We start from the raw sequence: 56,697 nt of genomic DNA on the forward strand, positions 1-56,697 counted from the left end.
CCATTTATACATAACTAGGACAGTGTCTAAAAACAGAATAAAAAAATTGGCTCGGTAGCTCAGTCGGTAGAGCAACGGACTGAAAATCCGTGTGTCGGCGGTTCGATTCCGTCCCGAGCCACCATTCTCAACAAGCGAACGTTAAAGCTTGTTTTTTTATTTATTATAAAATTAATTTCACTTGATGGAAAACCTTTCATACTATAGTGAATAAATGCTAATTATTTGCAATCTATTCTGACTATTTGATAATATTTGAATTGGAGAGGTTAGGAACCTTCAAACTAAAAAATAGGAGGAATAAACATGGCAAATTTTACTTTACCAGATTTACCTTATGCATATGATGCACTCGAGCCACATATTGATAAGGAAACAATGAACATTCATCACACTAAACATCACAACACTTATGTTACGAAATTAAACGCTGCACTAGAAGGTCATGATGATTTAGCAAATAAATCAATCGAGGACATTTTAGCAAATCTTGATGCAGTACCTGAAAATATTCGTACAGCAGTTCGTAATAATGGTGGCGGACATGCCAACCACAGTTTATTCTGGACATTGCTATCAGCAAATGGTGGTGGTGAGCCAACTGGGGAATTAGCTGACAAAATTAACGAAGCATTTGGTAGCTTTGACAAGTTCAAAGAGGAATTTGCAAATGCTGCAGCTGGACGATTCGGCTCAGGCTGGGCTTGGCTAGTAGTTGACAATGGTAACTTAGCTATTACAAGTACACCAAATCAAGATACTCCTATTTCTGAAGGGAAAACACCAATTCTAGGTCTTGATGTATGGGAACATGCTTATTACCTAAAATATCAAAATAAACGTCCTGATTACATTGCAGCGTTCTGGAATGTAGTAGATTGGGATAAAGTTGCAAGCTTATATAATGAAGCAAAATAAAAAAAGGAAAAGAAGTGCTCATCGTAGCACTTCTTTTTTGCTTGCAAATTTTTTACAGGAAGTAAAGCGACGAAGCATAAATTTTGAAATTCAGAGTATTAGAAAAGCTAACGAAAATAGCTCGAATGCGAGTTTTTCTAATAGGCGCAAAATTACTTCTTCACCCCTTGATCGGTTTCTAACTTTATTTTCGTATATCTCATTTAAACTGGAAAAGACTATAGATTATAGGCTTTAAATGAGGTGTAAGAAAATGCAGTTATTTCCAAGTAAAAAACCTTCCATACCAGTAAGTAGAGATTTAAAGATATTACTGATTATCGGTGGTTTATACGCACTTTCCACTTTTATCTCCAACACATTTGTCAATGTGTTCTTATGGAAGCAATCAGGAGACTATATGGATATTGCCACCTATAACCTTTTTATTTATTTGCTACAACCAATCTCCTTTTTTGTCGCTGGCAAGTGTGTGAAGCATGTAGATCGGACACTGATTATTCGAATAGGTGTAATCTTTTTGTCCATTTTTTACATGGTGGTACTCCTTCTAGGAGAAAAAGCCGTTAATTATACTTATATGCTTGGCGCTATATTAGGAATTGGCTATGGCTTCTATTGGTTAGCTTACAATGTGTTAACCTTCGAGGTAACAGAACCAGAAACACGAGACTTATTTAATGGGATACTTGGATCCTTACAATCCTTTGGTGGAATGGTCGGACCCTTACTTGCTGGCTATATCATCACACTGATGGATAATTTCAAGGGATATAGCACGATTTTCTTTTTATCTTTTTTTCTTTTCTTTTTAGCGATTGTTTGTTCGTTTTATCTAAAGAAAAGAAAAGCAACAGGTCGTTTCTTTATCCGTGAGGTTTTCAAAGAAAGGAAGCATAATACGAATTGGCGTAGTGTGCTATTCGCCCATCTTACACAGGGATCAAGAGAAGGATTGTTTATTTTTATTATTACAATTTGGGTGTATATTGAAACAAATAGTGAGCTTTCGCTTGGTCTTTTCAATTTTTTGATCTCTCTTTGTTCCTTTATTAGCTATTACTTTGTCTCAAAGATGGTTAGCAGCAAAAAAAGAAAAGCAGCCATTTTCTATGGTGGTCTAGCTTTATATTTAGCCGTGTTACTTTTTGTGTTCCCAACCAGCTATGTCACCATTCTTCTCTATGGCGTCATCATAGGGATCAGTTTTCCATTATTTAATGTCCCATTTGTTTCTCTCACGTACGATATAATCGGAAAATCTAAAAATGCTGGGAATTGGAGAGTAGAATATATTATTATTCGTGAGGTGTTCATTAATATCGGAAGGGTGCTTGCAATCATTGTCTTTATTGCTAGTGTCTCCTTATTAGATCCAATCCTCATTATTCCAGTATTAATGCTTGTTTTTGGCGGTGGTAATTTCCTTTCCTATTTCTTTATCAGAAAAACATCAATTTAATTTTCCCAATTCTTCTTCCATGCTATAATAAGTAAGTATGCATTTGTCAGGATAAAATAGTAGAGGGGGAAGGATATGGGCAAATACTTAAACTTTAGGCAAAAAAAGAAAAAAGTGAAAAAAAAGCGATCACAGCTACCACTACGTTTAAATATTTTATTCGTTAGTGTTTTCCTGATTTTTTCCTTATTAATTGTCCAGCTTGGGGTTGTGCAAATTTTAAACGGGGAAGAAGCGCAACGAGAAATTGATCAAACAGAAAACACTCCTTCTGAAAAACCTGTGCCACGTGGGTTGATGTATGATCGAAACCATAACTTGATACTGGATAATAATCCAGTCAAATCCATTACGTATACACCACCCAAGCATGGTCAAACAGCAGATGAGAGACTAAAGCTAGCGGAAGATTTAGCAGAATATATTACGATCATTAAAGATCAAGAAGAACTAAAAGAAGAAATAACAGAACGAGACAAAAAAGAATACTGGTATATTCAAAATACAGAAGAAGTCGCAGACCGCTTAACGGAAAAAGAAAAGGAGCTAGAAGGTGGAGACAAGTATCAGGCTGAATTGAATGCCATTACAGCAGATGATCTTGCCACAGTCGACTGGACTCCTGAGTTATTAAATATTATTGCAATTAAAAAGGAATTGGATCAAGCACATGAGTTATCCCCACATATTGTCGTAAACGAGGGGATAACAGATGAAGAATATGCAAAAGTTGCAGAACATCTGCATGATCTTCCAAATATTGATGCAACCATTGATTGGGAACGTGATAATAACTATGAAGGAACATTAAGTGCATTTATCGGAAGTATCACGTCATCAGAAGAAGGGATACCGAGAGAGAATAGTGATTACTATTTAGCTAATGGCTACACCTGGAATGATCGTGTCGGAACGAGTGGATTAGAACAGCAATATGAGCATGTACTAAGAGGAAGAAAAGAAAAAGTCCAATACACCACGAATAATGACGGAGAAGTAGTCGGCTCAGAAGTCGTTGTCGAAGGACAACGAGGCAAGGATCTTATATTAACAGTAGATATGGAGCTTCAACAACAGGTGGATAAGATCGTCGAAGAAGAGCTACGAACGGCTATTAACCATCCGGTTAATAATAATGGTTATTTAGAAGATGCAATGGCAGTTGTGATGAATCCACAGACAGGTGAGATCCTTGCAATGTCAGCTATAAGATATGATCGTGAAAATAAAGAATATGTAAATAATGCTTACCGTACAATTTATGATGCCCATGCTCCTGGTTCTGCTATTAAGGGAGCTACGATGCTGGCAGGCTATCAGAGTGGTGTGATAGATATCGGAACAAGATTAGATGATGGGGTAATAAAGATAAAAGGAACAAAAGAGAAAAGTTCATGGAAAAATCTTGGAGATAATATTTCTGATTTGTACGCACTAGAACAATCCTCCAACGTTTATATGATGAGAATCGCAATCAAAATGGCAGGTGCAACGTATCGATATAATGAACCACTGTACAATTTTGATTATGGCGCGTTTGGAGAGTTGAGGAATTATTTTAAACAGTTTGGTTTAGGTGTCGAGACAGGGATTGATATGCCGTTTGAAGCAACAGGTGTTACGGGATCGAATGGATTACCAGGTAATTTCCTCGACTTGTCGTTTGGGCAATTTGATACCTATACAACCATGCAATTAGCACAATATGTTTCTACGATTGCGAATGGTGGATACCGAATTAAACCACATCTCGTAAAAGAAATCAGAGAGCCATCAACAGAAGATGGAAAATTAGGCTCTGTCTTGAAGACGATGGAGCCTGAGGTAATAAATCGTATTGAGATGGATGACAAATATATTGAACGTGTTCAGGAAGGCTTCCGTCTAGTATTTACACAGGGAACTGCACAAAGACTGTGGAAGGATGTTCCCTATGAAGTTGCGGGAAAAACAGGTACTGCAGAAAATCCTCAATACAAGGATGGAGAGTTAGTCGCAAATACAGAGAATTTATCTCTTGTTGGCTATAGTCCCGAAGAGAACCCAGAGGTAGCTTTTGCCGTAATCGTACCAAAAAACGGTACAGGTGCTGGTCAATATGAAATTAATCATAAGATAGGGAAACGTATTATTGAAGCATATTATGAAGGAAAATCTGCTGACGAAGACAACGAAGAAGAATAAATATAATGATACAAAGCATATAGCCTCGGCTATATGCTTTTTTCTATGAAAATTACCACATAATCTGTCGAATTTACATAGTCTTTACAATTGCTTAATAGTGAATTAATAGTTTTGCGTTACTATGTAGTAGAAGCAAGATCATAGCTTTTATAAAAACAATTGTAGGGGGAAAAACAATGAGTAAATGGAAGTTAATGATGTTGGTAGCTGTCACTCTATTAACAGTAGGTTTGTTAGCTGCTTGTGGAAATGCTCCAGATGATGCGGGCTCAGATGAAAATAATGAAGCAAATGCATCAGAAAATGGCGAAGGATCTGGTGACGAAGGCTCAGAAGATGGAGAGGTTTCTGGACCAGTCAATATTGATGGTTCTTCAACCGTTTTACCGATCATGGAATATTTAACGTACGAATATAATCAAGAAAATCCAGAAGTAGAAACAGCACTTAATTCATCCGGTTCTGGTGGTGGATTTGAAAAATCTACTGTTGGTGAAATTGATTTAAGTAATGCTTCTCGTCCAATTAAAGATGAAGAAAAAGCCACTGCTGAAGAAAATGGCATTACCTTACATGAAATTGAATTAGCTTATGACGGTTTATCTGTAGTGGTAAGTCAAGAAAATGATTTTGTTGAAAACTTAACAATTGATCAATTAAAACAAATCTTCCTAGCGGATGGTGGAGCAACGAAATGGTCTGACATTAACCCAGAATGGCCAGAAGAGGATATTGTTATTTATAGCCCAGGACACGATTCCGGAACGTTTGATTATTTCAATGAAGTAATCCTAGAAGAAAATCCTATGCGTGAAGGTGAAAATGTCACACTATCTGAAGATGACAACACATTAGTAACTGGTATTCAGAGTGATCCATACGCAATTGGTTACTTCGGTTATGCTTATTATGCAGAAAATCAAGATACATTAAAGGTACTTGGAATTGACAATGGTGATGGAAATCCTGTAAAGCCAACAGGTGATACAATTCAAGATGGTTCTTACTCACCACTTTCTCGACCATTGTTCACATACGTAAATGTGGATTACATGAAAGAAAAGCCACAAGTGCTTGATTTTGTGAAATTCTCAATCGAAAATGCTGGTGCAGCTGCTGAGGAAGTAGGCTATGTTGCACTTCCAGATGAAAAGTACCAAGAGCAATTAACAGAGATCGAAGAATTAGCAGCAGAGTAAGAATTGAAAAAGGCTAGTATATCAAAGGGACAGGTTCACAAGTAAATGACTTGTGGGCTGTCCCATAATCTTTGTGTGGTTTTTAAGAAAAGGGGAATTCATGTGAACAAGAAAGCAGAACAAAGTTATTCCGTTCAAGACATGATAAAGAAAAATAAACAAAAAAAGAATATCGGTAATTATTTTGAAAAAGGTATTCCATATTTTTTGTTGTTATGTGCAATCATATCTGTCATTACAACAATAGGAATTCTCTTCACCTTATTACGAGAATCCATTACCTTTTTCTCTAATGTGTCCTTGGTTGATTTTTATTTAGGAAGTGAATGGTCACCATGGACCGATCGATTTGGGGTAGCACCACTCATTATTGGAACACTTTTAATTACAGCTATAGCTATATGTGTAGCATTACCTATTGGACTTGCAGCATCGATTTATTTAAGTGAATATGCAAGTGATAGAACAAGAAAAATTATTAAGCCAATCCTGGAAATCTTAGCTGGTATTCCAACAGTTGTCTATGGCTTTTTCGCTTTAACATTTGTATCGCCTTTATTAGGCTCTGTTTTCACTGATATGAAAATATTTAATGCATTAAGTGCCGGAATTGTAGTAGGGATTATGATTATCCCGATGATTGCTTCCTTATCTGAGGATGCGATGAGCGCAGTACCGAAATCACTGAGAGAAGGTGCTTTGGGGTTAGGTGCCACGAGATTTGAGGTTGCTATGAAGGTCGTTCTACCAGCGGCTTTATCCGGTATTATAGCATCCGTTGTACTAGCGATATCTCGAGCTATTGGTGAGACGATGATTGTAACCATTGCTGCGGGTGCAACGCCTAACATGACCTTTGATCCGAGGCAATCGATTCAAACATTAACTGCCTTTATTGTGCAAGGGGCAACAGGAGATACCTCCTATCAATCGAATATTTATCTTAGTATTTATGCTGTAGGGTTTACGTTATTTATTTTCACCTTATTAATGAATATCCTGTCACAGTATATTTCGAGAAGATTTAAGGAGGATTATTAATGTCAACAAAAGTGAATTCCGCACAAATTAAAGGTAGAGTAGTAAGAAATAAAGCTTTTAAAAGCTTATTTATTGCAGCAACTTCCATTGCGTTAATTTTTTTAGCTTTACTCATTTATCGAATATTAAGTCAAGGAATTGACTATTTATCTATAGATTTCCTGCGAAATTACCCAGCACCATACATTGAAGAAGCTGGAATCTTTGCAGGGTTAATGGGATCGATCTTTTTGATCTCTATAACCGCGCCGGTCTCGATTATACTTGGTGTATCAACCGCATTGTATCTAGAGGAATATGCCAAGCAGAATCGTTTTACTCGGTTTATTCAAGTCAATGTACAAAATTTAGCAGGTGTACCATCGATCGTATTTGGTTTACTTGGTTTAACCTTCTTTGTTTATATATTAGAACTAGGTTATTCGTTAATAGCTGGCGCATTAACGATGAGCCTCTTAGTTCTACCTGTTATTGTAGTAGCTTCACAGGAAGCAATTCGTTCCGTACCGAAGGAATTAAGAGAGGCCTCCATAGGAATGGGGGCAACTAAGTGGCAAACGATATGGCGTATAGTACTGCCTGCTTCAATCCCGGGAATTTTAACTGGATCCATTCTTGCATTATCCAGAGCGATTGGTGAGACTGCTCCATTAATAATCGTGGGAGCTGCAGCCGCAATCTATACGATTCCAGATTCATTTTTCTCTAAATATACCGTTATGCCGATTCAAATTTGGAGTTGGACTTCGCGTCCACAAGAAGAATGGCAATATGTTGCGGCAGCTGGGATTATCGTGTTGCTTATCATCTTACTATGCATGAATGCAATTGCCGTTTGGATCCGAAATAAATTTCAAAATAGATTTTAAGAAAAAGAGGGGTTTAGATGACAACTAACACATTAAGTAAGCATGTCTTTTCCATCGAGGATTTTAATTTATGGTATGGAAATGATCAAGCGATTCATCAAATAAATATGGAAATTCCAAGAAATGAAATTACTGCAGTGATCGGACCTTCAGGTTGTGGGAAATCGACACTACTAAAAACGTTAAACAGAATGATTGAAACCATTCCTTCTGTTCATACTTCTGGAAGTATTAAATATAATAATCAAGAAATATTTGCTAAAAAGCAATTAGTAGAAGAGCTAAGAACACATGTAGGAATGGTCTTTCAAAAACCGAATCCATTTCCGAAATCCATTTATGAAAATGTTGCTTATGGTCCAAAGATCCATGGAATTAAAAAGAAAAAAGTATTAGATGAAATTGTAGAGAAAAGCCTTCGCGGTGCGGCAATTTGGGACGAAGTAAAGGATCGACTTAATCAGAATGCGTACGGGTTATCTGGTGGACAGCAACAAAGAATTTGCATTGCTCGTTGTTTAGCAATTGAGCCTGACGTGATTCTAATGGATGAGCCTACATCTGCGTTAGACCCAATTTCTACTTTAAAAATTGAAGAATTAATTAAAGAATTGAAGAATGATTATACGATTGTGATTGTCACACATAATATGCAGCAAGCTGCCAGAATTTCTGATAAAACAGCATTTATGTTGAATGGAGAATTAGTAGAGTTTTCCGATACAGATCAGTTGTTTTCCAATCCAAAAGACAAACGAACAGAAGACTACATCACGGGTCGTTTTGGTTAATAAAGAAAAATGATCATTGGCAGGTATTATTGCCAATGACTCTTTTTTAGCTCATCAGAATTTTATCACTGTCACAAGAAGTGGCTCGAAGACGATACGGCTCTTCTGACGCCGTATTTTCTTTACACGAAAAATAAAACGCTTCACAAAAGCATAAGGATATAACGAGAAAAAAAGAGAGAGGGAGTGCAGTATGGTAGGTAGAGAGAATTTTGAAGATAAATTAAAACAGGTAGAATCTCTTATTGTTCGATTTGCAAAAATGACACAAACACAACTGACAGACGCAGTGGAGGTGCTATATCAAAGTGATGTGGATCGAGCCCTTGCAGTGATCGAAAAGGATAAAGAATTAGATAAGCTAGATTTCGAAATTAATGAAACAGCAATTCTTCTTATTGCTAGGCAGCAACCAGTAGCAACAGATCTAAGAAGACTTGTCGTAGCATTGCGTATTTCATCTGATTTAGAAAGAATGGCTGATAATGCAAAGAATATCGCAAAGTCTACCATCCATTTAGGGAAAGATCATGGAATTAAAATTCATGATTCAGTAAAGGAAATGAAAGAAATTGCGATTAAAATGATTGATATTTCAATCATAGCTTATGAGAATGAAGACATTACTTTAGCAAGAAAATTATCAGAAATGGATGACGTAATTGATAATATGTATTCCACGATGCTAAGGGAATTATTAGAGGAGACAGCGACCAATCCACAGAAGATACAGCATATTATGCAAATGGCTTTTAGTGGTCGTTATGTGGAACGAATTGGGGATCATGCTACTAATATCGGGGAAGATGTTATGTATTTAGTAAAAGGGGAGTCAGCAGACTTAAACGAATAACGTTGAAAAGGAGGAGTACCTTAGCGGTTTACTCCTCCTCTTCTGTTCCAGTTAAATGATCGGCTATTTCTTCAGCAGTCATTTGATCACTTAACTCGAATTCGCCTACTTGTAGGCGTGTCGTTAATTCATTTTCTTGTAAGTATGTAATAAATTCGTCTTCTGATTCAATTAGTTCTAGCTCAAGGAGTTCGTCTACAATGTCTGGTACTGTCATTCCTGGTTCAACAGAAAATGAATGAGTAGTCACTTCCGTTTCTGTTTCTTCCTTCGCATCACTTTCTAATGTGTCTTGTTGATTCTCTAGCTGGTCTATTTCTTCTTCTAATTGAGTGACTTGATCTTCCATATCTTCTTTGTATACATAATAGCCTTCTGCTTCAAGCCTTGCTATTCGCTCACTTGCTGCAACATCTTCTGCTGGTTGGTCTTTTGGTAAACCCTCAATAAGGAAAACCACACCAATTATGATGGAGGCAGTCAAAAGGCCTGTCGAAAATGCTCTAACCATTTGCTTCATTCTTATCCCTCATTCACACCATTAAAGTTGATTAATTACTGATCTAACATCAAATTCACTTATATTTAGTTCACGAGAAATGGATGGGATATCATATCCATTTACATATAAATTAGCTATTTTGTTATTCATTGTGGATTCATTGGAATCCATGGAATGTTCCAATATATCATCATCCATTAAAAGTTCTTCTTCTAATATACTTATTTTTTTCTTCAACTGATAGGTCTCTTGCAACGAAGAAATGGAGAATTGCTCAAGCTGATCTTCAATCTGTTTAAAGCGATCATGCATAAAAAAAGACAATATCCATAAAATGACGCCAATTATGATAAGACTAATTAAGACATAAAGCATAGTTTCCCCCCTAAACAATGATTCTCTCTACTAATAGTTATACCATAAGTGATAAGAGTTTGAAACATATACTTGAAATTGTTTTAACTTTTTGCTATTATTATCAGGTAGTAAATCGATAATAAGTGATTAGAGCAATATGTTTGGAGGGAAAACCATGCGCGTTAATATTACATTAGCTTGTACTGAAACTGGTGACCGTAATTATATTACGACTAAAAATAAACGTAAACATCCAGAACGCTTGGAGCTTAAAAAATATAGCCCACGTTTGAAAAGACATACGTTACACCGTGAAACAAAATAATGATGTTAGGGGACTCTTGCTGGTAGACAGCAGGAGTTTTTTCATCTTACTAGAAAGGAAAAATAATGTCTCGAAAAGAAGAGCAAAGAAGAATGATCTCAACCCTGTTGGCTAATTACACGCATAAGGAAAAGGTTAACAAGAGTATCCAGGATATGTTATACTCCTTTGATCATTGGAAGCAAGCTCGAAAGGTTGGCTTAACTATTTCTAGAGGAATGGAATGGAATACTACATCGATCATCAAGCATGCATGGAAACAGAAAAAACAAATAGCACTGCCTAAATGTAATCCAACCGATTTTTCGATGGAATTTTACAAGTGTACAGCCTTTGATCAATTAGAAAATACCTACTTAGACTTATATGAGCCTAATCCAGAAATAACAGAAGGCGTGTCAAAAGAAGAGTTAGACCTTATAATAGTTCCGGGAATAGCGTTTGATCGGGAAGGAAATCGCATTGGATATGGTGGTGGCTTCTTTGATCGCTATTTAAAAGGATATCAAGGACTAAAAATAGCACTCGCTGCAAAGGTGCAAGTGTTGGAAAGAATAGAAGCAGAATCGCATGATATTCCAATAGATTATCTCATAACGGAATCCGCTGTTATAAAATGTACATAAAAACAAGAAAAGAGGTTAACCTACAGATATACAATGATGCAAGGAGTTGTTCAATTTTGAAATGGTGGAGAACTGTGATAATCCTCTTTTCCGTTGTTGCGGTAGTATATCGTTTTAGAAGCTTTTTCATCAATCTCGCAAGTAATATCCCATTTTTGCGAAGGCAAACGGTTAAATTAGCAATGAATACCCCATATGTCAGAGAAAAGCTAATGAAGTCGATGTTTTCACGATAAGTCATTTGATCACCACATATGTTACTGTATATAGCCCCTTGTGGTATAATATAGTAATGTAAAGGTTGGTGATCAAATTTGTTTTTAAAGAACGAATTTCTTCAAAATAGTATGGTGCTACAGCTCATACAAAAAGAAAATTTCGATTTAATTTCCATTAACAAAGAGCAAACAGAATATTTATTAGAGAGAAAACGGAAGAACAAAAAAGATGTTGTACATATCTCTATGAACCAAATGGACTGGAAGCGAGAGCTCCTTTCATTCAATAAACATCTTGAAAATAGTTACACCAAACATCAAGCAACAACAATTTGGAAGAAAAATATTCATTTTCATCATGTTTATGTGGTAGATTACCAACCAGTGGATAGCTGGGAAGAACTAAAGGTAACATCATCAAACCGGATGAAGTCGTCCGTGTATATGCTAGATATAGACAGTAAAGAAGAGGAGATAGAAAGATTAATTAGAGCGCTCGATTTAGCTTTGTCATTTCAAACAGATGTATCTGAAGACCTGATGGAACTTGAACAAAGAAATGTAAATTTAAAACAAAACATTCTTTTCGAACACACTAAACAACAGCAACAGCTACAGCAGCTATTTAAGCAAGGGAAACCATTCTGGACCTATCTATTACTTGCTATCAATATTGTGATGTATATACTTCTTGAATTCAATGGGGGATCTACCTCAACAAAAAATTTGATCGAATTTGGTGCCAAGTATAATGTTGCGATAATCGATGGAGAATGGTGGAGATTGATTAGCTCCATGTTCCTTCATATTGGAATCGCCCATATCCTACTCAACATGATTGCCTTATATTATATCGGCACACTAGTGGAAAGAATCTATGGGGGCACTCGGTTCCTTATCATCTATTTTATTGCAGGTATTGTTGGAGGATTAGCCAGTTTTGCCCTTAATCCATCGATTGCAGCAGGGGCATCAGGTGCAATTTTTGGATTATTTGGAGCGTTATTATTCTTTGGCTCCCAGTATCCTAAAGCATTTTTCCGAACAATGGGCTGGAATATCATTATTGTGATTATTATCAATATTATTTTTGGATTTAGTATGCCACAAATTGATAACGGTGCACATATTGGTGGGTTAATAGGTGGAGCTATTGGTGCTGCTGTTGTCATGTTTAAACAACGATCCAAAATACTTTGGCAAACGGCTGCCCTTCTACTACTTCTATTAGTGAGTGGGGGAATATGGTTTTATGGAAACGCCAATGAGGAAGTTCAATTTGATGAAACACTCCAGGTTATCCATTCTCATATGCTTCTAGAACAAGAACAATATGAGAAAACCTATGAGGTGCTAACAAAAGCAATGCCTTACGCAGACAAGCTTGAAGCAGAGCTTCGCTTTAATCGCTCCTATGCGAGTATCTTTTTAAACAAAAATCAAGAGGCAATCACTGATTTGGAGAGAACAATTGAAATCAAACCAGAATATCATGAAGCCCTTTATAATCTTGCGTTATTATATCATGAAGAGAACAGACGAGAAGAAGCGTTAGATTTATTAAAAAAAGCGGTAGAATTAGCACCAAACAATCAGGACTATCAACAGTTCTATGAGCAGCTTCAAAAGGAAACCATTTGAAAATAGACTGTCTTATATTTGTTGAATCAATTTTTCTAATTGATTCTGATCATTGCGAAACAAAACGATTAGATGATCATTATTTTTATCGATTAGGATTAACGGCATGGTATGGTTGGTGATTTTCTCAGCATTGGCAATTGGTAGGATATAATTTTTATATAAGCCTTCCCATAGCTGACCAATGACTCTATCGGTTTCGTCTTGCGTCAACCCAGTCAATGGTTTTGTCGCATAATCAACAATGGATGTAAGAGGCACAAAATAATAATTATCAGTATTGATTGCTGCCTCTTTTATCCAATTACGCCACATGTAATCTAGATGTTGATTTTTCGTATGGTCCAATGTTTCCTTCCATTCTTTCTGTTCCTTAGATTCTGGATCCCGAAAGGATTCTAATAAGGAATGAGGAGAATCGACTACATATAACGAATCACTAGTCATTTTTTGAACACTCTTAATATCATTGTCCTTGTCGTTATGAATTTCCCCATAATGAAAAGTAACTGCTTCAAAATGAGTGCTATCACTTTCTTCAAATTCTAGTTGTAGAACAATGTTTTGTTCTTCCTGTTTCCATAACCCTTTGACACCTTTTAATTTTCCATCCATATATAATAGTGAAACATCCTGTCTTAAGTAGGCAGGTTTACTTAATTGACTCTCTGTTTCCCACTTCATGAGATACTGGTCATTCCCTGTCTGCTCTACTAGTGATAAGTGAGTGTCAGCAGAAGTAAATTCAACTGAAGGATCTAATGGGAAAAATTTAATCGTCTCCTCACTAGTTGGGTTTAACACTGTGGATAGTAAGAGTAGAATGATCATTAAGATTACAGTGGCTCCTTGAATATAGATTCCTCTCATTTTAAATCTCCCTATTTCATAATTTAGTTATTTATGCTTGTCCCACTGACGGATTTCTTCAAACCTGCATTTTTTTAACTTTGCTGCGTAAACTAATGGAAAATCGTTAGAAGCAGGTGTTAAGCATGGAGAAAGAAAAGCATTTATCACATGATTATGATGAAAACATTCAATATATACATGATTATTTGGCGGTCGATAAGAGTTTTGATTTAATTCAACTTAATTTACATTATGCAGGCAGGAGAATGTCTCTTTTTTTAATCGATGGATTGATCAAAGATGAAATGCTTCATTATTTAATGAAATTTTTGGCGCTTTTAGATGAAGAGGAACTAGAGGAAAATCCCCTTGAACAGCTTATGCAACGATTTATACCATATGTGGAAATCGATACAGAGACAGATTTAAATAAAACAGCTAACCTTGTACTCGGGGGACCATCCGCATTAGTGGTGGAGGGATTAGATAAGATTATTTTGATTGATGCCAGAACCTACCCGGTAAGAAGCCCTTCTGAACCAGATCTTGAACGTGTGGTTAGAGGTTCGAGGGATGGATTTGTTGAGACGATTATATTCAACACTGCTCTAACAAGGCGAAAAGTAAGAGACCGATCCCTTAGAATGGAGTATACTTCTATAGGGAGAAGATCAAAAACGGATATTTGTATTTGTTATTTGGCAGATATAGCAGATGAAAAAAAGGTGGAAGCATTAAAAGCCCATCTTGAAAAAATCGATACAGACGGTTTGCCAATGGCGGAAAAAACGATAGAAGAATATTTAAGTGGTAAGACATGGAATCCGTATCCAACAATACGTTATACAGAGCGACCAGACACAGCAGCGGCTCACCTATATGAAGGTCATATCTTGATTATCGTAGATGGCTCACCAAGTGTTATGATAACACCTGCCACTTTTTGGCATCATTTACAGCATGCTGAAGAATACAGACAAAAACCATTTATAGGGGTATATTTGCGATTAGTTCGTTTTCTAGCAGTATTTGCTTCTTTATTTATTTTACCCTTTTATTATTTAGTCTCGACAACGACAAATTTATTACCAGAGATGCTTCATTTTATTGGTCCAAAGGAAATTGGGTTAATTCCGCTTATTTATCAGTTTATTCTTGCTGAAGTTGGGGTAGATGTATTAAGAATGGCTGCAATTCATGTTCCATCTTCTTTAGCGACAGCCTTAGGGCTCGTTTCGGCTATTTTAATCGGACAAATTGCAGTAGAAGTCGGACTATTTTCTAATGAAGTAATTTTATATTTAGCCATTGCGGTAATGGGAACGTTCGCTACACCTAGTTATGAGTTCAGTTTAGCGAACCGGATTATTCGAATATTCTTATTAATCATTACTGCTATTTTTGGAGTGAAAGGGTTTGTTATTTCGATTACTTGTTATCTCTTATATTTGATTCATTTGAAGACCTTCTATGTTGGCTATTTTTGGCCATTCATCCCGTTTAATTTACAAGCATTTCTCAATGTTTTAATAAGAAGACCTGTTCCACATAATCATTCACGCCCATCTTTTCTACATCCTAAGGATCCAGATCGACTATAAATGAGCTATGTTTTTTATTTTCATTTAGAATTTGTTCTGGTATAATGTTTTAGGTGATAGTGATGAAAAGTGTTTATGATGTGAGACAATTATTGAAACAATTTGGGACGATCATCTATATAGGTGATCGTCTTGCAGATTTAGAAATGATGGAAATCGAAATTAGAGAACTCTATAACACAAAAGCCATTTCAAAGGAACAATTTATGCAGGCAATTTCCATTTTAAAACAAGAGATAGATATAGAGAGTAGAGGAGGCTAAACAATTTGACAAAGGATGTATTAATTGGTGTTGATATTGGTGGAACAACCGTAAAGATCGCACTTATATCGACAAAAGGGGAAATGATCACAAAATGGGAAATTCCAACTATACTAAGTAATGCAGGTGAAAATGTACCTAGACATATTTGGAATGCTATTAAAGAAAAGTTACAAGATTTAAAGATTAGTAAAGATAGATGTATTGGGATGGGCGTAGGAGCACCTGGCTTTATCGAGCCTGAAACAGGTTCCATTGCCATCGCCGTTAATATCGGGTGGAGGAACTTTCCTTTAAAGGACATTTTAGAGGAGTTATCAGAACTTCCCGTTTTTATTGATAATGATGCAAATATAGCTGCATTAGGAGAGAACTGGAAAGGTTCAGGGAACCAAGTGCATAATATGCTTGCTGTAACATTGGGTACTGGTGTAGGCGGTGGTATCATATCAAATAGAAAAATAATTAGTGGTGCGAATGGCACAGGTGGCGAAATCGGTCATATTACAGTAGTCCAAGAAAATGGTGCACCTTGTAATTGTGGAAGAAGTGGATGTTTAGAAACGGTTGCTTCTGCAACAGGGATTGTTCGCCAAGCGAAAGAGTGGATTAATCTTGGAAAAGCACCATTACTTGAAGCGAAATGGAAAGAAAATGGCGAATTAACAACAAAAGATATTTTTGAAGCAGTTGCTAGCGGCGACCAACCAGCAAAACAATTAATTGATCAAATTATGGATGTTCTAGGATTTAGCCTAGCAAATATTGCTGTTACGACCAATCCAGCCAAAATAGTAATAGGTGGAGGAGTTTCTAAGGCAGGTAATGTATTATTAGATCCTCTGATCGAAGCTTTTAGGCGCTATGCATTACCAAGAATTAGTGAGGCGTGTGAAATCGTGATCGCACAATTAGGAAATGATGCTGGAGTTTATGGTGGTGCTTATCTAGTTCTCCAAAACCAAGGAAACTAAGCGTTGTGTTGTTTTCGTTAAATTATTGTAACTTTTTTTAAGATTTATGAAACTTTTATGAGATATTGATCGTCTATAATAAATAGAGAAATTAAAAATAGTAAACTATTATTTTTTTGGGGCTATTTTGAGGAGGAAAGCAATATGTTTAAAAAGAAGCTGCACATGCCTTTATATTTAATCGCAGCCATTTTATTCGGTATAAAAACATATATCGTTTATCGATTTATCTTCAATATTTCACTTGATAACGTGATGCAAGAGTTAATCTTATTTATAAATCCTTTTGCGACTGCATTTTTTATCTTTATGATAGGGATTTGGTTTAAAGAGAGAAGACAGAAGAAATATATTAAATATATCATGCTGATCGGATCATTGATTATTTATTTTAATATAGTCTTTTATCGAAACTTTTCCGATTTCATTACCATTCCTTTATTATTTCAAGGAAGTAATGCAGCTGACTTAGGCTCAAGTGTTTTAGGTCTGATTAAGCCATGGGATATTCTATTGTTTTCAGATGTCATTATTATCTGGATACTCGCTAAAAAATATGGAGAAAAACTAGTAAATCCTTTCAAAAAGCGATATAAGGTGGTTGCATTAGCTTTATCTATTGCCTTTTTATTAGGGAATTATGCATTAGCAGAGATTGAACGTCCACAGTTGTTACAAAGAACTTTTGATAGAGAGTATTTAGTTAAAAATATCGGACTATTCAGCTATCATATCTATGATGCTGTATTACACTCTAAATCTAAAGCACAAAGAGCTTTAGCCGATGGAAACCAATTAACAGATATCAAAAATTATATTGACGATGAAACAACACCTGATGAAAAATCTGACCTGTTTGGTATTGCGAAGGACAAAAATGTTATCTTTATCTCTTTAGAATCGTTACAGAGTTTTGTGATTAATAATACGGTTAATGGAGAAGAAGTAACGCCATTCTTAAATGACTTAATTGACGACAGTTATTATTTTGAGAATTTCTATCACCAAACTGCACAAGGGAAGACGTCTGATTCAGAGTTTATTGTAGAAAACTCTTTATATCCTTCTCCAAGGGGAGCAGTTTACTTTACACATGCACAAAATGATTTTCACTCTTTACCAGAAATTTTAGGTAACAATGGTTACAATTCGAATGTCTTTCATGCCAACAATAAGAGTTTCTGGAATCGTGATGTCATGTACGAAAATACTGGCTATGATAAATTCTTTGATGTGAACTCTTATGATGTCAATGAAGAGAATAGCGTAGGCTGGGGATTGAAGGATAAAGAATTCTTTAGTCAATCAATGAAATATTTGAATGAGTTACCACAGCCTTTTTATTCTAAATTTATTACGTTAACGAATCACTATCCGTTTGATTTAGAGCAAGAGGATGCAACAATTGAGAAATATGATTCAAATTCTAGAACATTAAATCAATATTTCCAAACAGTTAGATATATGGATGAAGCAGTAGAACAATTCTTTAATCAGCTTAAAGAATCCGGGTTATACGAAGATTCGATCATTGTTTTAATGGGAGATCATTATGGTATTAGTGATTTTCACAAAAAAGCGATGAGTACGTATTTAGATAAGGAATATACAGATTATCAGCATATTCAGTTACAACGCGTTCCATTTTATATTCATATCCCTGGTGAAGAAGGGAAAGTAATGTCAGAAATTGCAGGTCAAGTTGATGTCAAACCTACCTTATTACATTTATTAGGTATGGATACTTCCAATGATCTATCATTTGGAACAGACTTATTTGTTGATGATCGAAAACCATTTGTTGCATTACGTGATGGTAGTTTTATAACAGATGACTATGTCTATACGAAAGATCAATGCTATGATCGCGAAACAGGTGAATTGATTGAAGAAGAAACAAATGATGAAACAGAAGTAGAAGGTTCTGCTTGTGGACCATATGTCGAACAAGTAGAAAAAGAATTATCCTATTCAGACGAAATCATTTTCGGAGATCTATTCCGTTTCTATGATTTCAAGGATAAATAGTATTAAGGACCAATAAAAAACCTCTGATCTAAACTTTGATCAGAGGTTTTTTCAATAGAGCGTTGAGGCTTATAAGAAAGTAAAGAACCGCCAATCCAAGGATTGGCGGTTCAAAATATGTAAATCATCGTATATCAAAGATTAACCAGCTATTAAAGGCTTGATTAGTTCAGCATATAGTGTTGCAATGGAGAAGAATCCAAATACTAATGCAGAAATAGCTGAAAATGCAACACCAAACATATTTTGTGATTTAAATTCACGAATAATTGCTATGGCACACAAAATAGCAACAACTAAGAAAATGAATCCAATTACCATGATAAACCTCCTATATCTCTTTCTAATTTCATTTTTAAATTTTTACAGTTATAATATGTATAAATAATTAGTGCATGCAAGCTTGTTTATGCTTAATAAATAGAGAACTTGCTTTATCTAGTGTAAAACAAAAGTGACATTTTGTCTATTGAAATCCCTTTATTTTTCTTAATTAATCATTATAGAAAGGTGTGTTCCATTCATGAAACTTATTAAAAGAACCTTAGGTGAGCTTCAAACAAATTGCTATATACTCCAAGAAGGGCATGAGGCGATCATTTTTGATCCAGCAGGTGAACCAGATAAGATTATTTCCTACATCGAGAAACAATCCTTAAAACCACTTGCTATCTTATTAACCCATTCACACTTTGATCATATTGGAGCATTAGAGGAAATAAGACAGCAATATAAGGCTCCTGTGTATGTACATCCTGAGGAAAAGGAATGGTTACAGAATCCAGAGTTAAATGGTTCCTTACTATTCTTTGGTCAGAAAGTAACCTGTCGTCCAGCTGAATATGTTGTGGAGGAGCGAAGTTATACAATAGGTCCCTTTCAATTTGACGTGTTTCATACACCAGGTCACTCCCCTGGTGGTGTAGCTTTTATTTTTCATCAGGAATCCATCTTGATCGGTGGAGACAGCTTGTTTCGTGAGGGGATTGGGAGAACTGATTTGCCAGGTGGAGATATAGACGAATTAATACATAGCATTGAGAAGAAATTATTTCTTTTACCTGAAGAATATCTTGTTTATCCGGGACATGGCCCTGAAACATCCATTGGCTATGAAAAACAAAATAATCCGTTTCTACAATAGAGAAAATGCTCTGATCTACTGTAAGATCAGAGCATTTTTGATTAATGTCCAAAGCCTGGAACAAGAATGAAATTTGAATAATATGTAAAACCAATGAAGAATATCGTACAATATGCGGCAAATAAGTACATATACATTCTCTCCGATAACTTAAGAAATCCTACTCCTAGGAAAAAGACCGTTTGAGCAAGGAATAAGTATGCCATTGAAATCATATCACCTACATAAAACATTACAGCAAAAATACCTGTCCAAAATGCAAGCATACGAAATACTCGATCCATATATTCCGCCTCCTTCTTACATACTATGTATTATCATTTATCACGATGTGTAGATCTCCACTCGTTCTTTAAAAAACATTAGTAAAATGAATGCTAGTAGACACCACACAAAGATACTCTCATTATATTATATACGAGTCAGACTAAAAAGTAAATTATTCTTAAAAACTTTCCCTTTTCATTTTAATGGCTCTATTACTATCTATTCCTGAACTGCTTGCTTTATTTTGGATATTGGCGCTGAAAAGTTTGTCGTTGATAAGCTCCTTTATCTGTCCTCATTTTTACTAAATAATACGCAATGTTGCCATTGATAGATGTTGATTCTAATTTTGCCTCTCCATAAGGAAAAGAATAAGTAACGGGCAATTCAACTGACATGTTTTTTGAAAAGGCATTGGTGGCCATTCGATATATCGTATGAAGCTTATATTGCTCGATTTGGTTATATGTCGTACGACGATTCAGATCATATAACGCAAGCTGATGGAAGGTAAACAAAAGAAAAATACTAATAATGAAAAGGATATATGGAAAAGCGTAACCATGCTCGGATTTATGGGAAGGGAATAAGTTTCTTTTCATACTGCTTCCCTCCTTTCATCACTAAGGATAGGTGTACCATAGCTGCTCTTGATAAATTCCAGCTTTCTACCTCTCGTAGCATAATTTCATGGCCAAGACCGTTTACCTGTCTTCGTATTGTTTTTTGATAAAGGGAATAATTAATTTTATCCCCATTAGTATGTTCAAATATTAATTGGTTATGATCAATTTTAACTTGATCAGCAAGCTTCCATTCATCTTCTAAAAAATGAAAGAATTGAAATACCTCTAAGTCCTTGTCATTTTTGTGTTGAGAGATAATCGTAAATACTTGCCCTGCTATAAAAAATATGAGAAGGGTAGCAAAAACACTAATGAGTGTGGATACTAGCGAAAACCCATTTTGATCATGACTTAGAGGCATAAAGGCATAACCTTTCATTGTTCTTTTTAACATTTTTCCAGGTAGCACATCCTTTCAAATAAGAGGAGGTTTGTTTAAATTTTAGTGTAACTGGATTTCTTATCCATTCTTCTTTTGTTACTACCATTGGATCCGTTGAAGAATGAAGTAAGAGTTCTTCATAGAGTTGGTGGATGACAATTCGTTTATCTGCTAACACCTCGTTTTCCAGTCTTAATTGAGTATATAGTGGCATTAATGTCAATATTAGACAGAGAAAGACAATAGCAGCTACGAGTGCTTCTATATTCAAATAACCAGATTGATTATGAGGAGTCAGAATAACACCTCCCTTTTCCAAAAGGACATGTGATAAAATATTGATTTTCTCTTGTAATAATTTTAAAGCTTCCTGGCTTATTTAACGTACCCTTATGGCTGTAAGTAATTGGAAACTTTAAGGTGTTGGTTTCAATCGACCAATCGTCAGGGTAATGTCGAGTTAAAACAATTTCACCATAACCAGCTTCTCTAATATGATAGCGATGGTAGGAACGTTCAAGACTGAGGTAATAACGTTCATCATTCATCATATTTAGCTGTTGCAAATATAGTAAATCTAAGTTGAACTGTTGCAGAAACTGCCTATATTCTTTTTTCTCTATTGTTTTAAATAAATGTCCGGCCCCAACTGATAGGAGGGAGATAATTACTGCTAAGACGAGTAACAGTTCGACTAGTGTAAATCCGTGCTCCTCCTTAATTGGCAACATCGACAATCCGAAAGGAAGGTGTCGCTTCATCACTGATATACTCCAGTTTTTTCGTGCCATTATTACAGGTGATCGATTTCAAATAGTTTTTCGTTTTTAAATCTTGAGCAGATGTAATACTTTTCTGATTGTCTAATTTAAATGCAATTAATTGATTTTCTGCTAGCTCTAATAAAGCATCACAACCTTTATCCTGAATCGAGCTACTTTTTTCAGCTAAGTTTGGAATAAATAAGATAAGCAAAAGACTAATGACAGCAAGAACGATGAGCATTTCTATTAAGGTAAAGCCTTTTTGGTTATTTAACATGATCATACCTCACTTTTAGATGGTTTGGATGTAATCGAACATTGGTAACATTAAGGCAAGATAGACAATAAGAATTAAAGTAGCTAACAAGATTAGAAATATTGGTTGAATCATTTTTAACCATTTTTTCATTAATTCCTCCATTTCAAAAAGTAGATGCTCTGCATAAAGCTGAAGATCCTCAGCTATCTGACTAGTGTTACGGTCCTTTTGCATAATTCTAGACATTTCACGTTTTAAGAGTTCGCAGGAGGGGAGGATGGTTTCTAAGTGAAAACCTTGGACGAGGTGGTCTATAATGGTGGAAGCATAGAAGCTTGTAATGGGTTCATTTCTTTCTGATTGTAGAATAGAGAGAGCGTTTTTAAAATTTAAGCCTGTCTTGAGCAAAGAACTTAAATGGGTGGAAAAATAAAAGGAGATTTCTAATGTTTTATACTGTTTCAATAATGGTATAAAGTGAAAGACTTTTAGTTTAGTTTCAATCGTTACTTTATCCTTTAGATATTTAATAGATAACATTAATAACAAACTAAAAATGATGAGAATAAATATTCCATAAAAGATAATATCCACTGTCAGCATAGCATTTTGAAAAATAGCGTTGGAACCGTTCGTATGGAACAAGTTAACAAATGAAGGGAAGATATATCTTTTCATACAAAATAGAATTAGTAAAAAAAAGATGAACAGAAAAAGAGGATAGCGAGTCATTTGTTTAAACCTATCTACATAATTTTTTTGTTGTTGTAATAAAAAGCTACAATGCTTGATACCGTCCTGCAAATTTCCATGTTTAATGGTGATTTCAAGAAAGTGAACAATTCGTTGTTGAAAATGGACCTCTTCTAGTGCGGTTGGTAATGTTTTTCCATGCTGCAAGGAATGGGAGATCCTGTCTGCAATTAACTCTAACTCGTCATCCCAACTAACGATCTCTAGCGCATCATTTAAGCTATACCCGTTTTGGTTCAGTTGTTGTATACGGTATAGTATTCGATATTGTGTGTCTATCGATAATTTTTTTCTTCTAAAATAGAAAAGACTGGTGGATAAAACCATAAGCAAATGCCTTTCTTTTTAGCTTTTGGAAATCATAAATATTCATTTTTATTCCTTTCTGATCAATAGTAGTTGTCAAAGCATTACCGGCTAATAACTCTAGAATAGCAGCTCGATTTTCACGATATTTCCATACATGTAGAGGAATTAATTGTACCGAAGCTACTGCTAATAAGCTTTGCTTTAAATCCATTGGCTGAATCTCCATGTCAATTAATCGCTGTATGGTACCGAGTGTATCTTTTGCGTGTAGGGTTGATAATACTAAATGACCTGTATAAGCGGCTCGAAAGACGAATTCGGCTGTTTTTTTATCACGAATTTCTCCAACCAAAAGTATGTCTGGATCATGTCGTAAGGCAGCCTTTAAGCCGTCATCATATGTGATGCCAGTCGATTCATTTATTGGCACTTGTATCACATCATTTAATTCTTTTTCAATAGGATCTTCTAATGTAATAATTTGATATTTTCGGTCCTTCATTAAGCTTTTCACCATTGCATAAAGAGTGGTTGTTTTTCCAGATCCTGTAGGACCTGTTAATAAAATAACGCCAGCGCGATACTTTAACCATTTATTTATTTGTTGTATTTGTTTTGGGAATAAAAATAATTCTTCTAATTGTTGAATTTTTTTTTGAGGTAGGATACGAATCACTAAGCTTTCAGTGGTATTAGTAGGTAAAGAGGAAAGCCTTAAGGAGAATTTTTGGTTCTTGTAAGAAATGGATATGGCTCCTTGCTGGGGTTTTCTTGTTTCTCCAATATCCATGTTACTAATAAATTTGTAATAAGCTAAGATCGTGGTATAAGCTTGGAGACTTAATTGTTTGAAAAACTGTCTCTTTCCAATCACACGGAAATAAATATCTATCTTGCTCTCTTTTGGAATGTAGTGGATGTCTGAAGCATTTTGTTCGATAGCAGTATGGAGTATTTGATTCGATAAAATGGTTGCATGGTTCAAATATATATTCACCTCCCTGATTAAAGATGCTACAATGTCTAATATACATATTCGACGTCATTGTTTAATATCCTTCTTTAAAAACACAAAAATGGGAGGTAATCTATAGTTTATGAAGAGTATTTATTTAATTGGCTTTATGGGTAGTGGAAAAACGACTGTCGCAAATGGTCTCTCTCAAGCATTTACAAAAGAAGTGCTAGATACCGATGAGATCATTGTACAGAAATACCATCAATCGATTCCAGAGATTTTCCAACAGAAGGGTGAATCAACATTCAGAGAATATGAATCATCCGTATTATTCCAAACACCAACAGAGGATACCATCATTGCGACTGGTGGAGGAATAATTGAGAAGGGTAGTAATAGAAAATGGCTAAAAGAAAATGGTATTAGCGTCTTTCTGAAAACCTCTTGGGAAGAGATTAACCAACGTTTGATAAATGATACAGATCGACCTATATGGAATAATCAGTCTCGAAATAAAAGAATATTACTAGAAGAGCGTATACCTAAGTATGAAGAAGTTGCAGATATCATCGTACATACAGATGGTAAATCGATTGGGGATATCGTAAAAGAAATACAAGATAAGCTTCTTGAAATGAATAAATCGATATAAGCTGGGCAATAAATAAATTAAAGACACTTATTGCTAGAGGGTGTAAACGATGTCCAGTGAGGATTATGTAAAATACATGACGCAAAAAATCGTGAAATATATGGATACACCAAAAGAAGAAAGACAAAAGCAGAAAAAGCCGAGAGAAAAGGAACACCATGTATACTCGAATCGTTGGTTTGGTGTTTTACCATTTGCCTTTCGACTATTTTTGCGAAGAAAGAAATAAAAAAGGTGCTGGCTTATATTGTCAGCACCTTTTTATCTTAGAAAAGCTTATTGAGAGATGATCGACGCATTTGTATTTTCACTTAGATAGAAGAGCCCAGCGTTTATTACTTTGAGAGAAATCTTTGGTTCTAACCGTTCCTTTACTCTATATAGCTCCTGCTCATACAGGTCAGAGAGATCATCGTTCTTCGAGAAAAAGTGCTCCAACAACTTGCGTTCATCCTCTAATGCTTTCTGAGCATCGGACGCCCAATACATATCTTCGTTGCTCAATTTCTCCTCAAAATATTGAAAAATTCGATAAAAACCACTAGATGGTTTGATTAAAGGAGATATCGTATAGCTATAGTCTGACATCACTCGCTGTAAAGGAAGAGAATCTAATTTCAACATCATATTGGTTAACATCGTGCCATTGATAAGTTGAAGTCCAATCGATTGAATATGATCTTTTTTTTGCTTGCCGAAGTATTCCATTTTAACATTGACTACTAACCAAGGGAGAAGGGAGGTTTTCATCTCTCCATCGGTTTGTTCATATAGCAAAGTAATTCTTGCTTTATCTTGGATATAGGAAAATATTTGTTGCAATCTTGGGCTCCCGAAATGTATCCATTCTTTTTGGTCATCCAATTTCTCAGGACTAGTATTTAAGGATAAAGACATTGGAACACCTTGCTGGCCCATTTTATCCATATAATGCCAATAAAATGGACGATTCATTAAGGCTTGATCCAATTCTCTCGTTAATTGGACTTCTAATGTATGCTCTGTTTCTTCACGTACAGCACAATCCTGAATGGTAAAGAAATCATGTAAGAATTGATGCAAATTAGTTAATTTCATGAAGTTTCACCTACCTGTTCATCTACCATGGAGGAGATTACAGAGCTTAAATTCTCCATTTTAATTTTCGTTTCGCCTGCAGAATTTGATTCAGCGAAAATTTGTGAAATTTCCTTTTCTAAATTTTTCATTTCTAGCTTTGCAAGGATTTGATCTAGCTGTCCGATGACATTCTCAAATAGGCTAATTTTGTTATAAAGTAATTCCATTACTTGCTCTTCCATTGTTTGTTTAGTGGCAAGATTATAAATAGTAACATCGTTTTCCTGGCCATAACGATGAATTCTACCGATTCTTTGCTCAAGTCGCATCGGATTCCAAGGAAGGTCATAATTAATAAGGTGATGACAAAACTGTAAATTTATCCCTTCACCAGCTGCCTCGGTCGCGATCATCACTTGAGCATGCTCTTGGAACAGTTGTCTCATCCAATCTTTTTTTCCTTTTTTAAATCCACCGCGATAAATAACTGCAGGAATTCCTTCTTGTTTTAATAACCATTGTAAATAAATTTGGGTTGCTCTGTATTCGGTGAACACAATGAATTTCTCATCAGACTTTTTGATTAATTCTGCGACCTTTAAAGCCTTCGCATGGTGTGGTAATTGTTCTATTCTAGCCATTACTTGTTGAATTTCTTCCTTAATTTCCATCGATTCAGAAGATTCCAGCCATTTTTTTAAGGAAAGATAACAGGCTTCGCGTGAACTACAAAATTCCCGCTTATAGGTGACACTTGAAAAAGCTTGAACTCCTTGGAAAATGGTTTCGATTAAATCATAGACTGCCTGCTCTTCTTCGGAAAATTCCACCCAAATGGTTTCCACTTTACGTTTTGTCCATTCAATTCCTGTATCTTCTCTACGATTCCGCACCATTACTTTACTGATTAGCTGTTTTAAATAAGGATCCTTTTCCATTTCTTTCTTTTGATCACGGTATAGTTGAAGAAAATCATCATAAGTACCTAAATACCCGGGCTTTATTAAACTAATTAAATTAAAAATATCTGTTAATTTATTTTGAACAGGCGTTGCTGTTAGTAGTAAAAAATACTTCTTCTGTAAAGCTTGAACAAATTGATAATTCTTCGTTTGGTGATTTTTTAGCTTATGTGCTTCATCTACAATGACAAAATCATAGTTTTGCTCAAGTATTGCACTTCTATGTGGCTCACGCTTTGCTGTATCCAATGTGGTTATAATAATATTGGCAGCTTGCCAATTTGTTCGCTTTCCGGCAGTTAGGGCAGGGATGAGAAATTTCTTATTTAATTCTAATGCCCATTGGTTTACGAGAGAAGCAGGAGCTAAAATAAGTACTTTCTGTACTAAACCTCTTATTAAAAACTCCTTAAGAATTAATCCTGCTTCGATTGTTTTTCCTAGCCCTACCTCATCGGCTAAAAGTGCTCTTCCATTCATCTCCTGTATCACCGTTTCCGCACATTTTTGTTGATGAGGGAGGAACGTTAAGTGTGGTAAGAACTTAGGAGAAACAAGGGTATCGAAATCTTCAATTTTTAATGTTTCAGCGATTTGGTAGGATTGCTTAAATAATTTCCAATCACATAATTGATCTGGACTATGAATAAGGTTCGAAAACTCTGAAATAAAGTTATGATCTTTTTCTATTGGTATCCGCATAATCAACCGTCCTAGTCTTTGTTTTCCATATCAACATTTTTACTTTTTAATAGTGTTGACAAAAACCAAAAAAAAAATCAGGGAATCCTGATTTTTTTAATACATAAGTGAATCCTATTAATAATCCATCTTTTTTGTTTTCTTAATTTTCCCAGACCATTTTTTAAAACCACCGCTAAGATTATATAAATCTTGGTATCCATTTTTGTGTAGAAGTAATGCAGCACGCATCGATCTTGAGCCATTTTGGCAATAAAGATAGACAGGCTTGTCTTTTCTGAGCTCAGTTAATCGTTGTTTCATTTGTGTAAGAGGAATATTTCTCGCCCCTAGTATATGGCCACCATCAAATTCGTTAGGCTCGCGAACATCGATTAATTGCGCTTTTCTATAGCCATTTCTGAATTCTTCCTCACTCAATTGCTTCAAGATCTTCTTTTGTTTAAAATATCGATAAACGGTAAAAAGAATAAAAACTAATAGAATACCGATTACGATGTATAATTCTAACATAATATTTCCCCCAACTATTTTATCTACTAAAAAGGATTATACCATTTCTATGCATGAAATAAAGTAATAAATGATTTTTTTGAAAAATTCGTAACAAGAATGAAGTTTTCTTGTTTGTCAGGCTATTCTATTGTATGCTTTTATCATAGATAGGTATGATTTATGAAATACTGTACAATATGAGGTGCTATAAAATAGAATAGTAAAAGGATTTTTAGGATATAAAAAGCTTTTTTTTAATAAACTTTTCTCCTTAAGGTGAAATGATAAGCATTCACCTATCCTAACAGGTTTTCATAAACAAATGTAGATTGAATGGAGGATTGTCAATGCCTACACCAACAATGGAAGATTACATAGAACAAATTTATTTACTAATTGAATCAAAAGGTTATGCACGAGTATCTGCAATTGCTGAAGCTTTGCAAGTTCAGCCTTCTTCTGTAACTAAAATGGTTCAAAAACTAGACAAAGATGAATATTTAAATTATGAAAAATATCAAGGCCTTGTATTAACACCGAAAGGGAAGAAAATAGGTAAGAGACTAGTATATCGTCACGAGCTTCTAGAGCAATTCCTTCGCATCATCGGAGTAGAGGAAGACAATATTTATACAGATGTGGAAGGAATCGAGCATCACCTCAGCTGGAATTCGATTGATCGTATAGGCGATTTAGTACAATACCTAGAAGAAAAGAAAGAGAGAGTGGAGCAATTAAGATTAATTCAACAAAAGGACGAGTAAATCATTCTATTTTTAAAGCCTATTGTATACATATATAATAGGCTTTTATGAATCGGGTGATTTTTATGAAAATTGATGGAGTTTTTTCTGGTGGCGGTGTAAAAGCATTTGTTTTTATCGGTGCATTAAAAGCGTTAGAAGAAGAGAATATTTCGTTTGAACGTGTGGCTGGTACATCTGCAGGAGCTTTATTTGCGACATTGGTTGCTGCTGGTTTTCGAGCAAAGGAGCTAGAGGAATTATTTTTAACCCTTGAGCTAAAGCAATTCTTAGATCAATCTAGAATTGGGTCTATCTTCCCGTTTATTAAATGGTTGACCTTATATCAAACAATGGGACTATATCGTGGAGATGTATTTCAACAATGGCTAGAAGAAGTATTACGTGAGAAAGGAATTCAATCCTTCCAAGATTTAAATCCACATCAGTTGAAAATTGTAGCTGCAGATATTTCGATCAATCGTGTCATCGTATTTCCTGATGATTTGGAAGAGAGCTACCAGATAGATCCATCCTTCTTTTCTATTGCAAAGGCAGTAAGAAGCAGTATTTCCATTCCATATTTTTTTCGCCCGTCGAAATTAATCCACCCATTATCCAATCAAAAAAGCTTATTAGTTGATGGGATGATATTGAGTAATTTTCCCCTTTGGGTGTTTGATCAGCCAAATCGAAAGCGGGAACGCCCCATTCTCGGCATGCAATTAAGTAGTCCACAACATTTAAACCACCTTACTACCATTCACAATTCCCTTGATTTACTTAAAGCGATGATCGTTACAATGCGAACTTCTTATGATAATCGCTATATTAGTGAAAATGTCGCAAAGGAAATATTATTTTTCCCCATTGAAGATGTTCAGGCAACCGATTTTGATCTATCAAGATCTGAAAAGGTAAGCATCATTGAATATGGTTATCAACAGACAAAACAGTTCTTGAGTAGTTGGACCTACTAAAAGCAGCGAAAAAATAGAGCCTTATAAGGAGGCTCTGTTTTTTCGCTTCTTGTTATTTGCATTTCCCTCAATCACTCGAAGATGTGGAGCGTTTTTACGATGCTTGAGTGGGGATTTATTTGCTGTGAAAGTCGGTTTTGGTTTAGTTGCTGTACTGCTTTTTCGTGTAAAGTTTGTTTTATATTTTTGCTTGGATTGTTTTACCGCTTTACGATATTTTTTAAGCTCATTAGTCGATCTTTTTCGGAGAAAGAGAAAGTAGAACGCGCCAAATATAATGGCACCAATAATTAAAGAAAATAAAAGACTTCTAATTAATCCAAATGTGTCTGTAAACAATGTGACGGTGAAACCAATCGCAGCTAATCCGATAAATAGATAAACTAGCCAAGTACTCCAATTTCTAGACATCACATGTCCTCCTTTCAAGATGCTACGGTCTTTAAATGCTTGTTATTTTAGTTATACCCGATTTTATATGGTAATTATACAAAAATAATCAACAAATTTGAAAAAATGACTGTCTCCAGCGAATTATATTGGATTCATAACTACATAGATGCAGGATAAATAATAACGCTTACATATCCTTATAGACTAATTTCATTACTTACTTCTATTTTATTAGAATTTTTCGATTTTGACCAGATATCTTTTTAATATGGGATGAAAAAAGCCTATATTGGTTATTCTAGGGTTGAGGTGATATTGATGCGTTATCAAAGAAAGAGAGAAGAAGAAAAGGGACAATCTCTTATTTCCAAAGTGGTTAGTATTGGTTTTTTTGGTGGATTAATCTGGAGTGTTGTTGCTTCTGTTGCAGCTTATTTTCATTTTACCTCTGTCTCGCCTAAATCGTTTATCTTGCGTTCATGGCTACAGACTGACTGGACAGATCAATGGCTAGGTCAGCTTATTTCTATCTTAGTCGTCAGTCTATTATCCATAGGTATTGCGTTTCTTTACTATTTTATTCTAAAAAAAATCAGAGGCATCTGGATAGGTATAGGATTTGGTGTGGTTCTATGGTTTATTCTCTTTTGGCTATTTGAGCCGATTTTTCCCAATATACCAACCATTTTTAATATGGATAGTGATACGATTGTTACAACAGTATGTCTTTTTATTTTATATGGTGTATTTATTGGTTATTCGATATCTTTCTCCTATCAGCAATATAAAGATGAAAATTAAACGGAAAATATGTTACTATGAATAATATTGATATTGTTGGATGAGGATGGTGGAGTCCTAATGGGGAAGATCTTATTACTAAATGGCCCAAACTTAAATAGATTGGGAAAGAGAGAACCAGACATATATGGTAAGGAAACATTGGATGATGTCGAAAGGGATGTAAGAAAAGTTCTTCAAAGATATTCTCATGAGTTAGATGCTAAACAGTCGAATCATGAAGGAGAGCTCATCGATTGGCTTCATGATGCCAATGATCATTATATTGGAGTGATTTTTAATCCGGGTGCTTACACTCATACTAGTATTGCGCTTAGGGATGCCATACAATCGATAAACGTACCGGTGATTGAAGTACACATTTCAAATGTTCATAGTAGAGAATCCTTTAGACATACATCCCTTTTAGCACCGGTTTGTCAAGGCCAAATAGTTGGACTTGGTACAAAAGGCTATCAAATGGCAGCGATCTTTTTAGGTGAAAGGAATGGGGAGGAAAAAAATGAGTAGATTAAACCAATTACGTCAGCAGCTTAAGGATCATAACTTAGATGCAATGCTTATTACAAGCGCAGTCAACAGACAGTACATAACTGGATTTACAGGCACAGCAGGAGCAGCTGTCGTCACAAACGATCAAGCGTTTTTCATTACTGATTTCCGTTATACGGAACAAGCGAAAGATCAGGTGAAAGGCTTTACCATAATCGAACATAAAGAACCCATCCCAAAGGTTGTAGGAAATATTGTAAAAGATTATTCGATATCGACAATTGGATTTGAAAAAGCAACATTGTCCTATGAAGGATATGAACAATTTGATGCAGAAATCGATGCGGAATTTACCCCAACAAGTGGAATCATCGAAAAAATTCGCTTGATTAAATCGGAAGATGAGATTACTATATTAAAGGATGCGTGTAATATAGTTGATCGTGCTTTTGAGCATATTTTGAATTACATAAAGCCAGGTGTGAAGGAAATAGACATTGCCAATGAACTTGAGTTTTTTATGAGACGAAATGGTGCACAATCTTCAAGCTTTGATATTATTGTTGCATCAGGTTACCGTTCAGCACTTCCGCATGGTGTAGCTTCTGATAAGGAAATAGAAGCAGGAGAGCTTGTTACAATGGATTTTGGTGCGCTCTACAAAGGTTATTGCTCAGATATAACAAGAACGGTAGCAGTTGGTGAAATTTCTAGTGAGCTAAAAGAGATATATGATACGGTATTGGAAGCACAGATAAGAGGCGTAGCCGGTATTAAGCCAGGAATAACTGCAAAAGAAGCAGACGCTCTGACAAGAGATTATATAGATAGCAAAGGGTTCGGCAAATACTTCGGTCATTCTACTGGTCATGGTCTTGGATTAGAAGTTCATGAATCGCCAGGATTGTCATTTAGATCTAATCAAGTATTGGAAAAAGGCATGGTTGTCACAGTTGAACCAGGCATCTATATCCCTGAAATCGGTGGATGTCGAATTGAGGATGATATATGGCTAACAGAAAACGGAAACGAGCGGTTAACCCATGCACCAAAAGAATTAATTACGCTTTCGGTATCGTAATATATTGACAAAATAATGTACAAAATGGAACAGAGTTGGAGGAGGAATTTGAATGATTTCAGTAAATGATTTTAAAACAGGTTTAACGATAGAGGTAGATGGTGATATTTGGCAGGTTATGGAGTTTCAGCATGTTAAGCCGGGAAAAGGGGCGGCGTTTGTTCGTTCTAAACTACGTAATTTAAGAAATGGTAATATTCAAGAGAAAACATTTCGTGGCGGAGAGAAAGTAAACAAAGCCCATATAGAAAATCGTAAAATGCAATATTTATATGCTTCAGGGGATACTCATACTTTTATGGATACGTCGAGTTATGAACAAACAGAGTTACAAGCAGGTCAAATTGAGCGAGAATTGCAATTCTTAAAGGAGAATATGGAAGTTAATATTCTCACATATCAAGGAGAAACAATCGGAGTCGATCTTCCAAATAATGTAGAGCTCACTGTTACGGAAACTGAGCCTGGTATTAAAGGGGATACAGCTAGTGGTGGTACTAAACCAGCCACTTTGGAAACTGGCTTAACGGTACAAGTACCCTTCTTTGTTAATGAGGGTGACGTACTTGTTATAAGCACTAGTGATGGTAAATATGTGTCCCGCGCCTAATAGATGAATATTCGATAGTAAAAAGAGCTACAGGGCAATGATGTCTTGTAGCTTTTTTGTGTTTTTAAAAACTACATGAACACAGAATGGAATGTAAGAAAAAGGTATAGAACGTCTTCTTTTTCTCTATTAACAAAAATATCATCTAGGTTATATCTAACAATTAAAAGCATAGAATGTAAAAGAAAAAGTTATGTTGAAATGAGGCAATATGATGGAAACCATACTCTCTTTACTACCCATTGCAATCGCAACAGAGATTGATCATTACCTTCAAGCAAAACAAGTTGTACCAGAAGAGATTCGACTTCGCATTAATCGGCCAATTGAAATTAATACAGGGAAAAGTGTTATGTGGTTATCCCATGTAAGAACTTCCAAAGAAGATGCTCAGTCCATATTAAATAGAATAAGCGATTATTCTCTCTATCGATTAGAAGAAGAATTAAGACAAGGTTATATAACGGTGAGAGGTGGACATCGAATTGGGATTTCTGGTTCCGTAATTATAGAAAATGGCTATGTAAAGGCAATCAAGCACGTGTCTTCTTTTAATATTCGACTAGCAACCGATAAAGTGGGAATCACCAAATCGTATTTACCCTATCTTTACAAAGAACATTTTTTAAACACACTCATCATTGGACCCCCACAGTCAGGGAAGACGACTTTTCTTCGAGATCTAGCTCGATTTGTTTCTACAGGTACAAAGGAAATGAAAGCACATAAAACCGCAATAGTGGATGAACGCTCGGAAATTTGTGCCGCAACAGAAGGAGTTCCGATGTCCTCCATAGGACTTCGTGTAGACGTTTTGGATCGTTGTCCTAAATCAGAAGGTATGATGATGTTCGTACGATCGATGTCACCTGATGTGATTATTGTGGATGAAATTGGTAGCGATAAAGATGTACAAGCCTTAATGGAAGTGATGAACGCAGGAATAAACTTAATTTGCACGATTCATGGAAAAGACTTAAAGGATATCCAGAATCGACCTGCGATCACACCACTTATAAACGCCGAAATTTTTGACAGATTTATTGTTTTATCAAATAAACATCATACAGGAGAAGTCCTAGACATATTAGACAGTAAGGGACATCCGATATTGGAGAGAGTGAACCAATCATGAAATGGATCGGGGCTATTTTGATTATTATTACATTTTTTTGGATAGGGATAGAGTTTGCCAATAGAATGGAGAAACGACCGAAGTTAATTCGGACATTAAAAAATGCTTTATTAATATTGGAAGCAGAAATTGTATATAGTCAAACAGCTGTACAGGATGCGTGCATTCATATTTCGAAACAAGTTCCGCAACCAATTGCCTTATTTTTTGAACAGGTTGGGCTTCGATTAAAAAACGAGAACAGAGAGCTTTATTCAATCTGGGAGCAGGAGGTAGAACTATTTTGGAATAGTGTTCCCTTATTCTCTGATGAAAAAGAGATTATGAAACAATTCGGTAGAACACTTGGGCAGCATGATACGGTTCAACAACAAAAATATATTCAATTAGCATTAACTCACTTGAATAATAAACATACAGAAGCGGAGGAAATGTACCAACGTTATGGGAAGATTTCCAAAAGCTTAGGTTTTCTAACAGGAATATTGATTGCTTTACTCTTGCTATAGAGAGGGGATAACGGATGGTTGGCGATACTAGTATTCTTTTTCAAATTGCTGGAATCGGGATAATCGTTGCCATGATTCACACAGTTTTGAAACAGATGGGAAAAGAGGAATTTGCACAATTTGTTAGTTTAGTTGGCTTTATTATTGTACTTTTGTTCGTACTAAACAGTATATCGGATTTATTTCAGCAAATTAGAGCCGTATTTTTCTTTAAAGGATAATGCATAATGGGGATTATTGAAATTGTTAGTATCGGTATTATCGCTGCAATTTTCGTTCTGCTTTTACAAGAGAAACAACCAACGATCGCATTTTTAATCATTTTACTCACCGTACTTTATTTATTTATCTATTTAATTCAATATGTGCAGGAAATTTTGCAACTTGTTACCTATTTAGGAGAGCAGGCAAATATTCATCACTTTTATATTAAAACGATTCTACAAATTATAGGAATTTCTTATATAGCAGAAATCGGCTCAAATATTGTCAAAGATGCAGGATTAGAGTCGATTGCTTTAAAAATCGAACTAATTGGTAAGGTGTTTATCATAATATTAGCCATTCCTATTTTTAAATCATTGATTGAAACCATTATCAATCTTTTTCCAATCTCGTAATGATGGAAGGAAATCTAAAATGAAGCCATTTCCCAAAATTTTATTCATTGTTTTCGTATTAATCGTAATAGGACAACCCCTTGAACTAGTGGCATCCCAAAATAAAGGTATTTTAACAGGATATGAGTCATTATTAGAAGGAAGCGAATTGGAAAGCTATTGGCAGCAATTAAGCAAAGAGTATAGTCATGTCCTGCCAGAACTTGAGAAAAATGATTTTTGGTCAATGGTACACAGTGAAGGAAATATCAGTATAAAAGATTGGCTAAAAGGGTTTTTACGATATTTTCTCTATGAATTAATGGAAAATGGAAAATTGCTTGCCACTTTAATGTTATTAACTTTATTTTGCTTGTTGCTTCAAACGATTCAAAACGCTTTCGAAAATCAAGTGGTGAGTAAAGTAGCTTATGCCGTTGTTTATATTATGCTAATCATTATTGCACTGCAAAGCTTTCAGTTAGCTACTAACTATGTATTGGATACGATAAATTTATCGAAGAATTTCTTAATTGCATTACTACCATTATTACTCGGTTTATTAGCATCCCTCGGGCATTTATTAACGATCTCTTTTTTTCATCCAATCATTATTTTCTTAATTCATGTAAGTGTTTTTGTTGTTTCTAAGCTAATTGTTCCTTTATTTTTATTGTCTGCTATTTTGCAAATTGTTAGTACCCTGAATCCAGAATTTAAAGCAACAAAGCTAGCTAATCTCATGAAGAACATAGGGATTAGTATTATGGGGATTCTATTAACTGTTTTCTTGGGAGTTATTTCTGTTCAAGGTGCAGCAAGTGCGATTCAGGATGGCGTAGCAATGAAAACTGCGAAATTTGTAACAGGAAATTTCATCCCTGTCATAGGAAGATTGTTTACAGATGCTACCGATACTGTCTTGAGTGCGACTATCTTAATTAAAAACGCAATTGGCTTAATAGGTGTTGCGATATTGATCGGTATCGTCATGTTTCCTGCTATAAAAATATTAGTAATATCCATCATGTATAAGGTTACCACAGCAGTACTACAACCTGTAGGTGATGGTCCTGTTATTGAATGCTTGGATATTATTGGTAAACATATTCTTTATCTATTCGCAGCACTTCTATTGGTTTCTTTTATGTTTTTTTTTACGATTGTTATTTTAATCATAGCAAGCAATCTTACGGTAATGGTGAGATAAAGGGAGGAAGTGATTTTGGAATTTCTTTCAGGCTGGGTATTACAAATTGTAATTTTTATCATTTTGGCGATGGTAGTTGATTTAATACTGCCAAGTTCCAAAATAAAACAATATGCCAAGCTCGTTATTGGGCTACTTCTTATATTAATTATCTTACAGCCAATCCTATCCATTTTTAAAGTGGATGTAGAACAACTGATTTCACCTGTTTTTCAAACCTCAACTAATTCGAATTTAGAAGCCGAGATAGAAAATCAAACAAATCAAAAGAAAAATGAAATAGAATCGATAAATCGTGCATATGTATTACAAGAGATGGTTGTCCAGATGAAAAATTTAGTAGAAGAGGAGTTGAATCAAGATTATCAATCAGCAATAGATCATTTGGAAGTAGAGTGGAAAGAGGAAGAAACTGCTGAAACAACAGAAGACATTACCGCAATATATGTGCAGTTAAAGCCATTCCAAGAGGGAAATTTGGAAACAGTAGAAAAAGTAGAGATTAACATCGGGGAATCTGAAAAAGAATTGGACAATGAATCTTTTGATAATCAAGAAATTATTGATTTTTTAGCCGAACAATGGCAGGTAGAGGCAGATATTATTCATGCGAGATGGAAGGAGGAATAAGGTGGTTGAATGGTGGAAAAAAATACTTTCTTCTTTAAAAATATCTGATAAGAAACCAAATAAAATACATTACATTGTGTTAATAGGATTAATCGGTATATTCATATTGTTAGTAAGTAATTTACTGGGTTCCGATCAATCAAGTGAATTACCTAATTATTCTTCTTCCTTACCTCAGTCTGAAAGTGAAGATTCAAAAGAGGTATGGAAACAAAAGGATGCTAATAATGCATCTGAAAAAATGGCAGGAATTGAGGAGGCGTATGAAAATGATTTAGTAGCTTTATTAGAGAAAATAACCGGTGTATCCAATGTGGAGGTAATGGTGAATCTTGATGCAACCAACGAGAAGGTTTATCAAAAAAATTTAATCATTGGTTCACAAGTGACAAATGAATCTGATCAAAATGGTGGAACGAGGAAAATAGAAGATGAGACTAGGGAGCAAACAGTTGTCATCATTCGCCAAGGAGAAGAGGAAGTTCCCTTACTTGTGCAAACAAAGAAACCAGAAGTTAGAGGTGTTTTGATTGTTGCAAATGGAGTGGACAACCTAGAAGTTAAGAAATGGGTGATGGATGCTGTTTCAAAAGTTCTTGATGTTCCAGCACATCGCATCTCTGTTCAGCCTAAAAATAAATAAATCATTTGGGAGGTAACACTATGTTAAAAAAACAAACAGTTTGGTTATTAACAATGTTAAGCTTAATGGTTGTTTTAAGTATTTATTACTTAAATGCACCGAGTGAAGGGGATCTTGCATATTTTGATACAGAAGATGTAGAAGGTGATCAAACGACATCCCAATCCTTAACAGAGATCACTAATAAGGAAGAGACAACTAACGAAGAAGGTAAAACGGATGAGGATGCAACAGAGGAAGCAGATAGTTCTACCGTTAATTCTGATGAGTTTTTTGCAGCTGTGAGAATGGAAATTACGAATCAAAGAAGCATGGAAAAAGAAAGACTTGAGAAAATTGTTTCATCAAACGACGCTTCAACAGAAGAGAAAAATGAAGCATATGAAGCGATGAAAGAAATTGAATACGTAGAATCAAAGGAAATGATTCTAGAAGATACATTAAAATCAACAGTTGGCTATGACCAGGTGCTTGTCCGTAACATGGAAGGGGACAATATAGTCGTAACGGTCCAAGCAGACTCTTTAACACCGAAAGAAGCAAATACTATTATCCAACATACAAAGGATGAATTTGGTGAAGTGGATGTAGAGGTAGTCTATCAAACGAGCTAATGATAAAGGCGACGACGCTAAACATAATTTTCGGTTCTTTATCCCTACAAACGGTTAGCGTTTTTGTAAATATATTTAAAATGGTCGAAAATCCGGGCATGTATTCAGTAATGAGGAGAATTTCTGAATCAGTTCGGATTTTCTCATTTTAACTTAAACAATTGTTCGTTATAAAGCTGGATTAAAATCTATAGTTGCAGTTTTACAATTGTTTGCGTAAAATGTTATAAGGAGTTATTAGTACCTGTTATTAAATGTAACTTAAGAGAAAGGGTGCAGATACATGTTATCTATCCAAGAAATGGAAGCTTTGATTGATAAACTAGATCAATCATCAATTGATGAATTTTCATACGAAGCAAATGGAGCAAAAATTAAATTAAAAAAACATCATTCTGTTGTACAAACTGTGACGAATGAAGCGGTACATATACCACAAACGCCACAAATAAAGGAACAGGTTGCTCCATCTATTGAAAAGCCTAGCCAATCAGAGCAGGCTACAGTTCAAGAGGAAAAACCAGTGGTAGAATCAAAGGATTATGATTTTGAAGTGGTATCACCAATGGTAGGTACTTTTTATAGTTCTCCTTCCCCTGATAAGCCTGCTTTTGTACAGGTAGGGGATCAAGTAAGTGAGAACACCGTTATTTGTATCGTAGAAGCAATGAAATTGTTCAATGAAATCGAAGCAGATGTAAAGGGTACTGTAACAGAAGTGTTAGTAGAAAACGGTGAATTAGTAGAATATGGTCAGCCGTTATTCCGTATTAAGACCGTATAAGGGGATGAAACTGTGATTAAGAAACTCTTAATTGCCAATCGTGGAGAAATAGCAGTCAGAATCATTCGTACTGCTAAAGAAATGGGAATGGAAACTGTCGCTATCTACTCAGAAGCGGATAGTGAAGCCCTACATGTACAAATTGCAGATGAAGCATATTGTATTGGACCGAAGTTGAGCAGTGAAAGCTATTTAAACTTTACCAACATTATGAGTGTTGCGACATTAACACAAGCTGATGCGATTCATCCGGGGTATGGATTTCTTTCTGAGAATGCTGATTTCGCTGAGATTTGCGAAGCTTGTAATGTGACATTTGTTGGTCCTAGTGCTTACGCTATTCAAAAAATGGGAACAAAGGATGTTGCCAGAGAAACCATGAAAGAGGCAGGTGTTCCTGTAGTTCCAGGTTCTAATGGCATTATCGCCGATGAAGAAGATGGATTAAAAGTGGCTAAACAAATTGGCTTCCCAGTTATTATTAAAGCAACTGCTGGTGGTGGCGGAAAAGGAATTCGTGTAGCTCGTAACGAAGAAGAACTTGTAAAAGGTATACAAGTGACACAAAATGAAGCAGAGAAAGCATTTGGAAATCCAGGTGTCTATATAGAAAAATATATCGAAGACTTTCGCCATGTAGAAATACAAGTATTAGCAGATAATCATGGAAATGCTATCCATCTAGGTGAACGTGATTGTACAGTGCAAAGACGTCTTCAGAAGCTAATAGAAGAAACACCTTCTCCCGCAATAAATGATGCCATGAGAGAAAAAATGGGAGAGGCTGCAGTGAAAGCAGCAAAAGCAGTAAACTATTCTGGTGCTGGTACAATTGAATTTATTTTTGATAATAAAGAAAATAAATTCTACTTCATGGAAATGAATACACGAATTCAAGTAGAACACCCAGTTACAGAAATGGTGACAGGTGTTGACTTAATAAGAGAGCAATTACTTATTGCGAATAACGAGAAGTTATCCTTCGAACAAGAGGACATAACCTTTAATGGTTGGGCAATGGAATGTAGAATCAATGCCGAAAACCCTGAAAAGGACTTTATGCCATCACCTGGAGAAATTAAAATGTATTTACCACCAGGCGGTCTAGGGGTACGCGTCGATTCTGCAGTATATCCTGGTTATAAAATTCCGCCCTATTATGATTCCATGATCGCAAAGTTAATCACTTACGGAAAAACGAGAGAAGAAGCGATCAAAAAGATGGAACGAGCACTAGATGAGTACATCATAGAAGGGATCCATACAACCGTTCCTTTCCACCGAAGAATGATGGTCCATCCAGTGTTTAAAAATGGTGATTTTAATACAAGATTTTTGGAAAAGTATAGTATAATGGAAGAAGAATAAAAAATTATTTATCCTCATAGTTAGGAGGGATAATAATGGCAGAGAACAATTTATTAGATGTTGGTCAATCTCCGCAGCTTGGTAAGGTAGAAATTTCACCAGATGTGCTTGAAGTAATCGCAGGATTTGCCACTTTAGAAGTAAAAGGTGTTTCGAGCATGAGAGGGAACTTTGCATCTGGTGTGGCCGAGAAGCTGGGCAAAAAAGCACACGGAAAAGGAATCAAAGTAGAATTGAGAGACAGTGGTGTAACTGTTGACGTTCATACAGTGATTGACTATGGCTTCTCTATTCCTAAGGTTGCTGAGCAGATTCAAACAAGCATTAGACAAGCAATAGAGAATATGACTGCAATCTCTATTCAAGAGATAAATGTACATGTTGTGGGAGTACACATGGAACAAAATCCAGAAGAGTTAACTGAGTGAAAAATAAGGCTCAAGCTGATTAAAATTAATCGGCTTGAGCCTCTTTGTTCTCTGATTATGTTACAATGCCATCTCAATCAGCCACAAAATCAAAATTGAGAAGTTAAGTATTACTTATAAGGTTCTGAAAAAGCAACTACTCAAAAGATGAAAGTCTTACTTTTTCGAAAGTGGTGTATAAAATTATTAAGGTCTTTTTCCATTATATAATTGGTAATCAAGCGTATAACATGATATTATTTGTAAATGAACCTAATGTGTCGGAAATTGGCATAGATCGTGATAAGGAGTATGGAATAAATGAAGCGGAGAATGGCACGTGAAAAAGCATTGCAAGTATTATTTTCAATTGATCAATCAGATTTTGATGCAGAAGAGTCTATGAAGTACATTATAGAGGACGAGTCCGATGATTTTCTGATAAGAATTGTCCATGGTGTCGTGAACCATCAACAAGAAATCGATAAGAAGATTTCTCAACATTTAGAAAAATGGTCACTACAACGACTTGCGGCAGTGGAAAGAACATTATTAAGAATTGCGACATATGAATTATTTTATGATAAAGATGCACCAGAGAATGTTGTCATCAATGAAGCGATTGAAATTGCTCATGTCTTTGGTGATGACCATTCAGGAAAATTTATAAATGGTGTACTTTCAAAAATGTTAAGGGGGAATTAAAATGTCAGCAGAAGTTATCTATGGCAGTGAACTGGCTCAATCGATGAGAGATGAAATGAAAGAAGAGGTTGTGAAATTAAGAGAACAAGGAATCGTACCAGGGCTAACAGTCATTTTGATTGGGGAGGACCCTGCTTCTAAGTCATATGTTCGAGGGAAACAAAAGGCATCTGATTATGTTGGGGTAGATTCCGATCTCATGACACTTCCAGAGAGTACTACTGAAGAGGAGCTACTATCCCTTATAAAGAAATTAAATGAACAAGAGACGGTACATGGTATTCTTGTCCAATTACCACTTCCGAAGCATATCAATGAAGAGAAAATCATCGAAGCGATTTCTCCAGAAAAGGATGTAGATGGATTCCACCCGATCAATATTGGACGAATGATGACAGGAAAAGATACCTTTTTTCCATGTACGCCATTCGGTATTATCCAAATGTTAAAATCAAAAAATATTGAAATAGCTGGGAAGCATGCTGTCGTTATCGGTCGAAGTAATATTGTAGGAAAGCCAGTTGGACAATTATTACTAAATGAAAATGCTACCGTAACCTATTGTCATTCCAAAACTAATAATATGAAGGATTATATAGCTTCCGCAGATATCCTTATAGTAGCGGTAGGTATAGAGCATTTTATAAATGGGGATTTTATTAAAGAGGGTGCAGTTGTGATTGATGTAGGTGTTAATCGAACGGCAGAAGGTACTTTAACAGGCGATGTTAACTTTGATTCTGCCAAAGAAAAGGCAAGCTATATTACGCCAGTACCTAAAGGGGTAGGTCCAATGACTATCACGATGCTGTTACATAATACGATTAAGTCTGCCAAAATTGCTCACGGTGTATATAACGGATAGTTAGAAAACAATGAAATTCATTGGCTATGCTTTTATACTATCTGCGAACAAATAAGTGCATTTAGATAGTATAAAAAGGTCATTCAACCACAGATGTTTGGGAATGGCCTTTTCTCTGCTTAAACAATTAAACGATAAAAGTGAGTGTGACGGATGGAACATAAGTACCTAACAGTTACAGCGTTGACTAAATATATAAAGAAAAAATTTGATGTGGATCATCATTTAACGAATGTTTACCTTAGAGGCGAGATTTCTAATTTTAAGCATCATAGTCGCGGTCATATGTATATGACGATCAAAGATGATATGGCAAGTATTCGAGCGGTAATGTTTCAAGGACAGAATAGCTTACTCAAATTCAAGCCGGAAAATGGTATGAAGGTGTTGTTACAAGGAAATATTAGTATTTTTGAAGCGAGTGGTCAGTACCAATTATATATTCAAGATATGCAACCAGATGGTATTGGTTCTCTTCATCTTGCATATGAACAACTGAAGGAAAAATTAAGACTAGAAGGACTGTTTAATACAGAACATAAAAAACAACTACCAACATTTCCAAAGAAAATTGCAGTGCTGACCTCACCAACTGGTGCTGCCATAAGAGATATTGTGACAACTCTAGAACGAAGATATCCGTTAGTTGATCTCATCATTATTCCAATCTTAGTACAAGGGAAATTTTCTGCAAAATCAATTGTGGAAGGGATTGAAAAAGCGAACAAGCTTACCGGTATTGATACCATTATTCTAGGGCGTGGTGGAGGATCCATAGAAGAATTATGGTCTTTTAATGAAGAGATTGTCGCAAGAGCTATTTTTGTATCTGAGGTTCCAATTATCTCTGCTGTTGGTCATGAAACGGACTTTACTATTAGTGATTTAGTTGCAGACGTCCGGGCAGCAACCCCAACAGGAGCTGCAGAATTAGCTGTTCCATCTAGATTGGATCTTTCTGAACGAGTGATACAGCTGAATAGAATGTTAGAGCATTCATATCAACAACAATTAAAGCAAGCAAACGAGAAGCTTCAACGGATCAAACAAACCACTGTTTTTCGTTTTCCGAAGCGATTTTTAGAAGAAAAAGAACTATTACTTGATCGGATCGTTGAAGAGCATCAACAAAAAACGGAATTATTCATGAAGGCGAAAAAGGATAGATGGAATTTGCTCCATACACAGCTTCAATACGTTCGGCCTCAATTAATCATTCGACAAAGAAGAGAGCGATGGTTACAATTTGATGAAAGACTAAAAAATAATATAGTAAGGATTCTGCAAGATAAAAAAATCCAGTTTACTAATAAACTAAATCAATTAGAATTATTAGACCCAACAAAGATTATGCGAAGAGGTTATTCTATTGCGTATTCCAATGAAGATGAGATTATCTATCAATCAGAACAACTATCGATAAATGACGAAATTAAGGTAAAGTTATCTGATGGAGTTATCCACGCTAATGTGACTAAAATAGAGGAGAAGTGATCGTATGACAAAAAATAAAGACGAGCTTTCTTTTGAAGAAGCTTTGTCTAAACTAGAGGAAATCGTCAATAAAATGGAAGAGGGAGATATTCCGCTAGAGCAAGCAATGAATTATTATGCGGAAGGTTCAAAATTATCGAAAATTTGTCATGATAAATTAGTAAAGGCCGATCAACAGCTACAGGAAATAATGAATGAAAAAGGGGAACTTATTAGCTTTGACATGCAGGAGGAAAAATAGGTGAAAGAAGAGCTCTTACAATATATAACAATAGAAAAAGAAAAAATGAATCAATTACTGCTTCAGTATATAGATACTCTTAATATTCCTGAGAGATTAAAACGGTCTACGAAATATTCTATCAATGCTGGTGGTAAAAGGCTACGTCCTATCCTCATGAGGCTAACATGCGAAGGGCTTCAAGGAGACTGTGAGAAAATTTATCCTGCAGCAGTTGCATTGGAAATGATCCACACGTATTCCTTAATTCATGATGATCTTCCTGCAATGGATGATGATATGTATCGAAGAGGAAAATTAACCAATCATCGTCAATTCGATGAAGCCACTGCCATTCTGGCGGGCGATGGTTTGCTCACGAATAGTTTTCAAGTGATTGCTTCCGCAAACGTATACAATGCAGAGGAAAAAGTATATTTAATCAACAGGCTAACTGAAGCAAGTGGAATGGAAGGAATGGTTGGCGGACAATTGTTAGATATGGAAGCAGAGCAACAAGAGATTACTATCGAACAGTTAGAGCAAATTCATCGGTTAAAAACGGGCTGCTTATTGTCGTTCGCTATTGATGCTGGGAGCTATTTGGCAGGAGCAAATGACAAGACACGCTTCATATTGCGACAATTCGCTGAGTATATCGGTTTAATCTTCCAAATTCAGGATGACATTTTGGACGTAGTAGGGGATCAGCATCTAATGGGCAAAGCTTCTGGTAGTGATCAAGGTAATAGTAAAAGCACCTACCCTTCTGTTTTAGGCTTAGATGGGGCCATTTCACATAAGAAGAGTTATGTAAACAAAGCTAAACAATGTCTAGAGCAGGCAGGATTAAAAGGTTCCAGATTGGAAGGGCTAACTGACTATTTAAGTGAAAGAGATTTGTAAAGATTGAGTAAAGCTTGAAATTATGTTAGAATAAAAGTAACAAAGTGGAATGGTGCAGTATTCTAGTCAATCCTCCATTTCTGAAGGCAGGCCTAAAAATCTGCCAAAGGGCACATCGATGAAGTTCCTTGTGTTGGCTTGAGGCGCCCAGCCTTGGGTCGATGCTGGGAGTTAAGGTTGAAGGGCGATCCACAAAGGCATGTGGGCGAAGACCCTTCTTCCGCGGAGGCCCATCACTGTTTTCTTTTCTTAGCCAAGTAAAGAGAATGGAATGGGGTATGAACCTATCGAATAGGGATCGGGTATTTCTATTCATAGCGTAGCCTGCCTTGAGTGGTACGAAGGGGATTATAGGCAATAGAGTGTTTCATTTTGGATGGCCACTAATTTGGGACACGTTTTCTATATGAAATTCGTACTGCAAAAGAGGCTAGGAAATGGTCAAAGGTTGCTGAGGAAATCTCCTAGACTGTTCCAAATGGAAGTTTAAGAAGGATTATAGTACGGACTGAGTGGTAATCCAGTCTAGCTGTTGGTGACAACGCTAAGATATGTTTAAAGGGGAACCGCCAAAGTGGCAACACTTGGTACATATCTGGGAAAACCTACTGGACCTAAGCCGTAGTCTTTACTTCTTAAATGACCATTCCGCATCATACATAATAATAATGTTAAACACTTTAACGGGGTTCGTTATGAATAAAAAACAATTGCAAAAGTCGATAAAATTTAGCCTTAGTATTGCCGTTATCACATTTGTGTTAGCGGCTATTTTTTCAGTTGTTTCTTCATCCATACTAAGTGGAGTTATGTCTGTTGTAGGTTTACTAATCGTATTATTCATTGTATTGATTGGTGTATTCTTTGATATGTTAGGAATTGCGGCAGCAGCAGCTGATGAGGCACCTTTTCACGCTATGGCTGCTGAGAAGGTAAGTGGCGCAAAGCATGCTGTACTGATTGTGAGAAATGCAGACCGCTTCGCAAGTTTTTGTAATGACGTGATTGGTGATATTTCTGGTATTATTAGTGGTACAGCATCTGCAGTCGTTGTCTTACAAATTGCTAATGTATTCGGATATGAGGAAGGTACTAGCATTCAAATTACCATCTCAGTAATTCTCACAAGTCTTGTAGCAGCTTTAACAGTGGGTGGGAAAGCTTTAGGCAAATATTTTGCTATTAATTCTTCGACACAAATTATTTTCTTAGTCGGTAAAATAATTGCATTTTTAGAGGAAAGACTTAAAATAAAAGTATTATCAAAAAGTTAAAGATACAGAATCTTAATAGGGAGGATTCCATCATGGATCTTACCAAAATCAAGCAACCGAATTTTTTAAAACATTTAACAAAAAAAGAACTAGAAGATCTCGCATATGAAATCAGACAATTTCTCATTAATAAGCTCTCGGTAACAGGAGGGCATTTAGGGGCTAATTTGGGTGTTGTAGAGCTAACACTTGCTTTGCACAAGCATTTTAACAGTCCCACTGATAAGCTAATATTTGATGTTGGACATCAATCCTACATTCATAAAATTTTAACAGGTAGAACGGAACAATTTGATACACTGCGACAATATAACGGGCTATGTGGATTCCCGAAAATGTCAGAAAGTAAACATGACGTATGGGAAACCGGACATAGTTCCACCTCCTTATCTGCTGCTATGGGGATGGCGATTGCACGTGATATGCAAGGACTGGATTATGCAGTTGTTCCAATTATTGGTGATGGTGCTTTAACAGGCGGGATGGCACTGGAAGCGTTGAATCATATCGGTCACGAGAAAAAGAACATGACCGTGATTTTAAATGATAATGAAATGTCGATAGCGGGTAATGTAGGAGCATTGCACAAGGCACTTGGAAGAATGAGAAGTGCAGGTAAGTACAATCGAATGAAGGATGAAATAGAAGTACTAATGAAACGGATACCAGCAGTTGGGGGGAAGATCGCACAAACTGCTGAAAGAGTAAAAGACAGTATGAAATATTTCATGGTACCAGGTATGTTATTTGAAGAGTTTGGATTTACTTATTTCGGTCCCGTTGATGGACATGATTTCAAGGCACTAGAAGAAAACCTACAATATGCATCTAAAACGGAAGGCCCAGTATTAGTTCATGTCATCACTCAAAAAGGAAAAGGTTACCAGCCAGCAGAAACAGATCAAAAAGATAAATGGCACGGTGTTGGTCCATATAAAATTGATTCTGGAGAAAAAATCAAGCCAGTAGATGATAAGCCTGCCTGGAGCCAAGTTGTAAGTGATACATTAGAAAAAATCGCAGAAAAGAATGAAAAGCTTGCTGTGATCACGCCAGCAATGGTACTTGGTTCCAAATTAGATAAATTTCAAGAGCACTTCCCGAAGAGACTATTTGATGTTGGTATTGCTGAACAGCATGCTACTACAATGGCCGCAGGTTTAGCAACTCAAGGAATGAAACCATTCCTGGCCATTTATTCTACCTTTTTGCAACGTGCCTATGATCAAATGGTTCACGATGTCTGCCGCCAGAATTTAAATGTTGCTTTTGGGATTGATCGAGCAGGACTAGTTGGAGCAGATGGAGAAACACATCAAGGGGTATTTGACATCGCCTTTTTGCGTCATTTACCTAATATGGTGCTGATGATGCCAAAAGATGAAAATGAGTGTCAACATATGGTGAACACAGCAATTGAATACGAAGATGGACCGATTGCCTTACGTTTTCCAAGAGGGAATGGACTAGGTGTAGAAATGGATTCAACATTAAAAAATATCCCTATCGGTAAATGGGAGGTTCTCACTACAGGTAAGGATGCTGTTATACTAACCTTTGGTACAACAATTGAAATGGCAATGGCTGCAAGTATTCAGCTTTCCAAAAAAGGTATGAGTATTGAAGTAATTAATGCACGTTTTCTAAAACCATTAGATGAGGAAATGCTGCACGATGTAATGAAAAGAAATATACCGATTCTAACTATAGAGGAATCCGTTCTACAAGGTGGATTTGGAAGTTCTATTTTAGAATTTGCTGAAGAAAATCAATACCATCCAACGATAAAACGAATGGGAATTCCTGACCGTTTTATTGAACATGGAAGTGTGCAACAGTTATTAGAAGAAATTCATTTAACAAAAGAACAAGTGATTGAGGAATTGACGAATATGCTACAAATGGATAATAATAAGCAAAAAAGGGCTTGATAATAAATGGCTAATAAAATGCGGATTGATCAACTCATTGTAGATCGAGGATTAATCGAATCAAGAGAAAAGGCAAAAAGATCCATTATGGCGGGTTTAGTATTTTCTAATGGCCAAAGAATAGACAAGCCTGGAACAAAGGTTTCCGATGATATTGATATTCAAGTTAAAGGTAAATTATTTCCTTATGTTGGACGTGGTGGACTAAAGTTAGAAAAAGCGATCAAGACATTTCATCTGGACCTAAAGGAGAAGATAATGATCGATGTCGGGTCCTCTACTGGCGGATTTACGGATTGCGCCTTACAAAATGGTGTTAGTCTAAGCTATGCTGTTGATGTAGGCTATAATCAGCTCGACTGGAAATTAAGGAATGATCCACGCGTTATTGTTATGGAAAGAACGAATTTTCGGTATGTAACTATTGACATGCTTGAGGATAAGCAACCTGACTTTGCTACAGTTGATGTCTCCTTTATTTCTTTAAAATTAATTTTACCACCGTTGTTTAAGCTATTAAAAGAAAACAGTGACTGTGTGATCTTAATCAAGCCACAGTTTGAGGCAGGTAAAGAAGAAGTTGGCAAAAAAGGGATTGTACGAGAGGCTGCCATACACGAAAGAGTATTAAATGATATTCTAACATTTTCGCACCAAACAGGCTTTGAATTTCTTAATCTTACGTTCTCTCCGATAACTGGAGGGGATGGAAATATTGAGTTTTTAGCATGGTTAAGGAAAAGTTCTGTTAACGAATGTAGCTTACCAGAAATGGTGGGACAAATTAAAGAAGTTGTACAGACAGCACATCTAGAATTAAACAAAAAAGATTAGGACTACCTATTTACAGTAGTCCGTTTTCGTATGGGATACCTTATTGTTGGAGGATGAGGATATGAACAAAGCACAAAGGCATATAAAAATTAGAGAAATTATTACAGAAAATGAAATCGAGACACAAGATGAACTTGTCGATCAGTTTCGTCAGTTAGGCTATACGATAACCCAAGCAACTATTTCCAGAGATATTAAAGAATTACACCTTGTGAAAGTTCCTACTGCGGATGGCAGATATAAGTATAGCTTACCAGCAGATCAAAAGTTTAATCCTTTAAATAAACTTAGAAGGTTGATCATGGATGCTTTTGTAAGTATTGATATCGCTTCACATTTTATAGTAATGAAAACACTGCCGGGAAATGCCCAAGCTATGGGGGCATTGATCGATAATTTAAGCTGGGATGAAATTATGGGAACCATCTGTGGGGATGATACGATCTTAATCATTTGTAAAACAGTGAAAGATGCAGAATTGATGAAATCTAAATTTTTAGAAATGCTTTAATTCTGTATTAATTTGTTAATGGGAGTTTCTTTTTGATGGGAGTGTGGGTATGTTAACAGAGCTTTCGATTAAAAATTTTGCCATTATAGAAGAAATGTCGATTACCTTCCAAAAAGGCTTAACAGTACTGACTGGAGAAACTGGTGCAGGTAAATCAATCATTATTGATGCCTTAGGGTTACTTATTGGGGGAAGAGGATCGGTTGAATATATTCGCTTTGGTGAGAAAAAAGCAGAGCTAGAAGGACTTTTTATTATGGAGGAAAGTAATCATCCTGTGTTTCAAAAGGCAAATGAACTAGGTATCGAAATTATGGAAGATCAAATGCTCGTATTACACCGAACTATTTCACAAACTGGTAAAAGCATTTGTCGAATAAATGGTAAGCTAGTGACATTAGCTATATTGAAGGAAATAGGTCAGTTACTCATTGATATTCACAGTCAACACGAAACACAATCATTGTTGAATGTGGATAAACATATTGAATTGCTTGATTCTTATTACCAAGTAAACGATCCACAATTTCTAAAGGAATACGAGGAATTATATCATAAATGGAGCCAACTAAAGAAAGACTATAAAGAACAAAATCAAAATGAAAAAGAATTAGCTCAAAGGTTAGACCTTCTAACTTTTCAATTAAATGAAATTCAATCGGCAAATTTAATCCCAAAAGAAGATGACGAACTGTTAGAGGAAAGAAACACCTTAGTTCATTTTGAACGAATTTTTCAGAGCTTAAAGGATGCGTATAATGGATTACATGGAGAAATGCGGGGATTGGATTGGTTATCACATACAGCCAATCATTTAGAAGCAGCAGGAGAAAACAATCAAGAATTGCAGAAGCTATACGAAGACTATATTGATCATTATTATATGATTGAAGAAATATCCTACAAAATTAGGCAGCATATTGATGGGATGGAATTTGATCCGGAAAGACTAGAATTTATCGAATCACGATTAAATGAACTTAACCAGTTGAAGAAAAAATACGGATCAAATGTAGAGGAAATTATGGAATATAGTGCCACCATCGAAGAAGAACTGGAAACCATTAAAAATCGAGATGAGCATTTATTAAGATTAGAGCAGAGGTTTAAAGAATTAACAGAGGATTTACTTTTAGAAGCAAAGCAGCTCCATGATGTGCGTGTAAAAGCAGCCAAGGGATTGGAGAAGGCTGTTTTAAAGGAGTTAAAAGAATTATATTTGGAAAAGGCAAATTTTATTGTAGAAGTGGCGTATACCAAATCTGACCAGAATGAGCTAATGCTTGATGGTTCATCGGTTCGACCAAATAATAAAGGAATTGATCGAATTCATTTCTATATATCCACAAATCCAGGTGAACCACCAAAAGAATTGAACAAGATCGCTTCAGGCGGTGAAATGTCACGTATCATGCTAGCGATGAAAAATATATTTGCCCAGCATCAAGGGATTACAAGTGTTATTTTCGATGAGGTTGATACAGGTGTAAGTGGCCGAGTTGCCCAAGCGATGGCAGAGAAAATGTATAATATTTCGATTGATTCACAAGTACTCTGTATTACTCATTTGCCACAGGTTGCAGCAATAGCAGACACTCATTTGCGAATCGAAAAGCATATGAATCATGATCGAACTACTACGTCCGTTACAGAATTATCCCGTGAAGATCGCATCGCCGAGATTGGGAAAATGATTACTGGTGAAGAATTAACAGAAGCATCTAAACAACACGCAAAAGAATTAATTGAGATGAATAAAAGCCGCTGAGGAAAAAGGATAAAAACTCCACCGATGGCAAACTCCTATTAGAAATGTGGAAAACATCACCCGAAATTGTTAAGTTTAAACGGGTTTAAAAACCCCCTTAAAAGGTCAAATTAGATATACAGATGAAATTGAATCTGTACTAACAAGGAGGGTGATGTGATGAAGACTGACTGGATTAGAAAAGGAATAGGACTAATACTCCTTGTCTCTTTATTTGCACTTCCATGGTTGACACCATTTCAAATATATCTTTCCATTCCCAATCAAATAAAAACATTCGAAGGCTTACATGATATTAGCTTGCCTACTTTAGGTAATTCCATAGAACTTCAAGCTGAGAATGAGCAAACAGTTCAACATGCAACGGACATTATTCCATTTTCCTTTGCGGAAAGTGGAGAGCAAGAAGTTGTTTACACTTTTTCTGATATTCCTGTAAAAAAGGTGGATATCTCTGTTTATGAGGATATCCGTATAGTGCCAGGAGGACAATCGATAGGGATTAATTTGCACACACAGGGGGTTCTAGTTGTTGGACATCATCTTGTCTCCACAGAAGAAGGTGATCTGTCTCCTGGTGAAAAAGCGGAAATAAAGGTCGGAGATAGTATTCTCAGTATAAATAATCAGCCAATAAAGGAAATGGAGCAAGTAGCCCCGTTAGTAAAAGAAGCTGGTGAAAATAAAAAAGATCTTGATGTAGAGATAAAACGTGGAAATAAAACGATTCAAACGAGTTTGACACCTCAATATGATACAGATGATCAAGAGTTCCAAATAGGGCTTTATATTAGGGATACAGCAGCTGGGATTGGTACAATGACCTTTTATGAACCAAATTCCAAAAAGTATGGCGCACTTGGTCATATTATTTCAGATATGGATACAAGAAAACCGGTTGAAATAAATGATGGAACGATTGTGAAATCAAAAGTTACGGAAATTCAGAAAGGGGAAAATGGTGTTCCCGGAGAAAAGAGAGCCAATTTTGATGTTAACGAAAGTGAACTTGGCAATATTACGAAAAATACACCTTTTGGAATTTTTGGTACATTAAATGGAAAAGTAGAGAAAAGTAAGTGGAATGAACCGATGCCGATAGCATTACCAAATCAAGTCAAAGAAGGGCCAGCCAAAATTTTGACAGTTATTGATGGAGAGAAAGTGGAAGCATTTGATGTGGAAATTGTCAATACAGTAGCCCAAGAATCACCTGCAACAAAGGGTCTCATCCTCAAAATAGTCGATGATCGTTTGTTAGAAGCTACTGGAGGCATTGTTCAAGGAATGAGTGGAAGTCCAATTATTCAAGACGGGAAAGTAATCGGAGCAGTAACCCATGTTTTTGTCAATGATCCGACATCTGGATATGGGGTTCATATTGAGTGGATGCTAAACGAAGCTGGAATAGATATATATAAAGAAGATAAAAAGGCAAGTTAGAGGAATGGTTATCAGGAAAAGCATTATCCTGATAACCATTTTTTTGTACGCATAAATTCGTAGCAAAGGTGCCAATTATAAGCAAAACTAGGCATTTACCAAAGAAGATCGAATACAAGCTTTTCTAAGTGTTCATTCATCTTGTAGTCACTAGAAAATATTGTTATAATAACAATTAAAGATTATTCGACAAAACCAATCCATACCATGGGTAAACAAAATGAAAATAGTCGAAAAATGAAGATAATTAAAGCAAATAGAAAAAAATAAAAGTTTTTCTAATGAAAAGCAGGAATTATTAAGCTTTTGTCGAAAATATAATAGTGTAAAGCAATTGTTGAAGGAGGAGCTTTTTAGTGGAAAAGTCTAAAGTATTGTTAGTCGATGATAATAGGGAACTTGTTCAATTAATGGAAGAGTACTTAGGGGATCAAAATGATATGGAGGTTGTAGGAAAGGCTTACAATGGTAAAGAATGCCTTGATATGATAGAGGATGTGCGCCCTGATGTAGTCGTATTAGATATCATTATGCCACATGTTGATGGATTAGCGGTTTTGTCAAAAATTAAGCAATCTGAGCATACGAAACATATCCATGTCATTATGCTAACAGCTTTTGGTCAAGAAGATGTGACCAAAAAAGCAGTAACCTTAGGTGCTTCTTATTTTATTTTAAAACCATTTGACCTAGAGCATTTAGCTGAGCAAATCAGACAGGTGCATGGAATGCAGCCTTCCATACATAACAATGAGATCAAAACATCTACAAACCATTCTAAAAAGTTCGATTTAGAGACAAGTATTACACATATTATCCACGAGATTGGTGTTCCTGCCCATATTAAAGGTTATATGTACTTAAGAGAAGCCATAACAATGGTTTATAACGATATTGAGTTATTAGGATCGATCACCAAAGTATTATACCCAGATATCGCATCTAAATATAACACAACTGCTTCTCGGGTTGAGCGTGCTATACGCCATGCAATTGAAGTAGCATGGAGTAGAGGGAACATTGATTCCATATCGTCTTTATTCGGCTATACGGTAAGTGTTTCTAAAGCAAAGCCGACAAATTCAGAATTTATAGCAATGGTTGCTGACAGACTTAGACTAGAACATAGAGCTTCATAATATTGCAATTTCACTCTTTTACAAGAGAAAGAGCAGGATTCTTTTCTCTTGTAAAAGAGTTTTTTTGTTATCAGAACCTAATCATATGACAAAAACTGGGAGATATAAAAAAACAAATGCGCTCTCCTATAATATAGGTAGAAATAGTCCAGTATTTTTGCAACAGATGCGATCTATCTCGATAAACGTGTATATCCTCCTATATATTTTGAATTAGACATCACTTTTATATAACAAAATATTGCGAAGTATGATAATATTTTTAATGTCATAAAAATAAATATTGGAGAGGTTATAACATGAAAGTAGCAAAATTTGGAGGAAGTTCAGTTGCAAATGCTGAACAACTGCGTAAAGTAGCAAATATTATTCAAGATGATCGAGAAAGAAAGGTAATTGTTGTTTCAGCGCCAGGAAAAAGATTTTCAGAAGATACAAAAGTAACAGATTTGTTAATTGAATTGGGAGATGCCTATTTAAAAAATGAACCATATGATTCAAAATTACAAAAAATCTTAGATCGTTTTCAAGAAATTACAACAGAACTTCAAATTTCTGATCGTGTTATCAAGGAAATTGAAGATGGCATACATTCTATCTTATCTTCAGATGATAGTGATGCATTAAAAATGGATGCATTAAAAGCAACGGGTGAGGATTCTCTCGCAAAAGTTTTAAGTGTTTATTTGCAATCACTAGGTTTAAAGGCCGCTTACTTAAATCCTAAGAATGCAGGGATTTTTGTAAGTGATAATCCAGGAAGTGCTCAAATTTTAGATGAAAGCTATGAGCATCTGTATAAATTAAGAAATCGCGATGATATTGTCGTCATCCCTGGATTTTTCGGTTACACGTTAGATGGAAAACTGATTACATTCTCAAGAGGAGGATCAGATATTACTGGATCCATTGTCGCTGCTGGAGTTAGAGCTGACCTATATGAGAATTTCACAGATGTAGACTCCGTCTATTGTGTCAATCCCAATATTGTTGAAAATCCAAAAGAAATCACTTCACTAACATATAAAGAAATGCGTGAATTGTCTTATGCAGGCTTCTCTGTTTTCCATGACGAAGCATTAATTCCTGCTTTCAAAGCAGATATACCGGTTTGTATTAAGAATACGAATAATCCTCAAGGAATGGGAACTATTATTGTTGCTCAAAAAGCTGCACAACCTAATCCTGTAGTAGGTATCGCTAGTGATACAGGCTTTGTAAGTATTTATGTTAGCAAATATTTAATGAATAGAGAGCTTGGTTTTGGTCGCAAACTATTGACGATATTAGAGGATGAAGGTATCTCCTTTGAACATACCCCTTCTGGAATTGATGATATTTCTGTCATTGTAAGAGAATCACGCATGCCAAAGGATAAGGAAGAGCGTGTCATTGCCCGTATCAAAAAAGAATTAAAGCCAGATACGGTTCATGTGGATCGTGATCTTGCTTTAATTATGGTAGTAGGGGAAGGAATGGACAGTACTGTTGGTTTAGCTGATAAAGCTACACATGCTTTTGCTAAAGCGAACGTTAATTTAGAAATGATTAACCAAGGATCCTCTGAGGTATCGATGATGTTTGGAATTAAAGCATCAAAGGTAAACGAATCAGTAAGAGCATTATATGAAATGTTCTTTCAATAAAAGGAATTTATAAACTGAATAAAATAAAAAACAACAGGCTACGAACGATACCTGTTGTTTTTTCCTCCTTTTATCAATTGACGCTTTCGATCCCGATGTAAAATGAACCCACCGATAAATGCAAGTCCCCCAATAAACAAAATGAGACCAATAATAAATTGAATAATAATATGAAAAAAGATGACGGTTAATTCCCCGAAGAAAGCATCACGCATCAGCTTAATACCGTAAGTGGCTATGATGGCTGGCATCACTAGTAATAGTAATGCAATAATTCTCATGTCTTATTCCCCATTCTATGTTACCTAATCCTATTTTTTATTAGTATAGCATAATCTCAATCATTATGAAATTCATGTTATTACTTGCTAATTATTGCATATAATATTATTATAAAAGTGCGCAAAAAAATGCAGGGTGTGATGAAAATGTCTGCAAAATCTCTTATTAAGGATGCAGTTCATGTTGAAAATCTTCCGTATGGAGCACTAATTATTAATACGGACGGGATCGTTAAGGAAGCAAACGAAAAGGCAACATCACTATGGAAACAACCTTTAATTAATCAGCCTTGGAATGATTTGATTGAAGAGGATTCGATATCAAAGGTATTGCAACAGAGAAAGGTATTGCATCGAATTGAGAAAATTACAAAAAATAAAAAGAAACTTTTTACCACTTATAGCCCTTTATTAGATGAACAAAAACGTACGATAGGAGTACTATTACTTTGTGAAAATTTCGAAAATTATGTAGGAAATCTTACTGCACATGCCGATTTGTTTTCCATGGAGGAAATCTTTACAGTACTAGCTAACCATGTTGATTTTGCTGCTTCTTTTCAACTTATAGAGCAATTACAACCAATACATAATACTAATTGGACACAATTAATCCATTCATTTGAAATTGAAGATCGTAAA

At 35.6% G+C, this 56,697-nt stretch carries 66 protein-coding genes and 2 tRNA genes (2 of these 68 running past the window's edge); 52 read left to right on the forward strand and 16 right to left on the reverse strand.

Features of this window, described 5'->3' with window-relative positions; translation table 11 throughout:
* The 10 genes from DLJ74_RS08685 to phoU form a co-directional block, all read left to right on the forward strand.
* A tRNA-Ser gene (locus DLJ74_RS08685) sits at window positions 1-3 on the forward strand; it begins 90 nt to the left of the window's first position.
* A 45-nt stretch (window positions 4-48) separates the two neighbouring features.
* Window positions 49-124, forward strand: a tRNA-Phe gene (locus DLJ74_RS08690).
* A 182-nt stretch (window positions 125-306) separates the two neighbouring features.
* Window positions 307-918: a superoxide dismutase SodA gene (sodA, locus tag DLJ74_RS08695; RefSeq protein WP_109984168.1), complete on the forward strand. Its 612-nt coding sequence runs from the start codon at window positions 307-309 to the stop codon at window positions 916-918.
* A 253-nt stretch (window positions 919-1,171) separates the two neighbouring features.
* A complete protein-coding gene (locus tag DLJ74_RS08700; protein ID WP_109984169.1) occupies window positions 1,172-2,380 on the forward strand; it encodes an MFS transporter in 1,209 nt (402 codons plus the stop codon).
* A 75-nt stretch (window positions 2,381-2,455) separates the two neighbouring features.
* Window positions 2,456-4,564, forward strand: coding sequence for a peptidoglycan D,D-transpeptidase FtsI family protein (locus tag DLJ74_RS08705; protein ID WP_109984170.1), 2,109 nt, complete (start codon window positions 2,456-2,458; stop codon window positions 4,562-4,564).
* A 179-nt stretch (window positions 4,565-4,743) separates the two neighbouring features.
* Window positions 4,744-5,766, forward strand: coding sequence for a PstS family phosphate ABC transporter substrate-binding protein (locus DLJ74_RS08710; RefSeq protein ID WP_054859279.1), 1,023 nt, complete (start codon window positions 4,744-4,746; stop codon window positions 5,764-5,766).
* A 141-nt stretch (window positions 5,767-5,907) separates the two neighbouring features.
* Complete coding sequence (pstC, locus tag DLJ74_RS08715) at window positions 5,908-6,807, forward strand: phosphate ABC transporter permease subunit PstC (RefSeq protein WP_245902321.1); 900 nt, start codon at window positions 5,908-5,910, stop codon at window positions 6,805-6,807.
* Window positions 6,807-7,676 carry a phosphate ABC transporter permease PstA gene (gene pstA / locus DLJ74_RS08720; protein WP_109984172.1) on the forward strand — a complete coding sequence of 290 codons (870 nt, stop codon included), beginning with the start codon at window positions 6,807-6,809 and terminating at the stop codon, window positions 7,674-7,676. The genes pstC and pstA overlap by 1 nt, the downstream gene beginning before the upstream one ends.
* 17 nt (window positions 7,677-7,693) lie before the next feature.
* Window positions 7,694-8,467 (forward strand): phosphate ABC transporter ATP-binding protein PstB, encoded by a 774-nt coding sequence (pstB, locus tag DLJ74_RS08725; protein ID WP_054859280.1) that lies wholly within the window; start codon window positions 7,694-7,696, stop codon window positions 8,465-8,467.
* 193 nt (window positions 8,468-8,660) lie between these two features.
* On the forward strand, window positions 8,661-9,320 hold the full coding sequence (gene phoU, locus DLJ74_RS08730; RefSeq protein WP_054788867.1) for a phosphate signaling complex protein PhoU: 660 nt from the start codon (window positions 8,661-8,663) through the stop codon (window positions 9,318-9,320).
* A gap of 28 nt (window positions 9,321-9,348) precedes the next feature.
* Here phoU and DLJ74_RS08735 read toward each other — a convergent pair whose 3' ends face one another.
* Entirely contained in the window at window positions 9,349-9,840 is a 492-nt protein-coding gene (locus DLJ74_RS08735) for an endolytic transglycosylase MltG (RefSeq protein ID WP_109984173.1), read from the reverse strand.
* Between the two features lie 21 nt (window positions 9,841-9,861).
* Entirely contained in the window at window positions 9,862-10,197 is a 336-nt protein-coding gene (locus DLJ74_RS08740; protein WP_109984174.1) for a hypothetical protein, read from the reverse strand.
* Window positions 10,198-10,354: 157 nt separating this feature from the next.
* Between DLJ74_RS08740 and rpmG the strand changes: the two genes are divergently transcribed.
* The 4 genes from rpmG to DLJ74_RS08755 all read left to right on the forward strand — a co-directional run bounded on the left by rpmG (window position 10,355) and on the right by DLJ74_RS08755 (window position 12,989).
* Window positions 10,355-10,504, forward strand: a complete 150-nt coding sequence (gene rpmG / locus DLJ74_RS08745) for a 50S ribosomal protein L33 (protein WP_018933855.1) — start codon at window positions 10,355-10,357, stop codon at window positions 10,502-10,504.
* A 65-nt stretch (window positions 10,505-10,569) separates the two neighbouring features.
* Complete coding sequence (locus DLJ74_RS08750) at window positions 10,570-11,130, forward strand: 5-formyltetrahydrofolate cyclo-ligase (RefSeq protein WP_109984175.1); 561 nt, start codon at window positions 10,570-10,572, stop codon at window positions 11,128-11,130.
* A 56-nt stretch (window positions 11,131-11,186) separates the two neighbouring features.
* Window positions 11,187-11,366, forward strand: coding sequence for a hypothetical protein (locus tag DLJ74_RS20285; protein ID WP_146202431.1), 180 nt, complete (start codon window positions 11,187-11,189; stop codon window positions 11,364-11,366).
* Between the two features lie 78 nt (window positions 11,367-11,444).
* Entirely contained in the window at window positions 11,445-12,989 is a 1,545-nt protein-coding gene (locus tag DLJ74_RS08755) for a rhomboid family intramembrane serine protease (protein WP_109984176.1), read from the forward strand.
* A gap of 12 nt (window positions 12,990-13,001) precedes the next feature.
* Here the strand turns inward: DLJ74_RS08755 and DLJ74_RS08760 are convergent, their stop codons facing one another.
* Window positions 13,002-13,859 carry a hypothetical protein gene (locus DLJ74_RS08760; protein ID WP_109984177.1) on the reverse strand — a complete coding sequence of 286 codons (858 nt, stop codon included), beginning with the start codon at window positions 13,857-13,859 and terminating at the stop codon, window positions 13,002-13,004.
* A gap of 125 nt (window positions 13,860-13,984) precedes the next feature.
* On the opposite strand from DLJ74_RS08760, the gene DLJ74_RS08765 reads away from it, so the two are divergent.
* From DLJ74_RS08765 to DLJ74_RS08780, 4 genes are all read left to right on the forward strand, one after another.
* Window positions 13,985-15,442: a spore germination protein gene (locus DLJ74_RS08765; RefSeq protein ID WP_109984178.1), complete on the forward strand. Its 1,458-nt coding sequence runs from the start codon at window positions 13,985-13,987 to the stop codon at window positions 15,440-15,442.
* A gap of 62 nt (window positions 15,443-15,504) precedes the next feature.
* Window positions 15,505-15,705 (forward strand): YqgQ family protein, encoded by a 201-nt coding sequence (locus tag DLJ74_RS08770; protein ID WP_054788872.1) that lies wholly within the window; start codon window positions 15,505-15,507, stop codon window positions 15,703-15,705.
* 5 nt (window positions 15,706-15,710) lie between these two features.
* On the forward strand, window positions 15,711-16,679 hold the full coding sequence (locus tag DLJ74_RS08775) for an ROK family glucokinase (protein WP_054788873.1): 969 nt from the start codon (window positions 15,711-15,713) through the stop codon (window positions 16,677-16,679).
* 144 nt (window positions 16,680-16,823) lie between these two features.
* Complete coding sequence (locus DLJ74_RS08780; protein ID WP_054859290.1) at window positions 16,824-18,707, forward strand: LTA synthase family protein; 1,884 nt, start codon at window positions 16,824-16,826, stop codon at window positions 18,705-18,707.
* Between the two features lie 141 nt (window positions 18,708-18,848).
* Here DLJ74_RS08780 and DLJ74_RS08785 read toward each other — a convergent pair whose 3' ends face one another.
* The gene (locus DLJ74_RS08785; protein WP_109984179.1) at window positions 18,849-19,028 is read right to left on the reverse strand and encodes a DUF2759 family protein; all 180 of its coding nucleotides are present in this window, start codon (window positions 19,026-19,028) and stop codon (window positions 18,849-18,851) included.
* A gap of 202 nt (window positions 19,029-19,230) precedes the next feature.
* Between DLJ74_RS08785 and DLJ74_RS08790 the strand changes: the two genes are divergently transcribed.
* On the forward strand, window positions 19,231-19,851 hold the full coding sequence (locus DLJ74_RS08790; RefSeq protein WP_109984180.1) for an MBL fold metallo-hydrolase: 621 nt from the start codon (window positions 19,231-19,233) through the stop codon (window positions 19,849-19,851).
* Window positions 19,852-19,892: 41 nt separating this feature from the next.
* On the opposite strand, the gene DLJ74_RS08795 is transcribed toward DLJ74_RS08790, so the two are convergent.
* From DLJ74_RS08795 to comGA, 7 genes are all read right to left on the reverse strand, one after another.
* Window positions 19,893-20,135 (reverse strand): DUF2626 domain-containing protein, encoded by a 243-nt coding sequence (locus tag DLJ74_RS08795; RefSeq protein WP_054788876.1) that lies wholly within the window; start codon window positions 20,133-20,135, stop codon window positions 19,893-19,895.
* A 222-nt stretch (window positions 20,136-20,357) separates the two neighbouring features.
* Window positions 20,358-20,720 (reverse strand): hypothetical protein, encoded by a 363-nt coding sequence (locus DLJ74_RS08800; RefSeq protein ID WP_054859292.1) that lies wholly within the window; start codon window positions 20,718-20,720, stop codon window positions 20,358-20,360.
* The gene (locus DLJ74_RS08805) at window positions 20,692-21,138 is read right to left on the reverse strand and encodes a ComGF family competence protein (protein ID WP_109984181.1); all 447 of its coding nucleotides are present in this window, start codon (window positions 21,136-21,138) and stop codon (window positions 20,692-20,694) included. The genes DLJ74_RS08800 and DLJ74_RS08805 overlap by 29 nt, the downstream gene beginning before the upstream one ends.
* A 272-nt stretch (window positions 21,139-21,410) precedes the next feature.
* Entirely contained in the window at window positions 21,411-21,887 is a 477-nt protein-coding gene (gene comGD, locus DLJ74_RS08815; protein ID WP_181397483.1) for a competence type IV pilus minor pilin ComGD, read from the reverse strand.
* Complete coding sequence (gene comGC / locus DLJ74_RS08820; RefSeq protein ID WP_054788881.1) at window positions 21,844-22,167, reverse strand: competence type IV pilus major pilin ComGC; 324 nt, start codon at window positions 22,165-22,167, stop codon at window positions 21,844-21,846. The genes comGD and comGC overlap by 44 nt, the downstream gene beginning before the upstream one ends.
* 15 nt (window positions 22,168-22,182) lie before the next feature.
* Window positions 22,183-23,229, reverse strand: coding sequence for a type II secretion system F family protein (locus DLJ74_RS08825; RefSeq protein ID WP_054859295.1), 1,047 nt, complete (start codon window positions 23,227-23,229; stop codon window positions 22,183-22,185).
* Complete coding sequence (gene comGA / locus DLJ74_RS08830) at window positions 23,198-24,196, reverse strand: competence type IV pilus ATPase ComGA (protein ID WP_109984184.1); 999 nt, start codon at window positions 24,194-24,196, stop codon at window positions 23,198-23,200. Before comGA ends, DLJ74_RS08825 begins: the two co-directional genes overlap by 32 nt.
* A 112-nt stretch (window positions 24,197-24,308) precedes the next feature.
* On the opposite strand from comGA, the gene DLJ74_RS08835 reads away from it, so the two are divergent.
* The gene (locus tag DLJ74_RS08835) at window positions 24,309-24,821 is read left to right on the forward strand and encodes a shikimate kinase (protein WP_109984185.1); all 513 of its coding nucleotides are present in this window, start codon (window positions 24,309-24,311) and stop codon (window positions 24,819-24,821) included.
* Window positions 24,822-24,870: 49 nt separating this feature from the next.
* The gene (locus DLJ74_RS08840) at window positions 24,871-25,050 is read left to right on the forward strand and encodes a YqzE family protein (protein ID WP_054859296.1); all 180 of its coding nucleotides are present in this window, start codon (window positions 24,871-24,873) and stop codon (window positions 25,048-25,050) included.
* Window positions 25,051-25,097: 47 nt separating this feature from the next.
* On the opposite strand, the gene DLJ74_RS08845 is transcribed toward DLJ74_RS08840, so the two are convergent.
* The 3 genes from DLJ74_RS08845 to DLJ74_RS08855 all read right to left on the reverse strand — a co-directional run bounded on the left by DLJ74_RS08845 (window position 25,098) and on the right by DLJ74_RS08855 (window position 28,057).
* Window positions 25,098-25,898, reverse strand: a complete 801-nt coding sequence (locus DLJ74_RS08845) for a YqhG family protein (RefSeq protein WP_109984186.1) — start codon at window positions 25,896-25,898, stop codon at window positions 25,098-25,100.
* Window positions 25,895-27,544 (reverse strand): DEAD/DEAH box helicase, encoded by a 1,650-nt coding sequence (locus tag DLJ74_RS08850; protein ID WP_109984187.1) that lies wholly within the window; start codon window positions 27,542-27,544, stop codon window positions 25,895-25,897. Before DLJ74_RS08850 ends, DLJ74_RS08845 begins: the two co-directional genes overlap by 4 nt.
* Before the next feature lie 117 nt (window positions 27,545-27,661).
* Window positions 27,662-28,057: a rhodanese-like domain-containing protein gene (locus DLJ74_RS08855; protein WP_109984188.1), complete on the reverse strand. Its 396-nt coding sequence runs from the start codon at window positions 28,055-28,057 to the stop codon at window positions 27,662-27,664.
* Window positions 28,058-28,386: 329 nt separating this feature from the next.
* On the opposite strand from DLJ74_RS08855, the gene mntR reads away from it, so the two are divergent.
* The gene (mntR, locus tag DLJ74_RS08860; protein ID WP_054788886.1) at window positions 28,387-28,803 is read left to right on the forward strand and encodes a transcriptional regulator MntR; all 417 of its coding nucleotides are present in this window, start codon (window positions 28,387-28,389) and stop codon (window positions 28,801-28,803) included.
* A 65-nt stretch (window positions 28,804-28,868) separates the two neighbouring features.
* Window positions 28,869-29,762 (forward strand): patatin-like phospholipase family protein, encoded by an 894-nt coding sequence (locus DLJ74_RS08865; RefSeq protein ID WP_109984189.1) that lies wholly within the window; start codon window positions 28,869-28,871, stop codon window positions 29,760-29,762.
* A 21-nt stretch (window positions 29,763-29,783) separates the two neighbouring features.
* On the opposite strand, the gene DLJ74_RS08870 is transcribed toward DLJ74_RS08865, so the two are convergent.
* Window positions 29,784-30,173: an SA1362 family protein gene (locus tag DLJ74_RS08870; protein WP_054859299.1), complete on the reverse strand. Its 390-nt coding sequence runs from the start codon at window positions 30,171-30,173 to the stop codon at window positions 29,784-29,786.
* A gap of 300 nt (window positions 30,174-30,473) precedes the next feature.
* On the opposite strand from DLJ74_RS08870, the gene DLJ74_RS08875 reads away from it, so the two are divergent.
* From DLJ74_RS08875 to DLJ74_RS09010, 28 genes are all read left to right on the forward strand, one after another.
* The gene (locus DLJ74_RS08875) at window positions 30,474-30,956 is read left to right on the forward strand and encodes a YqhR family membrane protein (protein ID WP_109984190.1); all 483 of its coding nucleotides are present in this window, start codon (window positions 30,474-30,476) and stop codon (window positions 30,954-30,956) included.
* Between the two features lie 60 nt (window positions 30,957-31,016).
* Window positions 31,017-31,466, forward strand: a complete 450-nt coding sequence (gene aroQ, locus DLJ74_RS08880; protein ID WP_109984191.1) for a type II 3-dehydroquinate dehydratase — start codon at window positions 31,017-31,019, stop codon at window positions 31,464-31,466.
* Window positions 31,459-32,529 (forward strand): M24 family metallopeptidase, encoded by a 1,071-nt coding sequence (locus DLJ74_RS08885; protein ID WP_109984192.1) that lies wholly within the window; start codon window positions 31,459-31,461, stop codon window positions 32,527-32,529. Before aroQ ends, DLJ74_RS08885 begins: the two co-directional genes overlap by 8 nt.
* Before the next feature lie 52 nt (window positions 32,530-32,581).
* The gene (gene efp / locus DLJ74_RS08890; protein WP_109984193.1) at window positions 32,582-33,139 is read left to right on the forward strand and encodes an elongation factor P; all 558 of its coding nucleotides are present in this window, start codon (window positions 32,582-32,584) and stop codon (window positions 33,137-33,139) included.
* 214 nt (window positions 33,140-33,353) lie between these two features.
* Entirely contained in the window at window positions 33,354-34,274 is a 921-nt protein-coding gene (gene spoIIIAA, locus DLJ74_RS08895; RefSeq protein WP_109984194.1) for a stage III sporulation protein AA, read from the forward strand.
* Complete coding sequence (gene spoIIIAB, locus DLJ74_RS08900; RefSeq protein ID WP_109984195.1) at window positions 34,271-34,783, forward strand: stage III sporulation protein SpoIIIAB; 513 nt, start codon at window positions 34,271-34,273, stop codon at window positions 34,781-34,783. The genes spoIIIAA and spoIIIAB overlap by 4 nt, the downstream gene beginning before the upstream one ends.
* Window positions 34,784-34,797: 14 nt before the next feature.
* Window positions 34,798-35,004: a stage III sporulation protein AC gene (gene spoIIIAC / locus DLJ74_RS08905; protein WP_054788890.1), complete on the forward strand. Its 207-nt coding sequence runs from the start codon at window positions 34,798-34,800 to the stop codon at window positions 35,002-35,004.
* A 6-nt stretch (window positions 35,005-35,010) separates the two neighbouring features.
* On the forward strand, window positions 35,011-35,403 hold the full coding sequence (gene spoIIIAD, locus DLJ74_RS08910; protein WP_054788891.1) for a stage III sporulation protein AD: 393 nt from the start codon (window positions 35,011-35,013) through the stop codon (window positions 35,401-35,403).
* Window positions 35,404-35,422: 19 nt separating this feature from the next.
* The gene (spoIIIAE, locus tag DLJ74_RS08915; protein WP_109984196.1) at window positions 35,423-36,592 is read left to right on the forward strand and encodes a stage III sporulation protein AE; all 1,170 of its coding nucleotides are present in this window, start codon (window positions 35,423-35,425) and stop codon (window positions 36,590-36,592) included.
* A gap of 15 nt (window positions 36,593-36,607) precedes the next feature.
* Window positions 36,608-37,222 (forward strand): stage III sporulation protein AF, encoded by a 615-nt coding sequence (gene spoIIIAF, locus DLJ74_RS08920; RefSeq protein ID WP_054859304.1) that lies wholly within the window; start codon window positions 36,608-36,610, stop codon window positions 37,220-37,222.
* A 1-nt stretch (window position 37,223) separates the two neighbouring features.
* Complete coding sequence (spoIIIAG, locus tag DLJ74_RS08925) at window positions 37,224-37,865, forward strand: stage III sporulation protein AG (protein WP_054859305.1); 642 nt, start codon at window positions 37,224-37,226, stop codon at window positions 37,863-37,865.
* Between the two features lie 20 nt (window positions 37,866-37,885).
* Window positions 37,886-38,479: a SpoIIIAH-like family protein gene (locus DLJ74_RS08930; protein ID WP_109984198.1), complete on the forward strand. Its 594-nt coding sequence runs from the start codon at window positions 37,886-37,888 to the stop codon at window positions 38,477-38,479.
* A 283-nt stretch (window positions 38,480-38,762) separates the two neighbouring features.
* Complete coding sequence (gene accB / locus DLJ74_RS08935; RefSeq protein ID WP_109984199.1) at window positions 38,763-39,263, forward strand: acetyl-CoA carboxylase biotin carboxyl carrier protein; 501 nt, start codon at window positions 38,763-38,765, stop codon at window positions 39,261-39,263.
* Window positions 39,264-39,275: 12 nt separating this feature from the next.
* Window positions 39,276-40,631: an acetyl-CoA carboxylase biotin carboxylase subunit gene (gene accC, locus DLJ74_RS08940; RefSeq protein ID WP_054788893.1), complete on the forward strand. Its 1,356-nt coding sequence runs from the start codon at window positions 39,276-39,278 to the stop codon at window positions 40,629-40,631.
* Between the two features lie 35 nt (window positions 40,632-40,666).
* On the forward strand, window positions 40,667-41,059 hold the full coding sequence (locus DLJ74_RS08945) for an Asp23/Gls24 family envelope stress response protein (protein WP_054859308.1): 393 nt from the start codon (window positions 40,667-40,669) through the stop codon (window positions 41,057-41,059).
* Window positions 41,060-41,359: 300 nt separating this feature from the next.
* Window positions 41,360-41,743 (forward strand): transcription antitermination factor NusB, encoded by a 384-nt coding sequence (gene nusB, locus DLJ74_RS08950; RefSeq protein ID WP_054788894.1) that lies wholly within the window; start codon window positions 41,360-41,362, stop codon window positions 41,741-41,743.
* Window position 41,744: 1 nt separating this feature from the next.
* Window positions 41,745-42,608 carry a bifunctional methylenetetrahydrofolate dehydrogenase/methenyltetrahydrofolate cyclohydrolase FolD gene (gene folD, locus DLJ74_RS08955; RefSeq protein ID WP_109984200.1) on the forward strand — a complete coding sequence of 288 codons (864 nt, stop codon included), beginning with the start codon at window positions 41,745-41,747 and terminating at the stop codon, window positions 42,606-42,608.
* 153 nt (window positions 42,609-42,761) lie between these two features.
* On the forward strand, window positions 42,762-44,102 hold the full coding sequence (xseA, locus tag DLJ74_RS08960; protein ID WP_109984201.1) for an exodeoxyribonuclease VII large subunit: 1,341 nt from the start codon (window positions 42,762-42,764) through the stop codon (window positions 44,100-44,102).
* A 4-nt stretch (window positions 44,103-44,106) separates the two neighbouring features.
* On the forward strand, window positions 44,107-44,343 hold the full coding sequence (gene xseB, locus DLJ74_RS08965) for an exodeoxyribonuclease VII small subunit (RefSeq protein WP_054859311.1): 237 nt from the start codon (window positions 44,107-44,109) through the stop codon (window positions 44,341-44,343).
* A complete protein-coding gene (locus tag DLJ74_RS08970) occupies window positions 44,344-45,228 on the forward strand; it encodes a polyprenyl synthetase family protein (protein ID WP_245902301.1) in 885 nt (294 codons plus the stop codon).
* Between the two features lie 695 nt (window positions 45,229-45,923).
* On the forward strand, window positions 45,924-46,502 hold the full coding sequence (locus DLJ74_RS08975) for a hypothetical protein (RefSeq protein WP_054859313.1): 579 nt from the start codon (window positions 45,924-45,926) through the stop codon (window positions 46,500-46,502).
* A 32-nt stretch (window positions 46,503-46,534) separates the two neighbouring features.
* Window positions 46,535-48,433, forward strand: coding sequence for a 1-deoxy-D-xylulose-5-phosphate synthase (gene dxs / locus DLJ74_RS08980; protein WP_109984202.1), 1,899 nt, complete (start codon window positions 46,535-46,537; stop codon window positions 48,431-48,433).
* Window positions 48,434-48,439: 6 nt separating this feature from the next.
* Window positions 48,440-49,267, forward strand: a complete 828-nt coding sequence (locus DLJ74_RS08985) for a TlyA family RNA methyltransferase (RefSeq protein WP_109984203.1) — start codon at window positions 48,440-48,442, stop codon at window positions 49,265-49,267.
* 61 nt (window positions 49,268-49,328) lie between these two features.
* Window positions 49,329-49,778, forward strand: coding sequence for a transcriptional regulator AhrC/ArgR (ahrC, locus tag DLJ74_RS08990; protein WP_109984204.1), 450 nt, complete (start codon window positions 49,329-49,331; stop codon window positions 49,776-49,778).
* Between the two features lie 49 nt (window positions 49,779-49,827).
* Window positions 49,828-51,546: a DNA repair protein RecN gene (recN, locus tag DLJ74_RS08995; RefSeq protein ID WP_109984205.1), complete on the forward strand. Its 1,719-nt coding sequence runs from the start codon at window positions 49,828-49,830 to the stop codon at window positions 51,544-51,546.
* Window positions 51,547-51,705: 159 nt separating this feature from the next.
* Entirely contained in the window at window positions 51,706-52,989 is a 1,284-nt protein-coding gene (gene spoIVB / locus DLJ74_RS09000) for a SpoIVB peptidase (protein WP_109984206.1), read from the forward strand.
* A gap of 410 nt (window positions 52,990-53,399) precedes the next feature.
* Complete coding sequence (spo0A, locus tag DLJ74_RS09005; protein ID WP_245902322.1) at window positions 53,400-54,128, forward strand: sporulation transcription factor Spo0A; 729 nt, start codon at window positions 53,400-53,402, stop codon at window positions 54,126-54,128.
* Between the two features lie 299 nt (window positions 54,129-54,427).
* A complete protein-coding gene (locus tag DLJ74_RS09010; RefSeq protein ID WP_109984207.1) occupies window positions 54,428-55,774 on the forward strand; it encodes an aspartate kinase in 1,347 nt (448 codons plus the stop codon).
* 38 nt (window positions 55,775-55,812) lie between these two features.
* Here DLJ74_RS09010 and DLJ74_RS09015 read toward each other — a convergent pair whose 3' ends face one another.
* A complete protein-coding gene (locus DLJ74_RS09015; RefSeq protein WP_109984208.1) occupies window positions 55,813-56,055 on the reverse strand; it encodes a DUF2627 domain-containing protein in 243 nt (80 codons plus the stop codon).
* 147 nt (window positions 56,056-56,202) lie between these two features.
* On the opposite strand from DLJ74_RS09015, the gene DLJ74_RS09020 reads away from it, so the two are divergent.
* Window positions 56,203-56,697: the 5' portion of a sigma 54-interacting transcriptional regulator gene (locus DLJ74_RS09020; RefSeq protein ID WP_181397484.1), read on the forward strand. Its footprint extends 1,125 nt past the window's final position; the window shows 495 of its 1,620 coding nt (coding positions 1-495); the start codon lies at window positions 56,203-56,205; its stop codon lies off the right edge, out of view.

This window comes from Gracilibacillus dipsosauri (genome assembly GCF_003176895.1).
Lineage (GTDB): Bacteria > Bacillota > Bacilli > Bacillales > Amphibacillaceae > Gracilibacillus > Gracilibacillus dipsosauri.

What these genes read in the sequence shown, in the direction of transcription:
- DLJ74_RS08845 (WP_109984186.1), bottom strand. Translation starts at nt 25,898, where the DNA reads ATGAAATTAACTAATTTGCATCAATTCTTACATGATTTCTTTACCATT.
- spoIIIAC (WP_054788890.1), top strand. Translation starts at nt 34,798, where the DNA reads ATGGTTGGCGATACTAGTATTCTTTTTCAAATTGCTGGAATCGGGATA.
- DLJ74_RS08740 (WP_109984174.1), bottom strand. Translation starts at nt 10,197, where the DNA reads ATGCTTTATGTCTTAATTAGTCTTATCATAATTGGCGTCATTTTATGG.
- DLJ74_RS09015 (WP_109984208.1), bottom strand. Translation starts at nt 56,055, where the DNA reads ATGAGAATTATTGCATTACTATTACTAGTGATGCCAGCCATCATAGCC.
- DLJ74_RS08985 (WP_109984203.1), top strand. Translation starts at nt 48,440, where the DNA reads ATGGCTAATAAAATGCGGATTGATCAACTCATTGTAGATCGAGGATTA.
- DLJ74_RS08825 (WP_054859295.1), bottom strand. Translation starts at nt 23,229, where the DNA reads ATGGTTTTATCCACCAGTCTTTTCTATTTTAGAAGAAAAAAATTATCG.
- xseA (WP_109984201.1), top strand. Translation starts at nt 42,762, where the DNA reads ATGGAACATAAGTACCTAACAGTTACAGCGTTGACTAAATATATAAAG.
- recN (WP_109984205.1), top strand. Translation starts at nt 49,828, where the DNA reads ATGTTAACAGAGCTTTCGATTAAAAATTTTGCCATTATAGAAGAAATG.
- sodA (WP_109984168.1), top strand. Translation starts at nt 307, where the DNA reads ATGGCAAATTTTACTTTACCAGATTTACCTTATGCATATGATGCACTC.
- efp (WP_109984193.1), top strand. Translation starts at nt 32,582, where the DNA reads ATGATTTCAGTAAATGATTTTAAAACAGGTTTAACGATAGAGGTAGAT.
- nusB (WP_054788894.1), top strand. Translation starts at nt 41,360, where the DNA reads ATGAAGCGGAGAATGGCACGTGAAAAAGCATTGCAAGTATTATTTTCA.
- mntR (WP_054788886.1), top strand. Translation starts at nt 28,387, where the DNA reads ATGCCTACACCAACAATGGAAGATTACATAGAACAAATTTATTTACTA.
- DLJ74_RS08710 (WP_054859279.1), top strand. Translation starts at nt 4,744, where the DNA reads ATGAGTAAATGGAAGTTAATGATGTTGGTAGCTGTCACTCTATTAACA.
- DLJ74_RS08865 (WP_109984189.1), top strand. Translation starts at nt 28,869, where the DNA reads ATGAAAATTGATGGAGTTTTTTCTGGTGGCGGTGTAAAAGCATTTGTT.
- rpmG (WP_018933855.1), top strand. Translation starts at nt 10,355, where the DNA reads ATGCGCGTTAATATTACATTAGCTTGTACTGAAACTGGTGACCGTAAT.
- pstC (WP_245902321.1), top strand. Translation starts at nt 5,908, where the DNA reads ATGATAAAGAAAAATAAACAAAAAAAGAATATCGGTAATTATTTTGAA.
- DLJ74_RS08780 (WP_054859290.1), top strand. Translation starts at nt 16,824, where the DNA reads ATGTTTAAAAAGAAGCTGCACATGCCTTTATATTTAATCGCAGCCATT.
- spo0A (WP_245902322.1), top strand. Translation starts at nt 53,400, where the DNA reads ATGGAAGAGTACTTAGGGGATCAAAATGATATGGAGGTTGTAGGAAAG.
- DLJ74_RS09010 (WP_109984207.1), top strand. Translation starts at nt 54,428, where the DNA reads ATGAAAGTAGCAAAATTTGGAGGAAGTTCAGTTGCAAATGCTGAACAA.
- DLJ74_RS08750 (WP_109984175.1), top strand. Translation starts at nt 10,570, where the DNA reads ATGTCTCGAAAAGAAGAGCAAAGAAGAATGATCTCAACCCTGTTGGCT.
- spoIIIAD (WP_054788891.1), top strand. Translation starts at nt 35,011, where the DNA reads ATGGGGATTATTGAAATTGTTAGTATCGGTATTATCGCTGCAATTTTC.
- DLJ74_RS08835 (WP_109984185.1), top strand. Translation starts at nt 24,309, where the DNA reads ATGAAGAGTATTTATTTAATTGGCTTTATGGGTAGTGGAAAAACGACT.
- DLJ74_RS08885 (WP_109984192.1), top strand. Translation starts at nt 31,459, where the DNA reads ATGAGTAGATTAAACCAATTACGTCAGCAGCTTAAGGATCATAACTTA.
- DLJ74_RS08785 (WP_109984179.1), bottom strand. Translation starts at nt 19,028, where the DNA reads ATGGTAATTGGATTCATTTTCTTAGTTGTTGCTATTTTGTGTGCCATA.
- pstA (WP_109984172.1), top strand. Translation starts at nt 6,807, where the DNA reads ATGTCAACAAAAGTGAATTCCGCACAAATTAAAGGTAGAGTAGTAAGA.
- spoIIIAE (WP_109984196.1), top strand. Translation starts at nt 35,423, where the DNA reads ATGAAGCCATTTCCCAAAATTTTATTCATTGTTTTCGTATTAATCGTA.
- dxs (WP_109984202.1), top strand. Translation starts at nt 46,535, where the DNA reads ATGGATCTTACCAAAATCAAGCAACCGAATTTTTTAAAACATTTAACA.
- comGD (WP_181397483.1), bottom strand. Translation starts at nt 21,887, where the DNA reads ATGAAGCGACACCTTCCTTTCGGATTGTCGATGTTGCCAATTAAGGAG.
- ahrC (WP_109984204.1), top strand. Translation starts at nt 49,329, where the DNA reads ATGAACAAAGCACAAAGGCATATAAAAATTAGAGAAATTATTACAGAA.
- DLJ74_RS08875 (WP_109984190.1), top strand. Translation starts at nt 30,474, where the DNA reads ATGCGTTATCAAAGAAAGAGAGAAGAAGAAAAGGGACAATCTCTTATT.
- spoIIIAA (WP_109984194.1), top strand. Translation starts at nt 33,354, where the DNA reads ATGGAAACCATACTCTCTTTACTACCCATTGCAATCGCAACAGAGATT.
- DLJ74_RS08805 (WP_109984181.1), bottom strand. Translation starts at nt 21,138, where the DNA reads ATGTTAAAAAGAACAATGAAAGGTTATGCCTTTATGCCTCTAAGTCAT.
- folD (WP_109984200.1), top strand. Translation starts at nt 41,745, where the DNA reads ATGTCAGCAGAAGTTATCTATGGCAGTGAACTGGCTCAATCGATGAGA.
- spoIIIAB (WP_109984195.1), top strand. Translation starts at nt 34,271, where the DNA reads ATGAAATGGATCGGGGCTATTTTGATTATTATTACATTTTTTTGGATA.
- DLJ74_RS08700 (WP_109984169.1), top strand. Translation starts at nt 1,172, where the DNA reads ATGCAGTTATTTCCAAGTAAAAAACCTTCCATACCAGTAAGTAGAGAT.
- DLJ74_RS08945 (WP_054859308.1), top strand. Translation starts at nt 40,667, where the DNA reads ATGGCAGAGAACAATTTATTAGATGTTGGTCAATCTCCGCAGCTTGGT.
- DLJ74_RS08850 (WP_109984187.1), bottom strand. Translation starts at nt 27,544, where the DNA reads ATGCGGATACCAATAGAAAAAGATCATAACTTTATTTCAGAGTTTTCG.
- xseB (WP_054859311.1), top strand. Translation starts at nt 44,107, where the DNA reads ATGACAAAAAATAAAGACGAGCTTTCTTTTGAAGAAGCTTTGTCTAAA.
- comGC (WP_054788881.1), bottom strand. Translation starts at nt 22,167, where the DNA reads ATGTTAAATAACCAAAAAGGCTTTACCTTAATAGAAATGCTCATCGTT.
- pstB (WP_054859280.1), top strand. Translation starts at nt 7,694, where the DNA reads ATGACAACTAACACATTAAGTAAGCATGTCTTTTCCATCGAGGATTTT.
- DLJ74_RS08770 (WP_054788872.1), top strand. Translation starts at nt 15,505, where the DNA reads ATGAAAAGTGTTTATGATGTGAGACAATTATTGAAACAATTTGGGACG.
- accB (WP_109984199.1), top strand. Translation starts at nt 38,763, where the DNA reads ATGTTATCTATCCAAGAAATGGAAGCTTTGATTGATAAACTAGATCAA.
- phoU (WP_054788867.1), top strand. Translation starts at nt 8,661, where the DNA reads ATGGTAGGTAGAGAGAATTTTGAAGATAAATTAAAACAGGTAGAATCT.
- DLJ74_RS08855 (WP_109984188.1), bottom strand. Translation starts at nt 28,057, where the DNA reads ATGTTAGAATTATACATCGTAATCGGTATTCTATTAGTTTTTATTCTT.
- DLJ74_RS08705 (WP_109984170.1), top strand. Translation starts at nt 2,456, where the DNA reads ATGGGCAAATACTTAAACTTTAGGCAAAAAAAGAAAAAAGTGAAAAAA.
- DLJ74_RS08790 (WP_109984180.1), top strand. Translation starts at nt 19,231, where the DNA reads ATGAAACTTATTAAAAGAACCTTAGGTGAGCTTCAAACAAATTGCTAT.
- DLJ74_RS08840 (WP_054859296.1), top strand. Translation starts at nt 24,871, where the DNA reads ATGTCCAGTGAGGATTATGTAAAATACATGACGCAAAAAATCGTGAAA.
- spoIVB (WP_109984206.1), top strand. Translation starts at nt 51,706, where the DNA reads ATGAAGACTGACTGGATTAGAAAAGGAATAGGACTAATACTCCTTGTC.
- DLJ74_RS08795 (WP_054788876.1), bottom strand. Translation starts at nt 20,135, where the DNA reads ATGGATCGAGTATTTCGTATGCTTGCATTTTGGACAGGTATTTTTGCT.
- DLJ74_RS08765 (WP_109984178.1), top strand. Translation starts at nt 13,985, where the DNA reads ATGGAGAAAGAAAAGCATTTATCACATGATTATGATGAAAACATTCAA.
- DLJ74_RS08735 (WP_109984173.1), bottom strand. Translation starts at nt 9,840, where the DNA reads ATGAAGCAAATGGTTAGAGCATTTTCGACAGGCCTTTTGACTGCCTCC.
- DLJ74_RS08760 (WP_109984177.1), bottom strand. Translation starts at nt 13,859, where the DNA reads ATGAGAGGAATCTATATTCAAGGAGCCACTGTAATCTTAATGATCATT.
- aroQ (WP_109984191.1), top strand. Translation starts at nt 31,017, where the DNA reads ATGGGGAAGATCTTATTACTAAATGGCCCAAACTTAAATAGATTGGGA.
- DLJ74_RS08800 (WP_054859292.1), bottom strand. Translation starts at nt 20,720, where the DNA reads ATGAAAAGAAACTTATTCCCTTCCCATAAATCCGAGCATGGTTACGCT.
- DLJ74_RS08930 (WP_109984198.1), top strand. Translation starts at nt 37,886, where the DNA reads ATGTTAAAAAAACAAACAGTTTGGTTATTAACAATGTTAAGCTTAATG.
- DLJ74_RS08975 (WP_054859313.1), top strand. Translation starts at nt 45,924, where the DNA reads ATGAATAAAAAACAATTGCAAAAGTCGATAAAATTTAGCCTTAGTATT.
- DLJ74_RS08870 (WP_054859299.1), bottom strand. Translation starts at nt 30,173, where the DNA reads ATGTCTAGAAATTGGAGTACTTGGCTAGTTTATCTATTTATCGGATTA.